This window comes from Flavobacterium sp. ZT3R18 (assembly GCF_007097385.1).
Taxonomy (GTDB): domain Bacteria; phylum Bacteroidota; class Bacteroidia; order Flavobacteriales; family Flavobacteriaceae; genus Flavobacterium.
Map to the genome: position 1 here is coordinate 1 of NZ_VJZS01000021.1, position 57,671 is coordinate 57,671.

A 57,671-nucleotide genomic window follows, 5' to 3' on the forward strand; every position below is an offset into this window, starting at 1 on the left:
ATTGCTGCCCGAAGGATTTATAGGATTTGCAAATTTATCACTTAGACTCCGAGTACTTGAGAAAGAGCTAAATCTTGAAAAAGGGGAGTTTTATTGGTTAAATAACAATCGTAGTATTGTCAATCCGCTTTGGGATTTTCTTAAAGCACAAGAATTAGCCAATAATGATATGGAGGAAGCAAAAAGGTTTGCTGTAGAAATTATTGATCAAATGATACTTAATCCTGGTTTAAAAATAGACATAAGTTCTTCTTTCAAATCGCCTTACAATATTGATAGAACCGCAATTAATGCTTTAACACCCGAAGGAGCAAAATTTAATTCGATTTATCTCTCTTTAACAAAATCACCCGAGTACCAAAAACTTTTTGTTGGTTTGTTTGGTAATAACAATCGATTCAATGCGAAATTTGAAATTGCGGAGCATGTATATGAAGACAATGATCCCACAAAAAAAGAAGTAAATGCAACTACTAGCCAAGATCCAGTTACCAAAAATATCATTATAAAAATAAACAAGCAAATCTTGATAGCTGGAACAGGCAGAAGCCAAACCAATATTGAAAACGCCAAAACTATTTTGCACGAGTCTATTCATGCCTATCTTTTTATAAAAGCAAACAATCCTACTGTGGGAATGGATATAGCAGGTATTCTCAATAAAATGTATCCCACCGCTAATGAACAGCATGATTTTATGTACACCAAGATGATACCTACTATGCAAAAGGTGCTTGGAGAAATTAGAGATTTAGCAACAGTAACGACACCATTTGCAAGAAGTGAGGTAGAAAGTTTGACTATGCACCCAACTAGGACACCATTAACCTCTGCACCTTGGAGTTGGAATGAATATTATCGTTATCTTAGCCTTAAAGGATTAGATGAAACTAGTTGCTTTAAAGAAGATTTTCCGAAAGATTCAAATATGTACGATTTTCTCCATGAATATAATAATCAAGGACACAGATATTTAAAAGAATTATGAAAAAAAATGTAAAAATGTGGCTTCAATTTATTGTTTTATTAACAACTATCCATGTTTATGGACAAGAATTTGACATAGTTGAAAAATCAGACACAATATATGTACGCTATACAGGTGGCCCAAATGAAAATAAATTTATATTTCCACCGGAAAAAAATGGGTATAATGATAGAGAATATAATTTTTCAATCAGAAATGGAACAACAATTAGAGAGAAAATTATTTTTTATCACTCTAAATATATACGTAGAAATGATATGGATTATAGAAAAATATCTGATAAAAAAGTTGTAAAGAAGGATTTTCTGAAGAAAAATAAAAATATAATAATAGGAATTGATTTTTTTTCAAAGTACGAAATTTGTAAAATACGCGATGGAATGATCAATAGAATTAGAGTAATTTATTTGATAGATTTAACAGAAAAAAAAAGCAATACAATTACCATGTATGAAGTTACTCCTACAGATATTTGTCCTATGGGCGAATGATCTGCTGGAACCGTTTTGCACGAATGTATTCATGTCTGTCTTTTTGTAAAACTTGCAAATCCTGACGTGGGGATGGATATTGTAAAAATATTAAATAACATGTATCCTACCGCTAATGAACAGCATGATTTTATGTACCCCGCTGGTTTGAGCGTCTTTTCCGCTAGCGCGACGCCTCCGGCTCGTGCACACAAGCTGAGTATTTACAATTCCACAATCAAAGTCTTTGCGAGATGGAATTTTTATTCTAAAAAAAGCAATATGAAATGACGTTTTTTATCAGTTTTAAAAAAACGTCAATGGTAGGAACGAAGCAATCTCACTATCAAAAGCAAACCCAACAAATCATTGGAACGGATATAGCAAGTGAGATTGCTTCGTTCCTCGCAAAGACTCAGCGAACGTATATAAAATCCCGATAATTTAATACGAATTCAAATGTTTAAATACTTATTATGCTGGATTCCGATGCTTTTACTTGCAGTGCTAAATGGAACTGCAAGAGATTTATGGTATAAGAAATACATTAATGAATTAGCTGCGCATCAAATCTCTACATTTTCTTTAATTATACTCATTGGGCTTTATTGTTGTTTAGTTATAAAATGGTTTCCGCCAAATTCTGAAAAACAGGCTTTATCCATTGGAATTGTTTGGACACTTTTAACTTTGGCATTTGAGTTTGGTTTTGGATTACTACGTGGGAATTCATGGAAACAACTATTACATGCTTATAATTTTACGGAAGGGCAAATTTGGATTCTTATCCCAATTTGGGTTGCAATAGCACCCTATATTGTTTACAGACTTATGTCAAAATAACGAAATAAAACAACCCGATCGCGCGGATATCTCTTCTCAGTTAGATAGCGCGGATTTCAATCCATAGGTTATAATTTTATAATACTGCTAAAAATAAAGAATTAGTAGTACGCAGCAAAGTTGTCTGTTTGGGTTAAGTATTTACACTTTTCCGTAAACAGGTAGGATATAATTCCCGTTTAAAAAGGGTATTGGATCTATTTGGCTTTGCAGGATAACCCCGTCATGAGGGGTTTCGAGCAGGAGCTGCGCTGCTTGTACTAAGGGTGCTGCCGTAGTGGTCTGAATGGCCCTCAATTGATGTTTTCCAACTTTTTGAGAAAAAATACGCTTTGCGATCTCCCGTCTGCGCAAAATTCCTGTCGCATCTTTACCCTCAACTGCAGCATACAAGACAATTTGGTCATCCTCATTATGAGGTATTACAGCTTCCATTTTTTCCTGTAGGCTTTTAATGGTGTCAGGAGTATTTCCTAAAGTAGTAAGTTGTTCTTGTACCCAGGCATAATGCCCCGGGTGGCGCAAGGTTTTGTAATCGAGCGTACGTACTTTCCCCGATAAGGCATCAGGTAAATCAGCGGCACCACCAGAGGTAAGATCCTCTTCATAAGCAATGCCATCAATAATAATAGTGGCTCTTTCCGACAGGGAAGGCAGAGTAGTTTTTTTTAGATCCCGCAGCACGATGGCGTCTTTTAGGTATTCGGTAGCTACACCTACGGGGCTCCAGGTAAATCCATAATAATGAGGAGCAACGGCATGATTGGTCAGGGCACCCACTTTAAGTTCCAACTTGTCCACTTGATCGACTCCAAAATCATTACAAAACTGCTGAAAAAGCCCATTGGCGAGCAAGTCTATGTAACCAGGAGCCAGACCGGTCTGGAGCAGAAAACCGGTTTGAGCATTTTTAGCTAATGCCATTATTTCTTCGGTTTCTGCAACATATTCGGTGAGGTTCGCGTAATGCATCTGAAAATCTTTGGCGAACTGGGCCATTTTTGGAGCTTGACTGCCTGGAAGGCAATCGAGGAGAATGTCAGCTTTCTGGAATATTGCTTTCATTTCAGGAGTAAGACCTTCCTCGGGAAGATGAAAGTCTTGAATGTCGCAGGGTTTCGTTGCACCTGCAGTGATCCATTTAGCTACTTTTTTGGCTTTATCGTGCGTTCTATTTCCAATAAAAAGACTAGGAGTCACGTCGCTCCATTCAATCAATAACAAACCAACCGCTTCGGCAATTCCGCCGGCTCCGGCAATAATAATATTGTGATGCTTGTTCATATATTAAAGTTACTGCTTTTTCTTGATTTAGTATTTGAAATATGATTGTAATTTATTATTTTTCAGCGTATTACACTTTATAGCAACGACATTATAATAGTTTTTTTATTGTGTTGTATATTATAGATTTTCGTTTTTTACAATATTAAAACCAAGATCGCGAGGATATGTCTTTCAGTTCGATAGCGAAGATTTACTTCGTCTATTCGCTGTCGCTCGGCTGCAACCCGCTCTGTGAAGTCTCCCGCCTTCGCCACGCACGCTAAGCATGCAATACAAATCCAGAATCAAAGTCCCTGCGAGTTCCGATAATTATCGGAACTCGCAAAGACTCAGCGAACGCACATAAAATCCCTAGCGCTGCGATTCCGAAAACTTTCGAAAACCGACTTCGCCACGCATGCTGAGCATGTAATACAAATCCAGAATCAAAATCCCTGCGAGTTCCGATAATTATCGGAACGAAGCAATCTCACTATCAATTAGTACAATTCGCACTTCCTTCTTTTTAAAATATAACAACTAGAATTCGTTTATTTTTTTAGTTTTCCACTCTTGAAGATTGAACCAATTTTTAAAACTTTTTACAGACTTTGAATCCCAGCTATTGGTCAATAAAACCACAAAACCTATAAAAATCAGTAATAAATATCCCTGTCCTAGTCCCATTTGTGTCTTCGCTTGAATAAAATAGGCTGTACCATAACTAAAAAAAGAGGTTAAAACAAAAGTTATTCCTCCTGTTAGTCCCCCAGCTGTATCTGCATATTGAGGGAATCTGCTTAAGCAATACGGGAAGTAAACACTAAAAGTAAAACCGGCGGCAACATGAATTAAAAAAGCAAAAATAGTTATTGTAAATAAATTGCTAAAAAAAGGAGTTGTAAGCATCATTATAAAAACCAAAACAAACTGTATGCAATTTGCTACCCTCAATTTTGATGAAAGCGGTTTATTCATTAGGCATTTAGCTACAAAACCACCTGTCATCCATGCAAAACCCAGCGATAAAGAGATATATCCCGTTACAATTGCCGAGAAACCCAACTTATGTTCAAGAATAAAAGGCCCCGTTAAGCCATAAAACATCACTATGCCGTAGGACACCCCCAATAGGGTCAATCCCGATATGAAATCTTTTTTTATTAGCATTTCAGAATAGGTCTTTTTTATGGCATTAACCTGTATTTCTTTTCTGTTCTTCAGCGTTTCACCCGAAAACATAAATTCTAAAACAAGCATCAAAAACCCATAAGCTGCCAAAGCATAAAAATTAGAACGCCATCCGAAAGTATGCTCTAAATAACCTCCAATAAAAGGAGCAATAATAGGTGCCGTAGACCAAACAATGGTCATAATACTAAGATAATTTTTTTGTTTTTCTCCTTCGTAACTATCGACAAAAAAAGTACGTTTGGCAACAGCTATAAAAGCCACACAAATGCCATGTACAATACGCATAGCACAGATAAGCCAAATATCATTAGTTGTGGCTATTACCAAACTAGCGATAACAAATAAAAATAATGCCAACAAAGATAAACGGTACCTGCCAAAGGCATCCAACAAACTGCCTACCACCATTTGAGCCAAACCATAGCTAATCAAAAAAAGCATGAGTGTAAGTTGAATATTGGTTTCACTGGTGTGAAGTGCCATACCCATTTTTGGCATTGAAGGCAAGTAGATATCAGTAGTTAGTCCTGATAATGGTATTAATGCAAAGGCCAAAATAGTGGCAATAAATTTATTTTTTTCTGGTAACTGTTTGATTTCTTTATTTTTCATTTATAATAATCTATTTCTTAATAGTATAGGCTACTATTTTACCTTCATTCATTTGGGGAACAAAAACAGTTTTCGATTTTGGGTCCAATTCAATATCTGCACTTCCTTTTGGTAAATCAGTTATTTCGATTGTTTCTTTAGTTAAAGCCGACCAGAATACTATTTTTCCAGCCAACCAATCACTCATCAAATAACCTCCGGTTGTTTTTACCAATCCATCTAAATTTCCAATTGGGGTACTCAATTCTTGGATTGATTTGTTAGAAAGGGATACTTTCATTAATTTACCAAGAATTTTGTCTCCCCAAGAAGCAAGATATAGCTCTTCATTATCGATTAACAAACCGTTGGGGAAATCTAATTTTTCGTCTTTTATCCATAAGACTACTTTACCGTCTGAAAGTTTGTAAATACCGCTAAGTCCAAAGGTATTGCTTGCATACACATTACCCTTTTTATCGATAGCAATGTCATTTAAAAAAGTGGCTCCTTCGGCGGTATATTCATGAATTATTTTACCTTTTTTAATATCAATTTCTACTATTTTATCGATATCAGTAACGTATAATTTGCCTTTGTAAATCCCCATTCCTTTTGGAGCATTAAGTCCTGAAATCCAATCCTTGGCAATCATTTTTCCGTCCAAAGATACTCTTGAAATATAACCATTTCTATCTTTATCAGTTGCTGTTCCGTTCATACTCGAAACATATAAAACAGTATTTTCATTGTCCAATATAATACATTCAGGAGCTTCAAACCCTGATAGTTCCCATTTTTGTTGCAAATAAAAAGGTTTCTTTGTCTGTGCAATAACAAAATTGTTTACAGTAAAGAATAAGGCAAGTACTAATGCTAAATTTCTCATTATTTTTATTATTTCTTAGGTAAATATTTTATGACTGTCCGCAACTAACACCAATAAGATTATTACACGAATTATTAAATAAATGTAAAAACTTGAATGTATTTATTTGACACAGATTTCACAAATTTCCACAAATTAATTTGTGAAATCTGTGTCAAGAAAAATCAATCATGGTCTGCTTAACGGATAGTCATAAAATATTTTTTAATATTTCGTTTTTTTTATCTTTCAAACCGATCTTTAATTATTAACCATCTTCATGGATTCTTCATTATATCGCTCACCTGTATTAGGGTAGCGTGCAAGTAGTTCCTCAATAGCTTTCAAATCCGATACCGACAAGTCTATGTTTACAGCTCCTGCATTTTCTTCTAAATAGCTTCTTTTTTTAGTACCTGGTATTGGAATAATGTTATCTCCTTGTGCCAATACCCAAGCTAGAGCAAGCTGAGCAGCAGTAGCATTTTTATGAGTCGCTATTTCGGCAAACTCTTTTGCTAACATTTGATTATTTTTAAAATTTTCGCCACTATATCTAGGTAATATTTTACGAAAATCTGTTGTATCTAATTTACTAATATCCAATGTATTGGTCACAAGTCCTCGCGCTAATGGCGAATAAGGAACTAACGAAATACCCAGTTCTCTAACCGTGTTTAATATCTCGCTTTCGACATCTCTGGATAATAAAGAATATTCACTTTGAAGGGCAGCAATAGGATGTATCGCATGTGCTTTACGTAATGATTCAGGCGATGCTTCACTCAAACCCAAATAACGAACCTTACCTTCTTTAACCAATTCGGCCATAGCACCAACTGTATCTTCAATAGGAATATTAGGATCAACGCGATGAGCGTAATAAAGATCTATTGTATCTATTTTTAGGCGTTTAAGACTTTGCTCCACTGCAATTTTCATCCATGCAGGAGACCCATCAAAGTAAGTACCTGTGGCGCTACTCGGTCCAGCTATATCATTTTTAAATCGGAAGCCAAACTTAGTGGCAATAAAAATTTTATCACGGTTAGGTACTAAAACTTTTGAAAGAAGTGACTCATTTTCTCCGTTGCCGTACATATCAGCCGTATCCCAAAAGTTTACACCGAGATCCAGAGCTTTGTGTAGTGTTGCAATACTTTCTTGATTATCAGCTGGCCCGTAAGCGAAGCTCATACCCATACACCCCAATCCGATAGCCGATAATTTTTCTCCTGTTGTTCCAAGGTTTCTGTATTTCATATGTAGATAATATTTGTTTTTCATAGGAATATGGTATCGCCAGATCTTCATTGCTGTTTATCTCATCGGTTAATATTTGTTTTGGTATTCGATGATTTTCAATTGCGACAGCTTTTGTCATGGCGATTTCATATGTAGATACTATTTGTTTTTTTTTGATGATACAAAGATACCCGCAACGAACGATACCAGTTTGCACTATTCAAACAGTTACTTATAAAATTCAAACAATAAAGCTTCGTGCTTCGCCCGGTGTAATACCTGTGTTCTTTTTAAAAAAATTATTAAAATAAGCAGGAGTTTCAAAACCAAGACTGTAAGCCACTTCGGCAATATTCCAATCTGTGTACTGTAGCAAAGCTTGGGCTTCTTGTGTTATTCTTGCCGCTATATGCGCTGTTGTTGTTTTACCAGTCGTTTCTTTTACAGCTCGATTAAGGTGGTTAGGGTGTATAGAAAGACTACGGGCATAATCATTTGCCATTTTCAATTTCAGTCCAGCTTCAGGGGTATCTATCGGAAACTGCCTTTCTAATAGTTCTACAAACAGAGACGCAATACGAGAGGAGGCATTGGCTTGTTTTTCGAAACTTTCGGCTGGCTTCATTTTTATACCCTGATGAATAATTAAATGTAGGTAATTAAGTAACAGACTGTATTTGTGTGGGTAATCTGAAGCTATTTCAGCTTGCATTTTACAAAAAATAGCCGCTATTTCTTCTTGTTGCTGAGCATCCACAAAAAAAACAGGATTGCCTCCAATACTAAACAAAGTGGACTCTTGCAGAATACTTTTTCGTTCCGCAGTTTGTACAAAATCCTCAGTAAACAAACAAAACCATCCCTCTTGCATTTCTGATTCGGCCTCCCAAGAATAGGGAACAATAGGATTCGAAAAAAGAAGTGCGGGGGTATCAATCAAAATCCATTTATCAGCATAATGCAATTTACCCGTACCAATAATAAGCGAGATTTTATAGAAATCACGCCGACTGTATGGAGTCATCCTAGAACACGCATCTCTTTTGAAAACATTAAAATGACCTGTTTGAAAATTATTTTGCCCAAGGTCTAAAGATTCTAAACAAGTTTTACGATTGTAAAAATCCTGTATACTTTCTGATTGTTTCATTTTGTAAAATTATAAAAATCAAACTAAAATTCATTTGTATAATTACAAAGAACTAAAAATATAGTAGTGTCTTTAGATTTAGATATAAACTTTAAGAATTTTAGAAAAGAGACTCAAGAGGCACAACCTGCTATACTTTCTGTAAAATCTCATCAATCATTTTAACGTATTTGTGACAACGTTTTTACTTCCTATAGCATCTTTTTAATTGTTTTGAATTCTTTGTTATAAACTTGTTTAAGAATTATATAAAGAACAGCAATCAATTTAAAAACAAAAAAAATGGAAAACACAACAGAAATTGATATTCCACAAGTTGCGAATATCACAAAAAAACAACAAGTTATTGCGGTACTATCTACATTGTCTAATTGCAATCAGAACGGTTATGAAATTTCAGAAGCCGCTTTGCAAGAAAAAGCTACAACTAGAATAACAGCCGCGTTAAAAGATTCAACACTAACCAAATTTATTGGTAATTGGGAACTGGTTTGGGGACCTTGTTTGAAGAATTCTATCATAAAAAAAACCTTAACCAATCCTAATCCTAAACATTTAGGTCAATATGTTACTGACAACACCATGTATGTTGCCAAATCTCAGGATCCAGAAGACCCTACCAAAACCTTGTATGTAGTAGCTGTGGCAGGCACTAATGCCATTTCAGGTTTTGGATGGAAGGATGAAGATGGACGAGTTTTAAAAATGATAGATTGGAAGGGTGTTCCAAATGCTAAAATCTCACAGGGTAGTTCAGATGGTTTGGATATTTTATTAAAAATGAATGACAATAATAAAAGTCTATTACAATTTTTAAGCACCATAGATTTGAATAAAAATGTTGAAATAGCAACTTGTGGCCACAGTTTGGGTGGTGCATTGTCTCCGCTAGTGGCTTTGAAATTGGTTGAGATGAAAGAAACTAATAAATTTTTTAATCTTACCGTTTCTTGTTATCCTAGCGCTGGTCCTACCTCAGGAAATGCCGAATTGGCAAGATATGCCGAAGAAAAATTAGCGAACAACTACCATTCAGTCATCAACAATTACGACATTGTTCCTCATGCATGGAACGTAGGAGATTTAAAAAGAATACCAAAATTATATAGTTCAGCTGAATATGGAAACTTAAAATTATCACCTGTATTAACCAATGATATAGCAGCTATTTCTCTTCTTATAAAGTTAAAAAATTATACCCGAATAAATAATGGAAAAGAGTTTACATTTGATGGAAAACCAAAAACACCAAATGACCAACCATTAGACTCTGTAATAATACCAATGATGTCTAAAATCAACCAGCCTTTTTTTCATCAAGCAGCTTATCAACATACAACAGTTTACAATCAGCCGAATGCTTTTAATTTCCCAGCAGATGTTAGTGCTAAATTGCAAGAATACATTCAACCAAAAACTGGTGTAATCCAATAAAAAGTAGAGAATTCATTTCCATCTTAAAACAAAAAAACTACAAAATAACCGTTTTGTTACTTTGTAGTTTTTTTTTAACAATTTGATAACCATCCAATTATTAAACATATTCACAAAAAAAGTAGAAGTTTTTTATCCTAATTTTCAGTTTCAAGAAAAAAAAGCAACGTAATGAGACTTTTACGGAGCGGGAGTAAATCCACAAAAAAATCTTTGCAAATAATTTTAATTAAAATTAGACCCTCATTTATTAAATAACTATCTTTATTGTCCTTAAACATTTTTTTTAACCATTAAGTGACTTACCCTTAGAAAAGATTCAGATTTTAAAATCAAGAATTAATTAAAATCATTAAATTCAGAGCTGTATCATCCCCCCTGATAAGCTAAAGTGGCAACAATAAACCGAATATTTTTTACAAATTTCTGTACTATTAACACTCAGACTGACAGGTATCTTTCCTAGGAGTCATTACTTTGAACTAGCGCAAAATTGGCAGTCAATCATTAACTGACAAGATTATTAAATCACTCACAGTAAATACGTTACAAACAAAACCCTTATGCCGTTTAGCCAAAATCAGCCCAATCCCCCACTCATACATTCTAACAAACAAGAAGTTAGCCTTCATTGCAAAACAACAAACCGAAGCAAAACATAATTCTGTAAAAATGTAAATAAATATGAAAACAGCAATAATTGGAGGAGGAGTTTCAGGCTTGTCCTTAGCTTTTTTTCTAAAAGCAAAGAACATTGATTTTATTCTTTTTGAGAAGGAAAATCGTTTAGGTGGAAATGCATATACCCAAAAAGTTATTCATAACAATAAGGAAAAATGTGTAGATATGGCAGTAAATGATTTTAACCCAAGAACCTATAGCATCCTTTCAAACTTAATAGAGAAGACTAATTCCTCTACAGGTCAGGTAAAAGCGAATACTACCTTTTTTTCAGCAAGCAGTTTTCTATTCAAAGAAAGTGAATTAGAGGATGTAGAATTGTTAGAAAACATTAGTAAATTCAAGAAAGAAGCTGTTGAAGTTTTATTTAGAAAATCTTACAAATGGCATAGCGTAAAGGAATATTTTGAAGAAAAAGGATATTCTAGTAAATTTCTTAATCTATACCTCTATCCGCGGATTCAGGGTTTGTTTTTTTTTCCTCCTGATGGTTTAGAAAATCTTCCGGTATATTTTGTAATGCGTTTTTTTTCGATGCAATGTGGCTTCAAATACAATGAGATGCCTCTATCAATTCGATACAATTTTAAAAATGGCTCAGGAAGCTGGATCGAAAATCTTTCTAAACATATTCCTACGCAAAAAATAATTAAGACCGAAATTCCGAAGATTATAAAAACAAAAAAAGGATTTAAGATTTACTTTTCAGATAAAGAAGTGTTTGCTGATAAAATAATATTTGCTTGCCACGCAGACGACTTGTGCAAACGTTATTCTGAGATACTTACCGAGAAGCAACACCAAATACTTTCTAAAATTAAATATGCAAAGATGCTCTCTGTTGCACATTGCGACACTAAATATTTACCGGTTAATAAAACTCATTTTTCAGCATACAACTGCTTGGTAAAGGATGTTTCTGAAGTTGAAAACAACAATTACACGATTACCTATAATTGCAATGAACATCAAAATTTATCTAATGGTGGAATTAATAACGATGGCGAAGATGATTATTTTTTTGTAACAGTTAATCCTTTTCGAAAAATAGAAGACCAATTTATCCTAAAAGACACGAACGGATTGCCCTTAATAAAAGAATTTAGCCGAAACATTTGCAATTTTGATTTGTTACAATCCCAAAAAAGTCTCAAATTTCATCAAGGAAAAAATAACATTTATTTTGTTGGAGGTTACACAAACGGAATTGGGTTACATGAAAATTGCTTAAAACAAAGCAAAAAAATTGCTGAAATCATACAGAAATCCATTGAAATAGAAAAGGAGAAATTCCATCTTACTGAGACTAAGTAATTAATGTTCGAAAAAAAACCACCCGTATTCTTTTTCGCAAAACTCATGAAACAAAGGAAGTTATTCTAAAAAAAAGATACTAAATCAAATATACCCATCAACATTTTGAGCATTAATTTATATATTTGATGAAATAACAAACACTACGAAATAGCTATAATCTAAGTAAACTCGGATGTATAAGCGATGGTTTGTTTTAGATTGACACAATTTAAAGATACCCAATGAACATTCAGCATCTTCCTAATGATTTAAATATTGACACCAAAAGTGAGGTGCAGATTTTTGATTATCAAGTGGCAAGTTCTTCTATCAAGAACAAGGTTATGTTGAATACCAATGTTTTTAGTTTTTTGCTTGAAGGAACAAAAGAACTCATTACACAAGACAAACCAACAATTATTAACAAAGACTCGTTTTTGTTAATTAAATCAGGAAATTGTTTAATGACCGAGAATCTTTCAGAAACTAATGTATATCGGAGCGTATTATTTTTTTTTAATGATGCTATTCTGCTAAAGTTAATGCAAAAAAACAAACTGCCAAACACGATTAATTCAAGTTCTAAACCGTATGAGATATTCCAATATGATGACTATATTCATCATTTTGTCAAGAGTTTAATTAAAATAAAAGAATATGATAATTCACTTCAAAATAGCTTATTGCAAACTAAATTTGAAGAAATATTAACTTATTTATTACACAGAAATGGTCCTGAATTTTTAAATAATATACTTCCCTACCAAGACAGTCAAAGCAGACATTTTACAGCAGTAGTTGAAAGTAATAAATTGAACAATTTGACCATTCAAGAACTTTCCTTTTTGTGCAATATGAGCATTTCTACTTTCAAGAGAAATTTTGAACAACACTATCAGACAAGCCCAATAAAATGGTTTCAAGAAAAAAGATTAGAGTATTCCGTTTACTTATTAAACATTAAAAAGAAACGTCCCATTGATATTTATTCTGAAATTGGATTTGAAAGTTTATCAAGTTTCACTCAAGCATTTAAAGTAAAATACAATACAACTCCAAAACAATTTCAACTAGAAAAATGAACTTCTACAAACACTTTTAGAACTTTTTAGAGTACCCTAAAAGCTTTGTGCTAAATTATCTTTGCAGTCTAAATTTTAAAATAATTAAAAAATGAAAAAGATTAATGTAGCATTACTTTGTTTGTTATTTACAACAAGTACCATTTTTGCCCAAAAGACATTTACTTTAAGCAGCAAAGATTTGGGCGGACAAGCGACAAAAACTGAAGAATTTGGTGGTTTTGGTTGCACAGGCAAAAACCAATCGCCTCAATTATCTTGGGCAAATGCACCAGAAGGCACTAAAAGTTTTGCAATTACTATGTATGACCCAGATGCACCAACTGGCAGTGGATGGTGGCATTGGGTGGTATTTGACATTCCAAGTAGTAGCAATGAATTAGTTACAAATGCAGGCACTTTAACTTTGAATCTTGCGCCCAAAGGAGCGATACAAAGTGTTACAAATTATGGTGTTGCTGGCTATGGTGGACCATGTCCTCCTGAAAATCACGGCTTACATCAATATATAATAACCGTTTACGCATTAAAAACAGATAAATTAGGATTAGACTCTACTGCAAATCCTGCAACTGTTGGTTATTACCTATGGATGAATACTATTGCTAAAGCAAGTATTGTAACTTATTACCAAAGAGAGAAAAAATAAATAGATTTAAAGCTAAATTTATTAAAACCAATAGCCCTTTTGTTGAAAGACAGAAGGGCTTTGTCGATAAATAATACCTCATCCCACTTACCTAGCCCGTTCATAACTCTATAAAATTTCTCTTTAATACCAATTTCTAAATTCCTAATTTGCGGCCTCAAAATAGAAGGAGAAAATGAAGGTCTGTATTGCCGAAAAACCAAGTGTAGCACGCGAAATCGCATCCGTTTTGGGAGCCAATACCAAACACGACGGGTATTACGAAGGCAATGGCTACATCGTAACCTACACCTTTGGGCATTTATGCACTTTAAAAGAGCCAAACGATTACAAACCCTACTGGAAAAGTTGGGATTTGAATAACCTACCCATGCTTCCTGAAAAATTTGAAACCAAAGTGGTGCCAAATTCGGGTATTCAAAAGCAATTCAGAATCGTAAAAAGTCTATTTGACAAAGCCGAGTTGGTCATCAACTGCGGGGATGCTGGACAAGAAGGAGAACTCATTCAGCGCTGGGTCATGAATGAAGCCCAATATAAAGGTGAGGTACAACGTTTATGGATTTCATCCTTAACCACCGAAGCCATCAAAGAAGGTTTTGAAAACCTAAAACCATCCGCCAACTACGATAATTTATACTATGCTGGTTTTTCTAGAGCCATTGGCGACTGGTTACTCGGTATGAATGCCACCCGTTTGTACACCGTAAAACATGGCGGGTACAAACAAGTATTGTCTATTGGTCGCGTGCAAACCCCTACACTGGCTATGGTGGTGGATCGATTCGCAGCTATTGAAAATTTCAAACCTCAACCCTATTGGGAATTGCAAACCTTATACAGAGAGACACTTTTCAGCTATGAAGAAGGACGCTTTTTGAAAAAGGAAGATGGCGAAATTTTGGCCTATAAAGTCAAAGAAAGTGATTTTGAAATTGTTTCTGTCGAAAAAAAGAACGGCAATGAGTTTGCACCCAAGCTGTTTGATTTAACCGGCTTACAAGTGTATTGCAATACAAAGTTTGGGTTCTCAGCAGATGAAACCCTTAAAATTGTTCAGACTTTGTACGAACAAAAAGTAGTCACGTATCCGAGAGTTGATACCACGTTTTTACCAAACGATATCTATCCAAAAGTAGCCGGTATTCTTCAAAACTTAACCAATTATGCTTTATTAACGCAGCCACTTTTAGGAAAGAAAATTAAAAAATCTCCTAAAGTTTTCAATGATAAAAAAGTAACTGATCACCATGCGATTATTCCAACGGGAGTGCAATCTAATTTGCAATACAATCAGCAACAAGTGTATGATATTATTACACGCCGTTTTATTGCGGTATTTTATGACGATTGTTTGGTAGCCAATACCACTGTGATTGGAAAAGCAGCCGATGTACTATTTAAAACTACTGGAAAAGAAATTTTGAAAAAAGGATTTCGAATCGTTTTTGATGCTTCGACTGCGCTCAGCAACCATTCTTCGACTCAGACCAACGACCATTCTTCGACTCAGACCAACAACCATACTTCGACTACGATCAGCAACCGAGAAAAGGAAGCCGATATTTTACCGAGTTTTGTTGTAGGCGAAAAAGGCCCACACGAACCCACGTTTTTAGAAAAAGAAACCAAGCCACCCAATCAGTTTACGGAAGCAACTTTATTGCGCGCTATGGAAACCGCTGGTAAACAGGTAGATGATGAAGATTTACGCGAATTGATGAAAGAAAACGGTATAGGACGTCCATCAACGCGAGCCAATATTATTGAAACGCTGTTTAAACGTCAATACATCGTTCGAAACAAAAAACAAGTATTGCCTACGCCAACAGGCATTCAGCTGATTGACACCATTCAAAATGAATTAATAAAGTCGGCAGAACTTACGGGTTCATGGGAAAAGCAGCTGAAAGATATTGAGAAAGGAACCTTTACCGCTGCTGCGTTTATTAACAATATGAAACGCATGGTAGAAGCCTTGGTGTATGAAGTACGAAGCGAAACTACTAGAGCCAATATTTCGCATGCAGGAAGCGTTCAAAAACAAGTAGCTACCGTTGAGAAAAAGAAAGTAGCAGGAATTTTGGCTGAGGTCTGTCCGAAATGCAAAAAAACTACGCTTATAAAAGGAAAATCCGCTTATGGATGTGGCGATTATAAAGTGGGTTGTACTTTTGTATTGCCCTATACTTTTTTGGAGAAAAAAATATCAGAGAACCAATACTTGCGATTGCTTCAAAAAGGATCTACCGTAAATTTAAAAGACTTTAAAACCGATGCTGGTTCTGTAGAAGGTTTGCTACGCTTTGATGAAAATTTTAAACTCAAATTAGAACCGAAGAAAATAGCTGTGAAAGCAATACCGGATGCATTAGACTGTCCGAAATGTCAAAAAGGAACAGTTCTAAAAGGAAAAACCGCTTATGGTTGTAGCGACTATAAATCGGGTTGCGATTTTAAAGTAACTTTTGATGTGGTTAGAGAAAAACTAAAAGATCAAAAACCCACTAAAGAACTGGTTCATTCTATTTTGAAAGACAGTATTTAAGAACGATAGTTATTGAGCAAAGCTTTAAGTTAAGAATTTCTTGCTACGCTTTTTCTAAATCTAGATCTCGCAAAGGCGCAAAGACGCAAAGTTTAGAACCGCTTTGTTTGCGTCTTCTCGCCTTTGCGAGAAATAAAAACTTAGTGACATTGAACTATCGGGAGTGGCGAAAAATTATAAAAACGTTTACTCTGATTCCGAAACTAAAAAAGGACACTATTCTATTTTTTTATAATTTAGCGTTTCAAAATAACACCAAATATTTACACCAATGTTTCAAAAAACAACTCTCATACTGCTTTTGTTAGCAATTGTTTCCTGTAAAAACTCCGAAACTAACGAAAAAGAAAAAATAAAAAAAATCAATTGGCTACTCGGGAAATGGGAGAATAAAACAGATGGAGGCATCCTTTCTGAGAATTGGAAACGCCTTAACGATAGCACTTTTCAAGCTGAATCCTTTTTTATCAAAGACAAAGACACTTTGCATTTTGAATCCATAACATTGCAGCAAAATGGAGAAGAATTATTCTATAACGCCACTGTAAAAGGGCAAAACGATGACAAATCTGTTTCTTTTAATTTGACTTCTGAAACGGAGAAAAAATTGGTTTTTGAAAATCCTAAACACGATTATCCTCAAAAAATCACTTATTCTCTAATTAACAAAGACAGTTTGGTAGCCGAAATCTCAGGAATCCAACTCGGAAAACCAAGTTCCGAAAAATTCGGAATGAAGAAATCTGAATGAAAAACGTAGCTCTTCAGTCAGTTTTCAGTCGCAGTTTTCAGTTCAAAAAGTGGATCAATTTTAAAATACTTTTAAAATTGATCCACTTTTTTTATATTTTAAAAAAAACTGAATTACAATGTCAGCGCCTAACTCTGAAAATACGCCTAAAAACAAAAAAACAAACTCATAATAAATACTAAAAAACTTACTTTAAAACCTTTCAAAGCAACCTTGCTCATCATCAGCAAGGTTTTTTTATGCCTTAAAATATTAAAAATCATTCCTTTAAAATTTTTATTTGTAATTAATCTAAATAAGGATAGTTAAACAAAGTTTAATCTTTACTTTTGTGTTATTCTTATTTATTCTAAATAACAACAACGACATTAAAATCTTTAAACATTATACATGAAATATTTGAATCTACGTTTACCCTACTTTTCAATACTTGCATTTCTATTTATACTTTTCACAGCAACCTCTTTTGCCCAAGATACAGGAGGCATAAAAGGAACAGTTCAAACCAGTGACAACAAACCTGCAGAGGGTGTTTCTGTGACTCTAAAAGGATTAAACAAGACAACCATTGCTGATAATAATGGTGTATTTACAATTAAAAACGTAGCCGACGGGAGCTTCACTCTAGTTGTAACTTTAGTTGGTTATAATGATGTAGTGCAAAACGTAACAGTAACAGCTGGCGAAACAGCAACGGTAAACATCAACCTCTCCTTATCGAATAACGAATTGAATCAAGTGGTGGTTTTAAGTAATAAAAGTGCTTTCAAAACCAACCGTGTTTCGTCTTCCCTTCGATTGCAATCCCCTATTATCGAAATTCCACAAAACATTCAAATCGTAACAGGAAAACTAATTCAAGACCAACAAATTAATAATATGCTTGAAGGTGTTACCCGTAACGTGAGTGGGGCTACACGTGTAGAGCATTGGGATAATTATGCTAATATTACCATGAGAGGTAGCCAAGTTGCTGCTTTTAGAAATGGTATGAACGTGAGTACCTCTTGGGGTCCATTGACGGAAGACATGAGTATGGTAGAACGCATAGAATTTGTAAAAGGTCCTGCTGGTTTTATGCTAGCCAACGGAAATCCTAGTGGTTTTTATAATGTGGTTACAAAAAAACCAAGTGGAAGAAACAAAGGAGAGGCAAGTTTGTCTTTGGGTAGTTTTGGTATGTATAGAGGCACAGTTGATTTTGATGGTAAATTGACTAAAAACGGAAAACTTTTGTACCGTTTCAATGCAATGGGAGAAAAGAAAGATAGTTACCGTGATTTTGACTTTAATGACCGTTATACTTTTGCACCTGTATTAAAATATTTAGTTACAGACAAAACTTCAGTAACGCTAGAATATACACAACAATTTTCTAAAGTAAATGCAATTGGTAGTAACTACGTTTATGCCAAAAATGGTTACGAAGAGCTATCTAGAAGTTTTACTACATCAGAGAAAGAATTAGACCCTACAAGAATGCTAGAAAGAAATCTTCTGGGTATTGTAGAACACAAAATAAATGACAAATGGAAACTTACTGCCCAAGGTTCTTATTTGAATTATAAGCAAGAAGGAATGTCATTATGGCCAAGCGGTTTTGATGATACAAACGCTGCAATCCTTAAAAGAGCTGGTAATAACTGGGATATTTTAGGAAAAATATATGTAGGACAAGCTTATGTAAATGGACAATTTCAAACAGGAGTTGTTCCGCATAAAATATTATCAGGAATAGACATGAGTGATAAGACCTATTATCATGACTGGTCACAATCTTTTGTTTTGCCCGATTTGGATATTTATAATCCAGTGCATGGTATTCCTGCATCGCCTACTTTTGACAGAAGTAAAGACATCAAAGACAGAGGTGTAAAATATCAAAATAATTATAAAGGTTTTTATGCACAGGACGAATTAGGATTCCTTGATAATTCTCTGCGCTTAACATTGGCAGGAAGATACACTATTCTAAAAGCTGGAGATGTATATTCTGGTAGTTCAAAAAATGAAAAATTCACTCCGCGTATTGGATTGAGTTATTCTATTAACAAAAACACAACTGCTTATTTTGTACGAGATGAATCTTTTACAGAAAATTACGGAAGCGATTGGCTAGGAAAAAGTTTTAGTCCTCAAACTGGAACGAACCTAGAGTTAGGTTTCAAAAGAGACTGGATGAACGGAAAATGGAATTCTACGATTGCTGCCTATCAAATTACCACAAACAATGTTCTTACCTTAGATGCTGAACATTCTACACCAGCTAAACAATTTAGCAGAGAAAGTGGTCAACAAAAGGTAAAAGGTTTTGAAGTTGACATTAGAGGAGAAATCTTCAAAAACTTTGATGTTGTTGCCAACTATGCTTTTACAGAAGGAAAAACAACAAAAGATACTGACCCAAACATGGTTGGAAATCAAATTGCAGGAACTACAAGACATATCCTAAATACTTGGTTAAACTACAAAGTAGATAATGGATTACTGAACGGATTTGGTGTTTCATTAGGATATCAATATCAGATAAAAAGAGCTCCTTGGTACATTTCGCCAGATAACACTGGTACACTACCTGATTATTTCCGTGTAGATGGCGGTTTGTCTTATCAAATAAAAAAAGTATCAGTAAATCTTATAGTTAATAATATTCTCAACAAATATTTGTATTCTGGAGGATATTACAGCTATTCAAAAATGTACTACTGGCAAGCAGAAGCAGGAACCAACCTACGCCTATCTGTTGCCTACAAATTCTAGATCATGGTAAGTTGTTAGGTTTTGTTTAGTTGTAACTCCTCATTTCGGTGGGGAGTTTTTAAATCTTTTAAATCAAGCCAAAACAAATACATTCAATAAAAACTATATTATGATAACAATTTCAAGTACCCTTCTTTTTTTAGCATTCTACACTTTATATTACAGCTCCCAACGAGTTCCGCTGTCGTATAATCTTGGTTTTGAAAAATGGATGCAAAATAAACCAAATCCAACTAAAACAATTGGACTCTCATTATTACTACTGGCTTATTTTTCGTGGATATACACTACTGCTTTAGGAGCTGGAACGCTGCTTTTTTTTATAGCATTGATGACAATTGGCAGTTTGACCGTTATCTTAAAACCTTTAAAAATAATACCTCCCGAAACTATTATCGCTCTTTTTACGATAATGGGGATTTTAGAAATGTACTACTCTTTATTATTTTAGCCTCAAAATATGCCAGCAAATCCTAAACATCTAACCCAATCCAAGCCACAACGTTTTCTAAAAATAACAGCTGCAATACTGGGCGGATACCTCGTTGCGGTAAGCTTTCATTTGGCTCTTGCTACTTGGTTTGACCGTGCTACTATAATTATATCAATGACTTTTACGGGTTTTATCCTTTGGGTAGCCTTGATGGTTATTGCTTTTTTGGCAAAAAATGGTTGGAAAATCTGGGCTGTTTACCTACTTCTTACTTTATCTTTTTCCCTTACTATTTTTCTAGGTCAATCCTATAATTAGACGTTAATTTTATGAAATCGCCATGACAAAACTTGTCGCAATTGAAAATCATCGAATACAAAAACAGATATTAACCGATGAGATAAACACCAATGAAGATCTAGCGATACCATATTCCAGCAAAAACAATATTAACTACATATGAATAACAGGAACTATAACATCTATTTTCACACCCATACTGTTAGCGGTATTGTAATAAGCGTGGTACTTTTTGTCATTTTCTTTGCTGGATCTTTCTCTTTTTTCAAAGATGAAATCAGCAGTTGGGAACGAAATGAATCTTTTGCAAGTACGAAAAAAATTTCACTCAATATTGACAGCGCTTTAAACTCCATTGCTAAGAAACACAACTTGCACGGACGCAACGTTTCTATTTCGCAATCCAGTGCCGAAAGAAGGGTCAGTGTATCTCTCGAAGAATCAAAAGATAAATTGGCTACTAAAAAAGACAAGGAAAGTCAGTTTTTTTATTTAGATACAAAAACCTTCAAAACAGCGACCTATGATGAATCCTATTCGCTGGGAGAATTCTTGTATCGCCTCCATTTTTTAGCTCAAATCCCTTATCCTGTTGGGTATTATCTATCTGGATTTGTGGCTTTATTTTTTTTATTTGCTATAGTAACCGGTGTTTTATTGCATTGGCAAAAAATAGTATCCAACTTTTATCTCTTTAGACCCAAAGAAAAACTCAAAACCATGTGGACTGATGCGCATACTTCATTGGGTATTTTGGGGTTGCCTTTTCAATTTGTATATGCGGTTACAGGAGCCTTTTTTATGATTAAATTGCTAATTGTAGCACCCGTTGTGGTCGCTTTGTACAAAGGAGATCAGGATAAATTATACAAAGAATTAGAATACAGCACTACTCCTTATGAGTATAAAAACACAACCCTAAAACCACCTTATCACATTGACAAACTGGTGGCCGAAGCTAAAAATAAATGGAACGATTTTGATATTACCGAAGTTGAAATTCAAAATTATGGCGATGCCAATATGCATCTTATCGTTGAAGGACAATTAGCCGATAATCAAAAATTTACTGGAATAGGTAAATTGGTTTACAAAGTAGCTACTAGAAAAATTATTTCGCAAAAAGATCCTTATGCACAAACTACTTATTTGGATGGTGTAAAAAACGTGCTATACCGAATCCATTTTGGTAATTACGGCGGTTATGCTTTAAAACTAATTAGTTTTGCTATGGGAATAATTACTTGTTTTGTGATCATTTCTGGCGTTATGATTTGGTTGGTTGCCAGAGACAAAAAGAATATGCCTGAAAACAAAAGACGTTTCAATCGCAGAGTGGTTCGGATCTATATAGCCATAAGTTTAAGTATGTACCCCATAACGGCTTTGACTTTTATAGCCTGTAAACTATTTTATCCGCTCAATCAATCTGGCATTTACACGGTTTATTTTGTGGGTTGGCTGCTCTTGACCGTATTTTTTATTCTGAAAAGGAACGATGCTTTTACCAATAAATACTGCTTATTGTCTGGTAGTATTTTAGGTTTTTTGGTTCCAATTACCAACGGAATAGTTACAGGAAATTGGTTTTGGAATTCTTTTACTCACAATAAATTTCAGCTGTTTTTTGTAGATATTTTTTGGATTCTCTTGGCGTCCATTTCACTTTATGCGGGATTGAAACAAAAAAATAGTACCGCAAAGTAACGAACGCCTCAAAGAAAAGTATGATTTTGAGTTAAACCATTCCGCATATTATAAATCTAAACAGCTTTATTCTAAAATAAACAGCATTAAAATTCATTCACAAATAGTAAAAATCTGAATCATAAAAACATCTCTTTAAAAGTTAATAATAATTGCTATTATCTTATTTATTTTTACATTTGCACTATTTTTATTTATTCTAAATAATTCTGAATTAAGAAGCCCTTAAAAATTTAAAAAAGCTCTAAACGGACCATAATACAACCTTTATATAAAATCCTTTATGAAAAAGAATCTTTTTATTTCTTTTGCCCTAGTCGCCACTTTATTGGTTAATGCGCAGCAAAAAAACACACTTTTGGAGCAGTCTTTTTGGAAAACAGCCCCAGATGTAGCTGCGGTTCAAGTTGAAATTGCAAAAGGAAACAGCCCCTCAGCATCGACCGCAAATGCTTTTGATCCCGTTGTTTTGGCAATTAATAATGAAGCACCCGCAGCAACGATAAAATTTTTATTAGAGCAACCCGGAAATGAAGTGAATAAATCGACTCACGACAACCGTATTTATTTACACTGGGCTGCTGGAAAAGGGAATCTAGAAATCGTAGAATACCTTATAGCCAAAGGGTCGGATGTTAATCTAGAAGACAGTCACAGTACATTTCCTGTTACAGCTGCGGCAAGTAACGGTGTAAGCAATACAGCAGTGTATGAAGCCTTTTTTAAAGCGGGAGTCGATCCTAAGAAAAAATACAAAGACGGGACAAACCTGCTGCTTATGGCGATACCTTTCGATAAAAACTTAACAATTTCTAATTATTTTGCAACAAAGGGATTATCACTAAAAGATGTCGATTCCGATGGAAATACCGCTTTTAATTATGCTGCAAGAACGGGAAATATACCTTTCTTAAAAACGCTATTAGAAAAAGGAGTAAAATACACTGACAATGCGCTTATCATTGCCGCACAAGGTACTCGCAAAGAGCCAAATACTCTTGAAACCTACAAATACTTGGTTGAAGATTTAAAATTAAAACCAACTGTAACTAGCAAAGAAGGGCAAACGGTGCTTCATTTCCTTGCAACCAAACCCAATCAAACAGCCATTATTAACTACTTTTTAGCCAAAGGAGTAGAGCTAAACAAAGCCGATAACGAAGGAAATACTCCATTGATGGTTGCTGCTTCGGTTAGAGAAACCAACGGAGCATTAGAACAATTTTTACCTGTTGTAAAAAACAGCAATGTACTAAACGCAAAAGGAGAATCAGCCCTAACAATGGCAGTAAAATCAGGAACACCAACTGCTGTAGAACTTCTTTTGAACAAAGGTGCCGATGTTAAAATTACCAATAAGGACGGAAATAATTTAGGTTTCTATTTAATAGAATCGTACCGTCCACAAATGATGGGAATGGCACGACCAGCAGAAGGTGTAAATCCTCAAAAACAAGATCCTTTTGCCGTAAAAACAAAATTACTTCAAGACAGTGGATTAAATTTAGCTACTCCTCAAAAAGATGGAAACACGCTATATCATTTGGCTATAGCCAAAAATGATTTAGCTTTGCTGAAAAAAATAGCCGATTTAAACATCGATATCAACCTTAAAAACAAAGATGGTTTAACCGCTTTGCACAAAGCAGCCATGATTTCTAAAGATGATACTATCTTAAAATACCTAGTATCAATTGGGGCAAAAAAAGAAATCACAACCGAGTTTGACGAAAGTGCTTATGCCTTGGCAAAAGAGAATGAAACTTTAACAAAAAACAACGTATCTATAGAATTCCTAAAATAGCTTCGACAGGCTCAGCTACCGAGGGAATGATTTCGACAGGCTCAGCTACCGAGGGAATGATTTCGACAGGCTCAACTAACGAGTCGATGCATTCTACAGGCTCAGCTACCATTCGACAGTTTCCTAATAATTACAAAATAATTACATACATGAATTCAATACTAAAAATAGCTCTTGCAAGCGCATTCATCTGCCTACTCTCATTACAAACAACAGCACAAACCAGCAAATACAAATGCATGCTCCAAATGTCCAACTACATGGGCGAAGGGGCATATATTGTGGTTTCGCTTGTAAATGCCAAAGGTGAATACGACAAAACACTTTACGTAATGGGCGACGACAAAAAATGGTACAAAACCCTGAAAGAATGGCATAAATTTTATTCTAAAAAGCCTACGGACATCAGTGCAAAAACAGGAGCTTCGGTAACTGGTGGCGACCGTAGCATCACTACCTTAGAAATTGAAGATTCTAAAATTAACAAAGGCTACAAATTGCGCTTTGAAACAGCTGTTGAAGACAATAAATATTACACAGCCGATTTAGAAATACCCCTCACAACCGAAGGAATTGCTAACAAAGTAGAAGGTAAAAGTTATATTCGCTACGTAAGATTAAGCAAAATCTAAATATTGAAAGTACAAAGACTGATTCCACAGATTATCACAGATTATAGTTAAATTTCATAGGTTTTATAGCCTAGAATGACAAAAAAAAATCTGTGTAAATTTGTGGAATCTGTGTTAACAATTTTAAGCACACCAATAATTTTTAAAATAAATTACAGCAATGACTCTTTCTTTTTGGCGTTACACACACTTGGCTTTGGCAGTGTTTTCAGCTGCATTTTTAGCAGTAGCATCCGTAACAGGTATCCTACTTGCATTAGATGCTATTCAGGAAAAAACGCCATCCTACCGAGTAGAAAATTTCGAAAAAATAACCCTAGGAGAATCCTTGCCCATATTACGCAAAGCCTATCCTGAAATAACCGAATTAAGTGTTGACCACAATCAGTTTGTAACCCTGAAAGCCATTGACCTAGAAGACAATGATGTCAATGCTTACATTGACCCTAGAACTGCAAAAATAATAGGTACGCCCCTAAAAAAAAGTGAACTTATACAATGGGTTACAGCGTTTCATCGTTCTTTATTTCTTCACGAAACGGGGCGTTTTTTTGTTGGCATTATAGCCTTATTATTAGTGTTCATCTCTATTTCGGGTTTTGCGTTGGTTCTTAACAGGCAAAGGGGCTTGCGCAATTTCTTTTCTAAAGTCATCAAAGACTATTTTGCTCAATATTACCACGTAGTATTGGGTAGATTGGCCTTAATTCCCATTCTGATTATTGCACTTTCGGGAACTTATTTATCATTAGAAAGGTTTAACTTTTTCATAGAAAAAACAGATTCACAAGAAAAAACCGAAGTTGTGGCAACCACACCTATTTCAAAAAAAGGAGCAGATTCATCTTTCTTAAAAAACACACTACTGGCTGATGTTCAAAAAATTGAATTCCCTTTTTCGGATGATCCCGAAGAATTTTACATCATTAAATTAAAAGACCGAGAAATAGAAGTCAATCAAATTACAGGTGCTGTGGTAAGCGAAGTTCTTTTTCCGACGACAACAGCACTAACTAATTTGAGCCTTGATTTGCATACTGGTAGAGCAAGTATCATTTGGGCTGTACTACTGGCGTTTGCGTGTCTAAACATACTTTTTTTTATTTACTCTGGTTTTGCAATGACATTCAAACGAAGATCAAGTCGCATTAAAAACAAATACAAACCCGAAGAAAGTAAATTCATTTTACTGGTTGGATCAGAGAATGGAAGTTCGCTCAGATTTGCCAATGCTATCCACAAGCAATTGCTCGCCCACGGAGAAAAAGCACATCTCACGGAATTAAATAATTATGTAGTTTTTCCAAAAGCTGAACATCTCATTATTTTTACCTCAACCCACGGATTGGGAGATCCACCACATAATGCAAGTAAATTTATATCACTTGTTAACAAAACCGAACAACAGCAAAAAATCAATGTTTCGGTGGTAGGCTTTGGATCGAAAGCCTATCCTGATTTTTGTGGTTTTGCCCGTGAAATTGATGTTGTATTGACAAAACAAAATTGGACGGAACGCTTTTTGGAATTACAAACCGTAAATGATAAATCAGCCGAAGAATTTGTAGGTTGGGTAAAATTATGGAGTGCCAAAATAGGAATTCCCCTTTCGGCTACTCCATCGCTATACAATCATGTTCCAAAAGGCTTGCAAAAAATAATGGTACTGGATAAGACCGCCATTTCGGATAAAGAACATACTTTTTTACTCACGCTGCGGGCTAGTATGAGAACCACGTTTAATTCGGGCGACCTTTTGGCAATTTATCCCGCAAACGACACTAGAGAACGCCTATACTCTATAGGAAATCACAAGGGCAACATACAATTAGTGGTAAAACTGCACCCTTCTGGTTTAGGTTCAGGCTATTTATATAATGTTGAAGTTGGTTCAGTTATAAAAGCGCGAATCATCCAGAATGCCACTTTTCATTTTCCGAAAAAAGCAGCCAACGTAGCCTTAATTTCCAACGGAACCGGTATCGCTCCTTTTCTTGGAATGATCGAGCAAAATAAGAAAAAGACATCGATTCATTTGTATTGCGGCTTCCGAAACGCAACCGAAACTGTTTTAGGATATAAAAAATTCGCAGCAGCTAGTATCCAAAGACAGCAGCTACAAAGTTTTCATTTGGCTTTATCACGCGAAGCCGAACATTATCATGTGATGGATCTTATCAAACGAGATGCTGAATTTTTTACTGATTTACTGATCCAAGGAGGAGTTGTAATGATTTGCGGTTCACTTGCTATGCAAAAGGATGTAGAATCTGTCCTTGATATGCTCTGCCTTAGCAGAACCGTTATGGGCATTGCAGATTATAAAGCCAATGGACAAGTGTTTACGGATTGTTATTAATGTAAAAATCACTTGAATTATGTTATTTTGTCATTTCTCCTTCGTCAAAATGACACACTGATACTTTTAAATTCTAATATGATAACCAAACACCAATTTCTATTTCTTTTTTTAATTCTTTGCAACTTAACAAGCAATGGACAAACACTTCGAAAAAGAACCACCCTACTTATGGGAGGTCGATTTGACATTACTATTGTCGCCAAAGATTCGCTGGCAGCAGAACAAAACATAGATGCCATTATTGCCGAAATCACAAGAATCGAAAATTTAATATCCGACTGGAAATCGGACTCGCAGGTGTCCGAAGTGAACCAAAACGCAGGTATTCGTCCTGTGAAAGTGGATAGAGAAGTTTTTGAGTTGACTCAAAGAGCGATTCAGTTTTCTGAAGTAACGAATGGCGGTTTTGACATCAGCTTTGCGGCAATGGATAGAATCTGGAAGTTTGATGGGTCAATGACAGCCATGCCTTCGGCGGAAGCCATCAAAAAATCGGTTGAAAAAGTGGGCTATAAAAATATAATTTTAGACAGTGTTCAATCTACCATTTTTCTTAAACAAAAAGGAATGAAAATTGGATTTGGAGCTTTAGGCGAAGGATATGCAACCGATAAATGCCGGGATATGATGTTAGCCAAAGGGATCAAAGCTGGAATTATAAACGGATCAGGAGATATGAGCACTTGGGGAAAACAACCTAACGGAAAAGCTTGGAACATTGGTATTACCAATCCCTTTCATCCTGATACACTTTTGGCGGTTGTTCCATTACAACAAGATGCTGTAACCACCTCTGGAAGCTATGAAAAATTTGTTGTTTTTGATGGCAAACGTTATTCGCATATTATCAATCCAGCAACAGGTTATCCCGTAACAGGATTATGCAGTGTGACGGTTTTTGGATCTAATGCGGAGACTGCAAACGGCTTGAGTACCTCCTTAATGGTATTAGGCAAAACTGCAGGACTACTTTTGCTCGACAAATACCCTGATTATAGTTGCATCATGATTACGGACAATGGAAAAGTAGTAAAATCTAAAAACTTCCGAATTAAAAAGTTTAAAGCTAGTTTTTAGTTTTCAGTCGCAGTACTCAGTATTCAGTCTCAGTTTTCAGTCTCAGTTTTCAGCATTTTGTGGTAACATTGTGATTCTTTTTTCGTGAAATTTAAAACAAAAAAGCTTTTTTATACATCTTCCCAAAAACAAAACTATTCGTGTTAAAAATAAAATACTGCGACTGAAAACTGAGACTGAAAACTGAGACTGAAAACTGAGACTGAAAACTGAGACTGAAAACTGAGACTGAATACCGAGACTGAAAACTGCGACTGAAAACTGCGACTGAATACCGAGACTGAATACCGAGACTGAATACCGAGACTGAAAACTGAGACTGAATACTGAGACTGAATACTGAGACTGAAAACCGAGACTGAATACTGAAAAACCTCAACTCTCCTTTTTCAACTTACTAGGTAAATACCCAAAAGTCTTTTTGAAAGCCACTGTAAAATGTTGGGGGTTTTTATAACCCAACTCTTCCGAAACGGTACTAATAGAACAATCTTTTTCTACTATCAATTGTTTAGCATAATCCATTCGAACTTGAGTTAAACAATTGAAAACAGTGGTATTGAACACCATTTTGAAATACTTTTTTAGCTTAAAAGTGTTCAAACCTATCTGTCCAGCAATGCTTGCAAGACTATGCTTTTCTTTAAATTGTGTTCTTAAAATATGCTCTGCTTCTAAAATTTTAGAATAATCATAACTACTCAAATTCGTATGCAACTGAAGATTCTTTTCTTCATTAATGATAGCGAATAAGTACGAAAGCATTTCTACAACTTTAGATTCTAAAAAAGCTTTTTTTATAACACCCGAATAATTACAGCACTTAATATCTTCGATTATCTCATACAATTTTGGGGAAATAACTTTGCTAGTATCCCACATTTTATAGGCTTTTTTACCGTCAATTGCTTCAGACAATTGAGGAATCGCAATTGCAAAATTATGATGAAATAATTGTTGCAAATAATTTTCTGTAAAAGTAATTTCCAACGTTTTCCTTCTTTGGGTACGATAGTTTAAAGTTCCTTTTATAATTGGCAAGTAAAACAAATTGTAATGGCCTTGCGGAATATAAATTCCTATTTCATTCGGGTCATCAGGACAATATTCATTATCCCCTTCAATCTCAAAATGCATTTTTATAAACGAAAAATCGTGTTCAACTTCAATTGAATAAGAATCCTGTTCGATAGTCAAATCTCTAAGAACTAAATGAATCCCATTCAGTGCATAATCGGTAACAATACCTTTAATTCCTTTGTAATCACAATCTGTTTTTTCTTCAAACAAACATTCCTTATTAAACTGAATCGGATCATCCACAACTACAAGATTGTTCTTAAAAACCTTGCTTTTCATTACTGTTCTCATAAAATCCTTTTGGCGTTTATTTTAATACCGATTGCGTTGGTACATCGCTTTAAAATACTGGTACTTTTGCGTAAAAATAGTAATTTTTAATCAATCTAAATAAGAATAACATGACTTTCAATTCTCAAAAAGTAAAAAATATTTTTACTTTAACCATGAAAATGGCTTTTATATTTTACATTTTAATTGCTACAAATGCTTTTGCACAGCAAACTCAAGGAACAATAAAAGGTATTGTAACGACATCCGACGATCAGGCTGGTAGCTCGGTAACCGTTTTGATTTCGTTACTCAATAAATCAACAATTACAAAAGAGGATGGTTCTTTTATATTCAATGCTGTACCCACAGGCACTTACGAATTACAGATAGAACTAAACGGATATGAACCTATAAAAAAACAAGTTATAGTATCGCAAAATAAAACGACAGAAGTTGCTGTACAATTACAATCTTCATTAAAACAATTAAATGAAGTTGTAGTCGTTTCGGCAGCTAAGAAATTTGCTGAAAAGAAAAGCGAATATGTTTCAAGACTGCCTATTAGTAATCTTGAAAACCCACAAGTATACACTGTTGTACCCAAAGAGCTGTTGCAGGAACAAATAGTTGTTGATTTTAGAAGTGCCTTAAACTCGGCTCCTGGTTTAAACAACGTAACTCAAAGTGTGGGTTCTGGAGGTGTTGGCTTAAGTTTAAGAATGCGTGGTTTTAGTGGTTCATCAGCAGCAGGATCTATTCGTAACGGAATGAACACTAACTGGGTAACGATGAGTGACCCTGTAAACTTAGAAAGTATCGAAGTAATCAAAGGACCATCTGGGACGTTGTTTGGTTCTGCATTGACTACTTACGGAGGCCTTATTAACAGAGTGACAAAAAAACCATTCGAAACCACCAAAGGAGAAGTGAGCTATTCTACTGGCAGTTGGGCTCTAAGCCGTACTACTATTGATTACAATACTCCTCTTAACGAAGATAAAACAATACTTTTTAGAGTAAATGCAGCTTTAGACAATCAAAAAACCTGGCAAGATTATGGAAAAAGCAGCACCTTTGTAGTTGCCCCTTCGTTTACCTATAAAGTAAGCGACAAATTAACGTTAGACTTCGATTTAGAATTATATAAGGGAAGCCGTAACTCGATTTCTATCGGTTTAGGAAACCCTGGCCCAACAGCGGCCAAAAGTCTTAATGATTTGAATTTTGATTTCAAAAAATCATATTCAACAGATGATTTACAATCTGAGGCTAAAAATACTAATGTTTACGCAAGAGCTACTTACCAATTATCAGATCAATGGGTGTCGCAAACTAATTTCTCTAATGCTTTTACAGACAACAAAGCCAACTATTTGTTTTTACTAATCAATACCGATGCAAATTTACAAAGAAGACTATACAACATTAATAGTGTTTTCAAAACAACTCAACTCCAGCAAAATTTCATTGGTAATTTTAAAACAGGAAGTATTAAACACCGATTATTGCTAGGGCTTGATTATACTTACATCAGTACTAATGACAACAGATGGTTAATTAACTCCTATGATGTTGTAACAATTAACGGGACAACACCATTCATCAATATGGAAAAATACAAATCATTAATTGCTGCAATGCCTGCGCCAACGGTAACCAACAATAGAGATTTAAGAACAACTAGTGCCTACGCATCGGATGTCGTAAATTTTACCAATAAATTAATTGGAATGGCAAGTGTTCGATTTGATCACTACGAAAATAAAATTGCCAATTACAATCAAAATGCAGTTTCGCCGAAATTCGGTTTAATTTATCAAGTTGTAAAAGATAAAGTTTCGATTTTCGGAAATTACATGAACAGTTTCTCAAATGTTGCTCCAGGCACTACTGCAGCTAATCCGGCTGAAGTAACCGAATTTAAACCTGAACAAGCCAATCAGTTAGAAGGGGGTGTAAAAGTAGAATTGTTAGGCGGAAAACTGAACGGGACTTTGAGTTATTATGACATTGAAGTAAAAGACAAATTGCGTACCGATCCAACAAACAATATGTATTCTATTCAAGATGCCACACAAAGAAGTAAAGGTTTTGAAGCTGATTTGATTGCAAATCCATTTAGAGGATTCCATATTATAGTAGGATATGGGTACAATGACAGCGAATATACCAAAGCAAATGCAACGACTCAAGGCAAAAGACCTTATTCTACTCCAGCCAATGTAGCCAATCTTTGGATGAGCTATAAAATATTAGACGGAAAAGCCAAAGGAATTGGTTTTGGTTTTGGAGGAAACACACAAAGTGACAGCTTCCTGAATGATGCCAATTCGTTTACTGCAAACGGATATACCGTAATGGATGCGACAGTGTTTTACGAAAAACAAAAAATTAGATTGGGTTTAAAACTAAACAATATTACTAATACAGAATATTGGTCAGCCGATTATTGGGCAAACATGATGCCAACAAGACAATTGGTAGCCAATCTTACCTTCAAATTTTAAACTTTTTAGTTAGTTAGTAACCGAGTTGTCAACTCTTAATAAGGTTGATAACTTGGTTTTTTTTTGACCGTTTTGCATTAAGCAAATGTTTTAAAATAAACCGCATAAAATGTATCAAGTCTTGAAATTGATTATGGTATCAGAAACATTCACATTGGTTTTTAGGAGGGTAGAATCAGAAAGACAATTACCTTATTGACGGGACTAATTCGTCTGTTTCTATCTGTTACCTATTTTGCAATTTGATCCGGACGTAATAATATAATTAATTAAAATGAAAAAAACATTCCTCCTTCTATTTGTCCTATTTTATTTAACCCCTTCTTTTTCACAGGACAGTATAACCATTGGCACTAAACACCATATTTACTCGAAAGTGTTGAATGAAGAACGCTCTTTTTGGGTTTATCTTCCGCCCGACTACAACAATACAAAATTTGCTCCTGCAAAATATCCTGTCGTTTATTTATTGGATGCCGAAAACAATTTTCATTCTTTTACGGGACTACAGCAATCTTTAGCAAGAGGACCTTATGCTATGACTCCACAAATGATTGTGATAGGCATTACCAATACCAATCGAACTAGAGATTTAACCCCAACAGCAGCCAATGAACCAGCTTTTTATGACAAAAGCAAAAACTCTTTTCCGCAAAGTGGTGGCAATAAAAATTTTATATCCTTTTTAGAATCCGAATTGCGTCCCTATATCGATTCTCATTACAGAACATCTGGTTATAATGTATTGAATGGGCATTCTTTTGGTGGGTTAACTGCCGTGAATATTTTACTTAATCATACTCAATTATTTAATGCCTACAACATTATAGATCCAAGTCTTTGGTGGGATAATGAAATAATGATTAAGAAAGCCGATTCCATCTTCAATAAAAAAGATTTTGAGAATCGCAGTATTTATGTGGCTATGGCTAATAAAACAAACATTCTGCAAGACACCACTACCGATATGGCAAGGGGAATTAGAAAGTTCGAAAAATTATTAGTTTCTAAACAACCAAAAAATATTCGTTGGGCTTTTAAATATTATGAAAATGAAGACCATGGAACCGTACCCATTCCAGCAGAATATGATGGTCTACGATTTATTTTCAAAGACCATTTGGTACAAGTAAAAGAAGCGGTACATGACCCATCACTTGTAGAAAAGCAATATGCAAAACTTTCGAAACAAACTGGTTTTACTTTTCTTCCAACAGAAAGTTTCTTAGATTGGATGGGAAATTATTGTCTAGAAAGAGACCAACTCGATAGTGCCCTTACTTTTTTTCAAATGGCAGAAACGGCATATCCCAGTAGCAGTAATGTGCATTTAAGCTTAGGCAAAACGTACGAAAAAAAAGCTGCTAAAAATAAAGCTAAACTTTAAATCCTTAAAAGCCCACCAAGGAGAAATAGAAACAAAATTAAATAAGCTTGTCCGTAATCATACCTAACAAAAAAAAACTGACACAGATTCCACAGATTAGCACAGATTTTCAATATAACAGAGTATTCAATTTGTGAAAATTTGTGGAATCTGTGTCAAAAAAACATCCTTTAGGTATCAATACGGACAATCACAAAATTAAATATACTTGAAAGGCAAATTATCGGCAAGCGTCAGTTAGTATCAAATAGCCATAACAGACGGATTATTATTCTACGACCAACCTAAGAACCTCTTAAAAGCAGACAGTATTATGGTGCTTACGGACAACCTCAAAAACCATTATCCTATTTGTTTATGTGAATTTCAAACCTTAATTTTTTTACATTAATTACTACAAACAAACCCCACAACTAGAAATACAGTTGCGGGGTTAGTTTTATTTATTTTTATATGAAGAACAAACAAACCAGTCAACCCGAAAAAAGAAGCAAACAAAAAAACAAATGGAGCAAGCTCAACAGCTGGTTGCATTTATGGCTAGGACTCAGCTCCGGAATAATTGTATTCATTGTATCACTTACTGGAGTGTTATTTATTTTTTGCGACGACATTATTGATGGCCTTGCCTACGATTCATTGTATGTTCAAGAAGTAAAACAACAAAAACTTAGTCCGGAAGAAATCCTAAAAGCATTCAAACAAGAACGTCCCGATAGAAAAGCATCCTATTTTGTTACCTATAGGGACCCGAAAAGAACCCTAAAAATAGCCTCTTCGACCAAAGACAGAGATTTACAATTTTCTTGGGTAGATCCTTATACTGGTAAAGTATTAAGTTCGAGTCGTGCTTATGATTTTTTTTATATCATCGCACACATTCATAGTGGCGAAATGCCCTTCGGGAAAACTGGGCGTCTAATTGTAGAAATTGCGGTTTGGATATTTTTAATAGAATTGGTAACGGGACTTATTTTATGGTGGCCCAAGAAATGGACTAAAACGACACGCCAGCAAAGTTTTACTATAAAGACAAAAGCAAGTTTCAAGAGATTGAATTACGATTTGCATAACGTTCCCGGATTTTATATCCTGCTTCCAGCTTTACTGATTACCATAACGGGATTAATCGTTGTCAATACACCATTAAATAATGCTACTCAAAAAGTATTAGGAGGAACACCAGACGCCTATTCTACCATGCGAGACATTAAACCAGAATACGATGGTAATAAAAAATTTGCGCCATTACCCCCTGTCCTCGATCAGCTTTTTGCAACAGACCCATCCTTTCAGCAAGTACGAATGTCAATTGCTTCCAAAGACAGTATAACAAGTTATTATGCAATTGCAGCGGAAGAAATAGGATTAAAAGGCATACAAAACGGCAGAATATTTACCATAAACCGATACACCGGAAAAGAAATAAAATTACCTGAATCTTTAACAAAAGGCCTAAAAATAGATGACATGACCATGAATCTACACATTGGATTTTGGGCGGGTTGGTATGGGAAATTTTTCAATTTCATAGTTGGGATTGTCTGCACAGCGTTACCCGTTACTGGTTTTATGATATGGTGGGGAAGATTCAAGAGAAAAAAAACCGCAAAAAATACTACATTCTAAAAACAAAACACTCTTTATAATCTAAAATCCTACACTAAAAAGCAATGTCTTTTTTTGGAAACGACTGCAAATCAAGACTATTAAAATTCATTTAATATATTATTAATATTTAGTCTAAATAAGTTTGCTGAATCGAGAATCAGGTTTTACCTTTGCAACGTTATTTTTAATTATTCCAAATAAACGACATGAAATATATTTTACTCCCCTCAATTTTTTCTCTATTTTGTTTCAGCTTACAAGCACAAGAAACAGCTAGTGTTGCACATAATCCAAATGATAAGGAAATATATTATTTCTCATCAGACAGTATAAAAACAGCAAACGACACCGTAAAGAAAAGAAGAGGTGAAGTCTTAAAAGAAGTTGTTATAACCGCAAACAAACAGCCAAAACCAGTAACAGCCTTACGTTCTGGATTAAAACCAATGGACACGCCACAAAGTGTACAAGTAATTGATGCCGAAATTATCGAGCAACAACAAGCTATCCGTTTGAGTGAAGTGCTAAAAAATGCCAATGGTGTGTATGTAGGTTCAGCTCGTGGTGGTGCTCAAGAATCTTTTTTCTCAAGAGGATATGACATGTCTGCCAACAATATGTTTAAAAATGGTTTCCGCTATAATGCAGGATCCATTCCTGATGTTGCTTCTTTAGACAAAGTAGAATTCCTAAAAGGAGGTTCAGCCTTATTATACGGAAATGTAGCGCCTGGAGGGATATTAAACTTGGTCACCAAAACACCTTCTTTCAAAAGCGGTGGAGAAATATCCATGCAAATGGGAAGCAATGCTTTCTACAAACCGTCAATTGATTTTTACGGTCCTTTAAATAAATTTATAGCTTATAGAATTTCAGGTTCTTACGAAAACGCAGAAAGTTTTAGAGATGTAGTAAAAAGTGAACGTATCTACATCAATCCCTCTTTCCTTTTTAACGTAAGCGATAAAACACAAATTACAGTACAAGGAGATTATTTGGACTCCGATTGGACTCCTGATTTTGGAACAGGAATAATTGGAAAAGATATTTTAGATATTCCACGTAACACTTATTTTGGGGCTCTTTGGTCAACAGGAAATACAAAATCTTCTAGTGCTTCGCTATTATTAAATCATGATTTCAATAAAAACTGGAAACTTAATTTCAATAGTTCTTTTCAAAAATATGATAGAACTCAAAAATCAACTGCTCAATTATCTAATTTAAGCGATCCTATAATCTACCCAGTTTCTGGCTACTGGAATAGAGGATTAGTTCAAAATAAAAACTTAGAACAAATACTTGGAGACCAATTAAGTTTACAAGGAACTTTTAACACAGGAAGCATCAAGCACCAAGTATTTACTGGTGTAGATTGGGAAAATTCATTTGCAACTGCTTACACTTATGCTTTTAACGAAAAAGCTGTAAAAGAAAGACTTTTTGACGGAACATATAAAATTAACCCTAGTCTTTATGACACTGTCAATCTTAATAATTTTGATCCAACTACACAAAGAAACGATATACCTAATGCTAGAGTTACTACAATAGCAAATACAGACACGAATCGTTTTGGGGTTTATGCTCAGGATTTAATTTCGATTACAGATCAAATTAAAGTTTTAGCGGGTATTCGTTGGTCTTGGCAAGAAAGTGAAGTTTCAACATATAAAGAGAAATACGACGCTGTTAAGGCAACTCAAACTATAACTCCTGAAAATGCAACAGCTGATGTAACTCCAAAACGTTTAGATAACGCATTTTCTCCAAAAGTTGGATTAATTTTTCAACCAACGAAAGACATGTCGTTATTTGCAAGTTATTCTAGCTCTTTTACACCAAATACTGGGCTGACAGTTGACGGTGATGCACTAGAAGCTTCTATCATAGATCAATATGAAGCAGGTATCAAAAAAGACTTTTGGAAAGGAATTTTGAGTACTAACGTTACTGTTTATCAAATTACAAACAGTAATTTAGCACAAACCGCTCCATTTTTGGCAGACGGGGTTACTGCTAATACAAATTCACAAATAAGAGTATTAAGCGGAGAAACAAAAAGTAAAGGAGTAGAAATTGATGTTACCGCTAGACCGCTAGAAGGCTTGAGTATCAATGCAGGTTACAGTTATAATGATATGCGTTACACAAATACATCTGGTAAAGAGGGAAGTTTTGTCGAGGGGGATCGTGTAGCAAGAACTCCAAAAAACACAGCGAATTTAAGCTTTTTCTATACCCTGCCAACAGGAATTCTAAAAGGGTTATCAGTAGGAGCCATTGGTAATTATGTTGGTGACCGTATTGGTGGTTGGAATAATTTATACTATTATGAGACCCTTTTTAATCCAAGTACAGGTCTGCCATTTATTGATACAACAGATCCAAAAAAACCAAAGCCTCTAAAATCAACTACTCTTACTGTTCAAGATAGAGAAGTTCCTTTAGCAGGATATGTTACTATTGATGCTTCTATAGGTTATACTTGGAAACAATTCTCAATCTTATGTAGACTATCAAACATTACCAATGAGTTAAATTATACCGTACACGAAAATTACAGTGTAAACCCAATTGCGCCACGTCAGGTAATGACAAGCTTAAAATATAAATTCTAAAAACCTTAATTTGGTTTTATTTTATACCAAAAATTTTCTGCAATTTCATTTGCAATAAAGCAACAAACCTCGTTTAGAAATAGACGGGGTTTGTTGTTTAAAAAAACATCGACATTGCAAGTATATTAAAAAAAATAATGGCTTACAATTACGCATTTATTTTTTAACAGACTTTATATTAGAATATTAACACTAAAAACGTTACCTTAGATTCAACCAAATCTAAACCTATGTGGAAATCTTTATCAATTAAATCGCAATTGATTTTAGTCTTACTATTCCCAATCCTCGGGTTAATTTATATGACTGTTTCAAATATTAATTCCTCTTTAGACAATTATGCAGCTATAGATTCCAGTTCAGAGAATATAAAGAATATATCCGTCCTCTCCAGAGGTATATTCGAAATTAGTGTCGAGAGGGGATTTTATAATTATTCCTATTATGACACTTCAAAAAAAGACAGGTTTAGTCTAGAAAAACAATTGACCAATGAATGGTTTTTAAGAACTCATATTAAGGATACTGTAATCTCTAAAAATCTTAAATCATTACAGAATTCCGTATTAATTCTTCAATCCAATATTGAATTTGGAAGAGAAACACCAAAAACTGCATATATAAAATATACTCAATTTAATGATGTTTTAAACAATTTAATCGAAAGAGAAATTATTAATTGTAAGTCTTCTGAGTTAACCAAATTAGCCAACAATTATTACAATTATGTTATATTAAAAGAGGCAGCCTTATTAAAAAGAGAGATTATTTTACAAAGATTGATAGATGATAAAAACAATGACGAACTAGACAATTCACTATTAAAATTATTCTATGAAGCAAAAGATTATGAAAAAGCGGTTGATTTTAAATTGATTAATTTCGCTTTTAATACTTTAAACAAAGACTTGATTGAATTTAAGAAATCAAGTAGTTTATCCTCTTTTAATGCTGATTCTAATTTGATTTTTGAAAAGAAATTAGAAATGTCCCCTGATCTATGGTGGACAAAATCATCTGCTATAATTCCAAAATTTACTGAATTAGAAAAAAACAATTTGGCATTTATTCTTGATTATGCCAATAAAGAAAAACAAGCGGCATTAAGATCAATTGTAACTCTATTTTCGCTTTTGTCCTTATTTTTAATAGGGACATTTATTCTTATTTACAAACTAATTAAGAATCTATCTACTTCGCTCAATGCAATAACTGAATCGATAAAAAAAATATCTCTCGGAGAGATTATTAAAAAACCTACTTTTTCCGGAAATGCCGAATTTATAGCCATAAGTCATTCTTTTAATGAATTATTAATAGCCATAAACGAGCAAATCGATTTAGCATTAAAAATAAGTTCTGGGAATTTTGGTTCAGAAATTAGCTTAAGAAGCCAAAACGACTTACTAAACATCTCAATGAACGCCATGTCATTAGAACTCAATAAATTTCATAACGAATCTGCAAAAAACAGTTTAATCGAAAAAAAAATAATTGAAATCAATAAAATAATTATAGAATCAAAAGACTTGAATGAGTTTGGAACAAATATTTGCCAAACTCTCGTGAAACAAACCCAAGGTTGCCAAGCTAATTTTTACATTAGTAAGAGTATTAAAAACACAAATCAATTGCAGAAGATTGGCGGATATGCTGACGATAAAAACACACCTAGTGTAATAGCAATGGGAGAAGGACTAGTTGGAGAAGTTGCAAAAACAAATCAACAAAATTGCCTGAATGATTTACACAATCAATATTCCCATATAACATCTTCACTTGGTGAATACCCATATTATAATGTTTTAATAACACCAATATCTTATAAAGAGGAAGTAATTGGGGTAGTCGAAATTGGATCGTTAGAAAATTTTAATGACAACCACAAAAAATTATTGATCGCCATATCTGATTCTATTGGAAGCGCAATAAAAGTTTTCATACGTAATGAAGAGTTGAAAATATTTTCTGAGGAAATAAACGACAAAAACAACATTCTTCAAGTGCAAGAAGAAGAACTCCGATTAAGCAATGAGGTTTTGAGCAGACAAACTATGCTCTTAAAATTATCCGAAGAAGAATTTAGACATCAAGCAGCCGAACTAAAACAAACGAACGCTTTTTTAGAAGAAAAAGGACAGGAACTTGAATATAAAAATAATGAAGTGGGATTGAAAAATGAGGAATTGGTTATTGCACAAGAGGAGCTAAATACTAAAGCAGAGGAAATTGCACAAGCCAGTAAATATAAGTCGGAGTTTCTAGCAAATATGTCCCATGAATTGAGAACACCATTAAACAGTATATTAATTCTTTCTGATCTTTTAAAAGACAATACTGCCGGTAATTTATCGGAGGCACAAATTGAAAATCTTTCGGTTATTAATTCTTCTGGAAAAGATTTATTGAATTTGATTACTGACATCTTGGACATTTCTAAAATTGAAGCTGGTAAAGTTGAGGTGTACCCCGAAAAATCCATTGTCGAAAGAGTTTTTTCAGACATGGATGGATTATTTAGAGCTCAAATGCTGAAAAAAAATGTTGAATTTACGGCCCTTATTTCTGATGATTGCCCTAGAGAACTTCATACCGATATTGGAAAATTAGAACAGATTCTTAAAAACTTCCTGTCTAATGCACTAAAATTCACCCCCGGAAACGGAAAGGTTACTTTGCTTTTTTCTTCAAGTAATGGGAAAAACGGTTTTACATCGCCTATATTATCAAAGTTAAATTCAAATGAAATCCTCACTATCCATATAGAAGATAACGGCATAGGCATATCCGAAGAAAACAAAAAGAAATTATTCCAGACTTTCCAACAGGCAGACAGTTCCACCAGCAGAAAATATGGCGGGACAGGTTTAGGACTCTGCATTTCAAAAGAATTAGCTATACTCTTAGGAGGAGAAGTAGATTTTCAGAGTGAATTAAATAAAGGAAGTGTTTTTAGTCTTTATATTCCAGCTACATTTCAAGCAACCAATTCAAAAGAAAAAAATCAACCAAGCCTAGAGGAAAAGCCACAACCTTCAGATGTCACTTTAGATTTAACAGAAAATTTAAATGACGACAGAAGTTTCGTAACCATTGATGACAAAACAATATTAATTATCGAGGACGATGCATCATTTGCCGAAATACTCTTGCAAGTGGCACATGACAATGGATTCAAAGCAATTGTTGCCTATCAAGGAGAAACAGGATATCAATATGCGAAAAAATACAACCCAAAAGCAATTATTCTGGATATGAAATTACCCGGAATTGATGGATGGACTGTTTTAAAATGGATAAAAGAGGATAAAGAACTGCAACATATTCCGGTGCATGTAATGTCAGGCATGAATAGAGAAAAATTGGCCAAAGAAATGGGTGCATTTGATTTTTTAATCAAACCAATAACGATCGAAAAGCTAAAAAAAGCTTTTGAATCTATTGACATTCAAATCAATAAAATCTTTAAAAAAGTATTGATTGTAGAAGATGATGTAAAGCTTAATTATTCTATCAAAGAATTAGTTCATAATTGCGATAGAAATGTCATTTGCATCCAGGCCTATACTTTCAATGAAGCAGAAAATATTTTAAAAAATGATGATATCGATTGTGCTATTATGGACATAGGATTACCCGATTCACAAAATATTGATACCATATCGGCTCTTAGAAAAACATCAAAGAACAGTGATATTAATATAATTGTAAATACTGGAAAATCACTTACCGAGGATGACGAACTAGAACTTCAAAATAGTGCCGATAAAGTGGTCATTAAAACGAATAATGTTACCGAAAGATTAAAAGATGAAATAATACTCTTTTTAGATATGGTGCAGACCACAGATAAAAAAGAACACAAACTCGATCATAATTTATTGGGAGGAGAAGTGCTTAAAGACAAAAATATTTTAATTGTTGATGATGACATTAGAAACATATATGCCTTATCGAGTGCCTTATCCATAAAAGGAGCATCCATTTTGACAGCTTTTAACGGAATTGAAGCCCTAGAAATACTTCATAATAATTCTACTATCGATATTGTTCTAATGGATATTATGATGCCGGAAATGGACGGCTATGAAGCAACCCGAAAAATTAGAGAAAATCCAAAATGGAAAAACCTCCCTATTATAGCATTGACCGCAAAAGCAATGAAAAGCGACAGAGAAGATATCTTAAACGCAGGAGCTTCTGATTATCAATCTAAACCAATCGACATCCAACAGCTTATTTCATTAATTAGTATCTGGATTTACAAATAGATGATAGAATTTAACGATCTCAAAGAAATTGTTTTTCTGGTAGAAAAGCAATACGGATACGATTTCTCAGACTACTCTAGAGCTTCAATGCTTAGACGTATCAATCGATTTATGGAGATTTCAAATATAGGATCAATTGTTGATTTAAAATATGAATTAATAAACAATTCAGGGAATTTCAATACGTTTTTGAATGAAATCGTGGTCAATGTCAGTGAATTTTTTAGAGATCCCAGTTTTTTTAAATCTTTAATAACCAATGTCTTTCCCTATTTAGAAAGTTATCCAAAAATAAACATTTGGAGTGCTGGATGTTCTTTTGGAGAAGAAACGTATTCACTTGCCATTCTTTTAAAAGAACTCGATTTACTGCATAAATCCAGATTATATGCCACGGATATCAGTTCTAACGCCATTGAAAAATCAAAAAAAGGAATTTATTCAAATAAGAGTTTTAAGGAATACTCCAACAATTATTTTTCTTGCGGTGGAAAAGAATCACTAAATGAGTATTTTATTTCTGATGGAAAAAAATCAATTATAAATTCAGATTTAAAAAAAGAAATCTTATTTACTCGTCATAATTTAGTTGCCGATGGAGTTTTTAAAGAGTGCCAACTTATTTTATGTCGAAATGTGCTAATCTATTTTAATGAAGATTTACAGGATAAAGTATTAAATCTATTTTATAATAGTTTACCAATACATGGTTTTTTGGCTTTAGGCAATAAAGAATCTTTACGATTTAGCAGCGTTTTTGATAAATTTAAAGAAATTGATAGCACGGAAAAAATTTATCAAAAAATAAAATAATACCGATTATGTATTCAATATAGTCCAATAATCCCGTCCCGATAATTATCGGGAGCTATCGGAAGAACTTTTTTTATACTATATCCGCATTATACCAACATTTTTTTGAGATTAATTAATAAAATGGCATACTATGGAAATGATTATTATTGGCGGTTCTGCGGGTTCTTTTAGTATCATCTTATCTATTCTCAAAGGGTTGGATAAAAAGATACAAACACCGATTGTAGTTATTTTACATAGATTAAAAAATGCAGACTCCTCTCTCGAAAAACACTTGCAATTACACTCCCACTATAAAGTCAAAGAAGCGGAGGATAAAGAAGTAGTAAAAAAAGGTTTTCTATATACAGTACCCGCTAATTATCACTTGCTTTTAGAAGAAAACAGGCGCTTTTCATTAGATACATCAGAATTAATAAATTACAGCAGACCCTCAATTGATGTCACCTTCGAATCATTTTCGACTGTTTTGAAAGAGAAATGCAGCGGAATATTACTCTCCGGATCCAATCATGATGGCGCAAGAGGACTAAAATTAATTGCCGAAAACGGAGGAAAAAGTATCGTTCAAGATTGCAATGAAGCCGAATTTGATGTAATGCCAAAAGCAGCAATTCAAATTTATGAGCACCACAAAGTGTTAACATTAAATAATATAATCAAAAACTTAAATAAAGAAAGCTATGGCCATTGAGAAACATACCCTATTACTTGTAGACGACTTGCCGCAAAATTTAATAGCTCTAAAAAGTATTTTAGAACATCCCGATAGAAAAATAATTACCTGTTTATCTGGGATGGAAGCCTTGCAAATTTTATTAAAAGAAAAAATTTCCTTGATTCTTGTCGATGTCCAAATGCCAGAGATGGATGGATATGAATTTGTAGAAATAGTGAAGAATCATCCCGATACGGTCTTTATCCCAACCATTTTTGTAACAGCAATAAGCGATGAACCAAAATATCTGAATAAAGCGTATGACTTAGGGGCAATTGATTTTTTATTCAAGCCGCTAATTACTGAGGTAACCCGCAAAAAAGTGGATTCTTTTTTACGAATTTGGGATTACGACCAAGAGTTGAAATTATTAAACAATAAACTTCATGAAAAAAACGCAGAATTAGAGCAATTTGGCAACATTTTAGCACATGATTTAAAAACTCCTTTAGGAAACATCAAAAGTTTGTTGGAAATAATTGAAGAAGATCACTTTTTGAATCTCAAAGGAGAATCTGCCGAAATGTTTGAGATGGTTAAAACCTCTACCTCTATTATGTCTAATCTGATAGAAGATTTGCTTCATTACACCAAGTGTGTCCAAGATAATGAAGGAAAGGAAAATGTAAATTTATTGGCTGTTGTCGAGAAGGTAATTAAGCTCATAAACCCATTGGGTAATATTCAAATTGAAAAAGTAAATTTGGATAAAACCATCTTATTTCAGCCTCCTGCCATTCATCAAATAATAGCCAATTTATTATCGAATGCTATAAAGTTTAATGATAAAGAAATTACAAAAATTATAATTGAGTTTAATACCGCAGAACGCTCTTTATCTATTAAGGACAATGGTCCAGGTATCGATGAAAAACACCATAAAAAGGTATTCGAAATGTTTCAGACCTTAGGCAATAAACCCAGAGGCGAGAGCAGTACGGGAATCGGTTTGGGCTTAGTCAAAAAACTAATCGAACGTAATGATGTGAATATCAGCATAAACAACATTCCGAACTCTGGTAGTGAATTTTTGATAACCGATCTGATTGTTGAAGATTGCTGATTGGAATAGTTTCCTAGGAAAATAAAAAAAAACCTCTCAATTATTTTGAGAGGCGATTTTAAATTTTAAAAAAAGGCTAAAACCTATTTCAAGCCAGATAAACTTTACTTGGTTCCCAAAACAAACCCGACAGGTTTTCAAAACCTGTCGGGTTTAATATTAAAAAAAAACTATTTCAAACTCACTAAGCTATACTTCCTCATTAAATTAAAAACCAGAGAGCCTCATTTACCTAGAGCCTCTATCGTTCTAGATGATATCCTTGGGTCTATCTTATTTGTAAAAACAGGTACATTTAACCTATTAATGTGTTTTGGGTATAGTCACATCGAAAACTTTCTCATTATTTTAATAGTAACATTTCCCCCTCTCTAGTCTTATTTATAACTAAAAATAAATCCATTTTAAATTAGATTTACATTATGGGGCTTTTATTAAATACTACCATTTGCGAGGTGTTTTTATTATATTTGCAGAATCTAAAATTGACAAAAAAAATCTTTTCTTAAAAAACCATTTAAATGAATAAACTAACGACCATAATTGGAGTATTATTATTAATCTTTACCTCTTGTTCAGAAAATGAAACAAAAGAACCAACTGAAGAACCGACTGAAGAACCAGCTAAAGAACCAACTAAAGAAAACAGTAAACTATTAATCAAAACAATACAAGAAATTAGTCTTTCAAGTGGTTTGTCAACTACATTTACTTATGATGGATTTAAAATCAAAGAAGCCTCAACAATTGGTATTAATGTCGGTCAATATAAAATTACCTATACTTATACCGGAGATTTAATTACTCAGGAAGATGGTTATATAAATGATATACTATACGTTAGCAACGAATATACTTATGAAAACAATAAGTTAAAAACTGCTATCTTTAAAAACACAAATAGCGGTACGATTTTTCCGCCTATGAATGAAACCAAGTTAGTATATAATTACTTGCCTGAAAACATTGTCGAAATTAATAGTTACACCTTTATCAATAATTGGCAACAAAGTCAGTTTACACCGAAAGTAAAAGTATATTTTAGTGGCGACAACATTATAAAAAGGGAAAACATAAACCCAGATGGCAAGGTTACTTCTGTAGTTGATTATAAATATGACAACACTCCTAATATATATTTAAATATAATTGGGTTTAACAAGTTGTTTTTTAAAAATGATTTTACAAATAATTTTAATCGCCATTTTTTTATTCAAGGCATTAGCAATGCGAATAATTTGATACATTTCAAAAATACAATAAATGGAATTGTTGCTGAAGCTGAGCGTTATGGTTACAATACTAATTTAGATGGCTATCCTAAAGAAAAACTCAGTTATTATGACAGCAACCGATATCTTGTCGAAAAAATGTATACTTATTATTAATTTTTATGATACTATAAAATTAAAAAATCCCATCTCAAAATAGTACTGAGATGGGATTTTAAATTTCAGAAAAGTCTAGCTCTTACTTCAAACTCACTAAACTCTGCTCAATCGTTACAATTTTAGAAAGTGCATCGGCTTCTTTTTGTCGTTCGTTTGCCAAAACTTTTTCTGGCGCACCAGCTACAAATTTCTCGTTTGCCAATTTGTTTTGAACCGATTTTAAGAACCCTTGCGTATATACCAACTCAGCAGTTAGCTTTGCAATTTCAGCTTCCACATCAATATTTCCTGTGATTGGAATAAAATATTCATTCGATTTTACTCTAAAGGATAACGCTCCATCTACTTTGTCCGAAACGTATTCTAATGAAGTGATGTTTCCTAATTTGGCTACAACCGAATCAAAATAAGTCGAAACTTTATCATGGTTCACCACTTTCAATTCAATCGTATCTTTAAACGGAATATTCTTGTCCTTACGAATCGTTCTAATTCCCGAAATCACCTCAATCGTACTTTCAAAATCGGCAATTAATTGTGCGTTGAAAGGTTTCATTTCTGGCCAAGTAGAAACAATCAATGCTTCCTCAGTAGTTCTTTCAGCCAATATTTGCCAAATTTCCTCTGTCAAAAATGGCATAAAAGGATGCAATAATTTCATATTGTTTTCTAACATTTCTATCGCTTTCGCAAAAGTTACGCTGTCAATGGGCTGTTGATACGCCGGTTTGATCATCTCGAGAAACCAAGAACAGAAATCGTCCCAAACCAATTTGTAAATCCCCATTAAAGCATCGGAGATTCTGTATTTTTCAAAATTATCTTCAATTTCCAAAAGTGTTTGTTGCAATTTAGCTTCATACCATTCAATAGCCACTTTAGAAGACTCCGGCTGTGGAATAGCATCCGATACCTCCCATCCTTTGATCAATTTGAAGGCATTCCATATTTTATTCGAAAATGCTTTTCCTTGATTGCACAATTCTTCGTCAAACATAATGTCATTTCCCGCAGACGCACTCAAAAGCAATCCTACACGAACTCCATCGGCACCAAATTTTTCAATTAATTCTAATGGCTCTGGTGAATTTCCCAAAGATTTAGACATTTTACGACGTTGTTTATCACGAACCAATCCGGTTAAATACACATTCGTAAAAGGTTTTTTACCTGTATATTCGTAACCTGCTATAATCATTCTCGCCACCCAGAAAAACAAAATATCCGGACCCGTTACTAAATCATTGGTTGGATAATAGTATTTAAAATCTTCACTTTCTGGATCCATAATTCCCCCAAAAACCGACATTGGCCACAGCCAAGAAGAAAACCAAGTATCTAGAGCATCTACATCTTGACGAAGATCAGAAGTCAAAAGTGAAGGATTAGAAGTTTTAGCTTGAGCTAATTTTAATGCTTCGTCTATATTTTCAGCAACCACGAAATCTTCTTTTCCGTCTCCGTAGAAATAAGCTGGAATTTGTTGTCCCCACCACAATTGACGAGAAATATTCCAATCACGAATATTATTTAACCAATGTGCATACGTATTATTAAAACGAGCGGGATGTAATTTCACATCGCCATCAACCAATACGGATTGTATCGCTGGTTTTACTAAATCTTCCATTTTCAAGAACCATTGGTCAGACAAACGGGGTTCAATCACCGCTTTCGTTCTTTCAGAAGTTCCTACTTTATTAAGGTGTGTTTCAGTTTTTGCCAAAGCACCGCTATTTTCTAATTCTTGAGTAATCTCAGCACGAGCCACAAAACGGTCTTTACCTTGATAATGCAATCCGAAACTATTTAGCGTTGCATCTTCATTAAAAATATCAATAATTTCAAGATTGTGCTTCTCCCCTAGCGTTTTATCATTCATGTCGTGGGCTGGAGTTACTTTAAGACAACCAGTTCCAAACTCAACATCTACATATTCGTCTTCGATAATCGGAATCACTCTTCCGCAAATAGGCACAATCGCTTTTTTCCCTTTCAAATGAGCAAAACGCTCATCGTTTGGATTGATACAAATTGCAGTATCTCCAAAAATAGTTTCCGGACGCGTAGTGGCTACAGTCAAGAAATCTTCGCTTCCTTCGATTTTATATTTTAGGAAATACAATTTTCCTTGTTGTTCTTCATAAATTACTTCTTCGTCAGACAAAGTCGTTTTGGCTTCAGGATCCCAGTTTACCATTCGGTAACCTCTATAAATCAAACCTTTGTTATATAAATCCACAAAAGATCGAATTACAGATGCCGACATATCTGGGTCCATCGTAAACTTGGTACGTTCCCAATCACAAGAACAACCCAATTGTTTCAATTGATCGAGAATAACTCCACCATATTTATCCGTCCATTCCCAAGCGTGTTTTAGAAACTCTTCACGCGCTAAGTCATTTTTATTGATTCCTTCGGCTTTCAATTTGGCTACTACTTTAGCCTCAGTGGCTATAGATGCGTGATCCGTACCCGGTACCCAACAAGCGTTGAAACCTTTCAAACGTGCTCTTCGAATCAAAACATCTTGAATCGTATTGTTAAGCATGTGCCCCATGTGCAAGACTCCAGTCACATTGGGAGGAGGAATTACAATGGAATAAGGCGTTCTATGATCTGGCTCCGAATGAAAATAATTATTTTTCATCCAATAGTCATACCATTTATTCTCGATAGTTTTAGCGTCAAATTGTGCGGGAATTGTCATAAAAAAGTAACTGTTAAAACCAAAATTGTACTTTGGTTTGATTTTTGCTATTCATATAAAGGACAAAAGTAAATAATTAAGCACAGTATAAAAAGAGAAATAAAAAATTGTGCATTAATTAAAAGATACTACTTTTACTATCCTACTAAAAAACAAGAAAATGAAAAAAATTGCAACTTTAATCGTAATGCTGTTTGCTAGCAGTATTGGCTTTGCTCAAAGTGGCTCAAAAATTGAATTTAATCAAGCCGAGAACACTATAGATTACGGAAAAATATACAAACAAAGTGACAATGGGATTCGGGAATTTACATTTACCAATACCGGAAACGCTCCATTGACCATTATCGCGATTCAATCTACAGCCAGTTGTACGATAACTTACAAACCGAGTCAACCTATTTTACCCGGAAAATCAGATAGAATTGAAATAAAATACAATATGGTTCCTGGTCCCATACGAAAAACTATAACTGTAGAAACGAATGCAGTAAACTATGAAGAAGGGCGAGTGCCATTAAAAATTAAGGGAGAAGTAATTTCTAACTAAAAATAAATTCTAAAAAGCCGCTAATTGATAAATTCAAAATAGTGGCTTTTTTATAAAACATCCAATAGTTGAAACCTAAACTTCATTACTTGACTATTTCTTTCTATTTCTAAATCAATCCATTTCTCCTCTTCGGATCTAAACATATCATTTATTCTTTGCAAAGAATAACTATAAACAGCAGATTTATTAATCGATATAATAACATCTCCGACTTTTAAACCACAAAGGTCTGCAGGAGAATTTTTCCTAACATTCGCAATCTCGTAAATAGGTTTTAAATTGAATTTATATTTAAAGTTGTTCGTGACTTTTTCGCCTCTCGCATCAAAAGTATCGCCTCTAGAAATAGGAATTGTTTCTAATTTTACCGTTTCCTGCACCCATTGCAACCCATGATGCTGTATCTCTATCCCACTTTTATTGTACGTGAAAGGCTCATTAAAATCGGAATTTTTTCTTAAATACAACTTTTCATTTTTATAATCAAAAACAACCAAAAATCGTTTTAAAAGTCCACCTCCTATCGATCCAAGTCGATTTTCAACCATGCGAACACTTTTTATGGAACTAGCGTCTGGAAAAGCAACAATAGGATTACTAAATGAAAATTTATCAAATGAAAATTCAGAAACCCTTGCTCTTTTCCCTTCGATGTCCCCGCTAAAACCTTTTCCTAAAAAATCTTCAAAATTTCTAGAAGGAACTTTTATATCATCTGATAAATCTTGAAAAAGCCAAATAGAATCGCTATTTCCGTTATCAATTAACAACTTTATTGATACATTTTTTTGATCTATCAACACATTTCCCAACAAATAAGGCTTGTGCTTTTCAACAGTAATAGAGACTTCCTCATATCTTTTGCGTAATTTATTACTATTTACTTCATTATTCTTAGAAACCGTCAGCTTCTTTTTCGCATAGTTAATACTCACTAAATTATCCTTAAAAAAATGGTAACCGATAATCCCATTCACAGGGATTCCTATTTGAGACGACAAATTAAAACTCTCATCAAGAATAACATAAATAAGCTGATTCATAGATTTCAAACCGTCAATTTCAAGAATATTATTGGTTGTTTTTAGTCCTTCTATAGATTCTTTGCTTCCCAAACCTCTTAAATTTATTTTCTCGGAATTATAAAATTTGACTTCTGGATTATCTTCTAAACTAAAAAGAATAATTTCCTCAACACCAGTATCGAGCAAAAAATTCAGTTCTACTCCATTGACTTTTATAGGAATAAAAACCAAATTATTAATTACTTTAATAGAGACACTTACTTTATCTACATTTTTATCAAATACAAACTCATCCTGTGCAAAAACAGGCGTAATTATTATTAAAAACAGTACTATGTGTCCGATTTTTTTCATATAAATTCGTTTCTATAAATTTAATCATTTATGCAATAAAAACAACAAAATAGGCATGATGTTTACAGTAAATTTGGAAAATAAATTGCAAATTTGCATTTCAATTTAAAAATATGCCAAAAATATCACATAAAGGTGCGTTAATGCCTGAATCTCCGATTCGTAAGCTTACCCCTTTTTCGGAATCGGCTAAGAAAAAAGGCCTTAAAGTGTACCATTTAAATATTGGTCAACCCGATATAAGAACACCAGAAGTCGCCATAAATGCCGTTAAAAACATTCAACTCGACATCTTAGAATACAGTCATTCAGCCGGTTTTGAAAGCTATAGAACTAAACTTTCCCAATATTATAAACATCAAAATGTTGATGTAAATATTGAAGACATCATCATAACTACCGGTGGATCTGAAGCCTTGCTTTTTGCCTTAGGAACCACTATGGATCAAGGCGACGAACTGATTGTTCACGAACCTTTTTATGCCAATTACAATGCTTTTTCGATTGCTTCTGGCGTTACTGTAGTTCCTGTAATTTCAACCATAGAAACAGGTTTTGCATTACCTAGTATAGACGCTTTTGAAAAAATGATTACCCCAAAAACAAAAGCAATTCTGATTTGCAATCCCGGAAATCCTACGGGATATATGTATTCTCAAGAGGAAATTATGCGATTGGCCGCTTTGGTCAAAAAACATGATTTATTTTTGATCTCAGACGAAGTATATCGTGAATTTGCTTATGACGGAGACGTACATTATTCCGTGATGAACATCAAAGGAATAGAAGAGCATGCCATTATGATTGATTCGGTTTCTAAACGTTTCAGCATGTGTGGTGCTAGGATAGGATGTATGGTTTCTAAAAACAAGGAAGTTATGTCAACTGCAATGAAATTTGCACAATCCCGATTAAGTCCTCCTACGATTGAACAAATTGCAAGCGAAGCGGCTCTTGACACTCCAAAAAGTTATTTTGACGAAGTTATTACCGAGTACAAAGAAAGACGAGACACTTTAATTCGGGAACTACATAAAATCGAAGGCGTAATTGTAACGAAACCCAAAGGTGCTTTTTATTGCATTGTACAACTTCCTATTGACAATGCCGATGATTTTGCCCAATGGTTGTTAGAAAAATACGAATTGAACGGCGAAACAGTTATGGTAGCACCAGCAGCAGGATTTTACTCTACTCCAGGAGTAGGACTCAACCAAGTTCGAATTGCTTATGTATTAAAAAAAGAAGACTTGATTAGTGCAGTTCATATCTTAAAAGAAGGACTGCGTCTGTATAATTCAAATAAAAAAAACACTTTATTTTGCACCTAAAAAATAATTAGCGCATCTTTATACATTAGAAAAACAAAAAAAGGCAATACCACTAAAAATGATATTGCCTTTTTACTTTTTATATAAATACAAACAATCCGAAGATAAATTTTAGATATAATTAAAAGCAGAAACGATAGAAAATGTTTGCTTTTTATTAATTATCTTTACCCCTTAAAAATAGACACCCATAAAAATAGTAGCTTTTAATGATAAATAACGAAGAATTTCAAGACGAAATAGGAGACAATCATATCAGTACAAATGCTAAAAATCCAGTAAGAGAGGATGCTTTTAGTATTACAGATGAAGAAAAAATTGAAAAAATAAAAAAAGACGTCGAAAATATTCTACTAACCCTTGGAATGGATTTGACAGACGATAGCATGAAAGGAACGCCCAATCGTGTGGCTAAAATGTTTGTAAAAGAATTATTTGGCGGATTGAATCCTGACAAAAAACCAAAAGCCTCCACTTTTGAGAATAATTACAAATACGGAGAAATGTTAGTTGAAAAAAACATTACACTCTACTCTACCTGCGAACACCATTTATTACCTATCATCGGAAGAGCACATGTTGCTTATATTTCGAGCGGAAGAGTTATTGGTCTTTCAAAAATGAACCGTATCGTAGATCATTATGCCAAAAGACCTCAAGTACAAGAGCGCTTAACGATGCAAATCGTTCAAGAGCTTCAACAAGCTTTAGGCACCGAAGACGTAGCTTGTGTAATTGATGCCAAACACCTTTGCGTGAATTCTAGAGGAATCAAAGATATCGAAAGCAGTACTGTAACTTCTGAATTTGGCGGAAAATTCAAAGACGCTCAAACTAAAAGAGAGTTTTTAGACTACATTAAATTAGATACTCAATTTTAATTTGACTTAAAACGTCAATTTTAAAACATTTTACCATTAAGAAGTTAAGCAACAGTACGACTTAAAATTCTTAATTCCTTAGTGGTTATTTTTTATATAAAATTTACAATTACCTAATTGTCACATTACCTAATCTCACAAAAATGCCATTATACAAGACACAAACCTTAAAAATATACAATTCTCTTTCGGGAGAAAAAGAAACATTTACGCCTATTAACGAAGGAAATGTGGGGATGTATGTATGTGGACCAACGGTTTACAGCAATGTACATCTAGGAAACGTGAGAACTTTTATGTCTTTTGATGTAATTTTTAGATACTTATTGCATTTAGACTATAAAGTGCGTTATGTTCGAAATATTACGGATGTAGGTCATATTGTGGACGATGTGGATGAAGGGGAAGATAAAATTGCCAAAAAAGCCCGTTTAGAGCAACTGGAACCTATGGAAGTAGTACAACGCTATACCGTAGATTTTCATGATATTCTGAATGCTTTCAACTTTTTGCCACCAAGTATCGAACCTACTGCAACAGGACATATTATTGAGCAAATTGAAATCATAAAAACCATCATTGATAAGGGAATTGGTTACGAAGCCAATGGATCGGTTTATTTTGACGTGGTAAAATTCAACGAAACCAATCATTATGGAGTATTAAGCGGTCGCAATATCGAAGACATGTTGACCAATACCCGCGATCTTGACGGACAATCGGACAAAAGGAATCCACAGGATTTTGCGCTTTGGAAAAAAGCCGAGCCACAACACATCATGCGTTGGCCTTCGCCTTGGAGCGATGGCTTTCCGGGTTGGCACCTAGAATGTACCGCGATGAGCACTAAATATTTGGGTAATCATTTTGATATTCACGGAGGTGGAATGGATCTAAAATTCCCGCATCATGAATGTGAAATTGCACAAAACGAAGCTTGTACTGGACACACTCCGGTAAATTACTGGATGCATGCCAATATGCTGACTTTGAATGGTAAAAAAATGGCAAAATCTACCGGAAATAATATTTTACCGGGAGAGATTTTGACGGGAGACAATGCTTTTTTAAGCAAAGCTTTCTCGGCATCGGTAGCACGATTTTTCATGTTACAAGCGCATTACAGAAGCATTCTTGATTTCTCTGATGAAGCTATTGTAGCTGCCGAAAAAGGATACAAAAGACTAATGGAAGCGATGGAATCTCTAAAAGGGATTTCTGAAAGCTCAACCAGTTCCATAGATATTTCCAGTTGGAAACAATTGTGTTATGATGCTATGAATGACGATTTCAATACGCCAATTCTTATCGCACAATTATTTGAAGGAGTTCGTTTTGTCAACTTATTAAAAGACGAGAAAGAAACTTTAAACACAACCGACTTACAATTGTTTACAAAAACAATGCAGGCTTTTGTATTTGATGTTTTGGGATTGGAAGAAGAAAAAACAAACGGTAATACGGATAAATTAGAAGGCGTGGTTCATATGCTTATCGGCATGCGTAAACAAGCCAGAGACAATAAAGATTTTGCATTGTCGGATCAAATTCGGGATCAATTGATTGCTTTGGGTATTCAATTGAAAGACGGAAAAGAAGGGACTACATTTAGTATATAAAAAGATTGCTGAATTTTGATTAACTCCCGATAGCTATCGGGATTGATTTCTGATTTCACAGCAACCGAAATCAAAAATCGTTAATCTTAAATCGTTAATCTTAAATCAAAATTTAAAGCCATGAAATTCCTAACAACTCCTTTCATCCTACTCGTTCGGTTTTATCAGGGAGCAATCTCCCCTTTTACCCCTGCAGCTTGCCGGTTTGAGCCCACTTGCTCTAGCTATATGATTCAGGCGTTACAAACTCATGGATTGTTTTATGGAGGCTATTTAGGGATAAAAAGGATTTTGAGCTGTCATCCTTGGGGCGGGAAAGGCTATGATCCTATTCCGGAGAAAAAATGCAGTCACAATCACTAAAAAAGAAAATTTCTTACCTTTTAGTTAACACAATTAGTCAAATCAAAATAGTATTTTCACAAAAAATAAAATATAAATGACACACGCTTTAAACATTGTTTGGAATCCCTCTGAAGGTATTGATTTAGGTTTTTTCATTATTCGCTTTTACAGTTTGATGTTCGTAATTGCTTTTGGATTGGGTTGGTACATTATGAAAAATATTTTTGAAAGAGAAAATGTTTCCATCGACAAATTAGACTCTTTGTTTGTTTGGACCGTAGTAGCGACCCTAGTTGGTGCCCGTTTAGGACATGTTTTCTTTTACGATTGGGAATACTACCGCAACAATCTAGCCGAAATCATTTTACCTTTCCGTTTCAATCCTAAATTTGAATTCACAGGGTATCAAGGATTAGCGAGTCATGGAGCAGCTATTTCAATCATCGTTGCGATGTATTTTTTTAGCAAAAATGCACTTCAAAAACCGCTATTATGGATACTGGATCGAGTAGTTATTCCGGTTGCCAGTGGTGCTATTTTTGTACGATTGGGTAATTTTTTCAATTCCGAAATTGTAGGTAAAGAAACCACCTCTTCGTTTGGAATACGTTTTATGAGAGATCAATTTACACCAAGAGAAGCGGTCAATGCAACTCAACTTGCAACACCAAAAGAGGCCTATAATGCTATTGCAACCAACCCTCAATATGCCAATTTACTGGAACAAGTTCCTGCCAAACATCCTGCGCAATTGTACGAAGCTGTTTGTTACATTTTTGTTTTTGCCGTATTGTTTTTCCTGTATTGGAAAACAGAAGCACGCAAAAAATCGGGTTATCTATTTGGTTTATTTTTAGTGCTGCTGTTCTCGGTACGTATGGTTGTAGAATCCGTGAAAGAAAGCCAAGGCGGCTTTGAAAATGCATTAGGTTTATTATCTACCGGACAGTGGTTGAGTATTCCTTTTATATTTATTGGATTTTATTTTGTCTTTACTGCGAAGAATGCGAGTGTAAATTAAGTTAAGTTCATTACAATATAAAAATAGCTCGCTCTTCGAAGTCCACATAAATTTGTCGGTATGAGCTTCGCAAATGTCCCAAGCTCACGAAGTGTATATAACGTTGTCGTGCGGGCTAAGCAAATATCTCATGCTCTTCTAAGTCTACGTAAATTTGCCGTATGGGTTTCGCAAATGTCTCTGACTTTGCGTTTTTTTTAAAAGTTCTTGAAAACGGTAAATATGATAAAAGTCTCCCGACTTTTTCCGTGATGTTTTTTATAGGAGTAGCCCGTGTCCACAAAAACAATAAAGCAGTAAAAACAAAAAAGCAACTCGTAAATGAGTTGCTTATGTTTTTTCATAAAATTATCTATTCGAATAATCTTTAGGGTTTTTGTAAGCGTGAATGATCGCTAAAACAACGATTTGTTTTTTGGAATCATCAACAATGTAATGAATGTGATATGGAAATTGTTTTAAAAGAACAGTTCTGACATTCTTGTATTTTATCTGAAAAGCGAGAGGGAAATCGGCAATATATTTTTTAGCTTCTTCCACTCGGTCTAAAAATACTGTGGCAAGTTCGGGATTTATGCTTATGTAGTAATCAACAACGTCCTCAATATCAAAAGTTACGGCGGGTTTGTTTACAAAAGCATAACTCATATTCCTTTTCTGATATTGGCAATTGTGGTGTCAAAATCAACCACATCATTAGGATTTTTGTAGTAATCGTCTAAACGCTCGTCAAGAATATCTTTTTGCCATGAGGCAAGTTCTGTACCGTTTTGAATCTCTTCATTTTGCAAATCGGTATATTTCCCCTTCAATGTTTGCCAATCCTCAATAGGGATAAAAACTCCGGTTGTATTGCCTCTGTTATCGTGTATAAATTGTAGTGTCATGGCTTTTTAGGTAATTAATTGTTGTAAATTATCTTTCATTCTTTTGTTAGAAATGAAAATGTCAATCATTTTGAGTAATGCTTGTTGCTCGTCAGGGGTATATGATATACTATTAATTTATTGTTTGCATAGTTTCTGTGCTATTTTATTTAACCATAAAAAAAATTAAATACTAGACAAAAGTACAAAATATTGTCATTTGTTTTACTTAAATTAAAGTTCAGAAATTAATCCATACAATAATCACTAAAAAAAACTCACTTGTTCTGATAGATTCCCCCAGCTGGCTTGAGCATTAAGTAACACAGGCGCTAGCGCTATGCGTCCCGCTCGTGTACACAAGCCGAGTATTTTAGAATTGTATGCGTTTCAATATTTATAAAAAAAAACACAAAGTAGCAAATCTGTTATTTTGTGGTTTTTCTTTTTCTATGTTTAAGTTAGAAACATTTTTATTTTGTAAATAAAACGCGTCTTACTATAAAACTTTTAAAAGAAAAGTCTGGATATTTTACACGGCAGAAGTCTTTTATCTATATTTAAATGGAGTAATTTTAGCCTAATAAACAAATACTAACCTATTCCTTATAAAAAATAAATCACATCTCAAATGATTCACATCATATTTCATAAAAACAAATGAGCGTAATTTCGTATCTCACTTTAAACATTAAATTATGAAAGTTAAAATAAGCGTATTAGTCTTTACATTGCTTGTTTCTATAACAGCAAACTGTCAAAATATTAGTCTGGGATCAGCCATTAATCAAGCTGGAAGACAACGCATGTTAACCCAACGTATGGCTAAAGATTACATGATGATTGGCGCTGGAGTTAAGATTGATAATGCCAGTAAAGAAATTGACGAGTCAATTTCAATATTTGAGGAGCAATACAATACTTTAATCGGTTATGCTCCAAATAAAGAAGTAAAGGATGCTTTAAAAATGGTTAACACCATATGGGTTAAATTCCGTATAGATGTAGCAACTGTTCCAGATGTTAATAATGCTTCTCAAATTATAATGGATGCAACAATGTTAATGAATGCCTGCGATAATGTAGTTGAAAAA

43 protein-coding genes (1 of these 43 running past the window's edge) are annotated in these 57,671 nt (G+C 34.2%); 33 read left to right on the forward strand and 10 right to left on the reverse strand.

What is annotated here, in order from left to right; genetic code table 11:
• From FNW52_RS20885 to FNW52_RS17000, 3 genes are all read left to right on the forward strand, one after another.
• On the forward strand, positions 1 to 988 hold a 988-nt coding region (locus FNW52_RS20885; protein ID WP_185966024.1), incomplete at its 5' end, for a hypothetical protein.
• Positions 985 to 1,479 (forward strand): hypothetical protein, encoded by a 495-nt coding sequence (locus FNW52_RS16995; RefSeq protein WP_143378679.1) that lies wholly within the window; start codon positions 985 to 987, stop codon positions 1,477 to 1,479. The genes FNW52_RS20885 and FNW52_RS16995, both read left to right, overlap by 4 nt.
• Positions 1,480 to 1,917: 438 nt before the next feature.
• Positions 1,918 to 2,301 (forward strand): hypothetical protein, encoded by a 384-nt coding sequence (locus FNW52_RS17000; protein WP_143378680.1) that lies wholly within the window; start codon positions 1,918 to 1,920, stop codon positions 2,299 to 2,301.
• 141 nt (positions 2,302 to 2,442) lie between these two features.
• Here FNW52_RS17000 and FNW52_RS17005 read toward each other — a convergent pair whose 3' ends face one another.
• The 5 genes from FNW52_RS17005 to FNW52_RS17025 all read right to left on the reverse strand — a co-directional run bounded on the left by FNW52_RS17005 (position 2,443) and on the right by FNW52_RS17025 (position 8,615).
• On the reverse strand, positions 2,443 to 3,585 hold the full coding sequence (locus FNW52_RS17005) for a saccharopine dehydrogenase family protein (protein WP_143378681.1): 1,143 nt from the start codon (positions 3,583 to 3,585) through the stop codon (positions 2,443 to 2,445).
• A 522-nt stretch (positions 3,586 to 4,107) separates the two neighbouring features.
• Positions 4,108 to 5,373, reverse strand: coding sequence for an MFS transporter (locus FNW52_RS17010; protein WP_143378682.1), 1,266 nt, complete (start codon positions 5,371 to 5,373; stop codon positions 4,108 to 4,110).
• A 10-nt stretch (positions 5,374 to 5,383) separates the two neighbouring features.
• On the reverse strand, positions 5,384 to 6,241 hold the full coding sequence (locus FNW52_RS17015) for an SMP-30/gluconolactonase/LRE family protein (RefSeq protein WP_143378683.1): 858 nt from the start codon (positions 6,239 to 6,241) through the stop codon (positions 5,384 to 5,386).
• Between the two features lie 240 nt (positions 6,242 to 6,481).
• A complete protein-coding gene (locus tag FNW52_RS17020) occupies positions 6,482 to 7,483 on the reverse strand; it encodes an aldo/keto reductase (RefSeq protein WP_143378738.1) in 1,002 nt (333 codons plus the stop codon).
• 223 nt (positions 7,484 to 7,706) lie between these two features.
• Entirely contained in the window at positions 7,707 to 8,615 is a 909-nt protein-coding gene (locus FNW52_RS17025; protein ID WP_143378684.1) for an AraC family transcriptional regulator, read from the reverse strand.
• 282 nt (positions 8,616 to 8,897) lie between these two features.
• On the opposite strand from FNW52_RS17025, the gene FNW52_RS17030 reads away from it, so the two are divergent.
• The 14 genes from FNW52_RS17030 (at position 8,898) to FNW52_RS17095 (ending at position 28,131) form a co-directional block, all read left to right on the forward strand.
• On the forward strand, positions 8,898 to 10,049 hold the full coding sequence (locus FNW52_RS17030) for a lipase family protein (protein WP_143378685.1): 1,152 nt from the start codon (positions 8,898 to 8,900) through the stop codon (positions 10,047 to 10,049).
• Positions 10,050 to 10,733: 684 nt separating this feature from the next.
• Positions 10,734 to 12,044 (forward strand): NAD(P)-binding protein, encoded by a 1,311-nt coding sequence (locus FNW52_RS17035; protein WP_143378686.1) that lies wholly within the window; start codon positions 10,734 to 10,736, stop codon positions 12,042 to 12,044.
• Positions 12,045 to 12,268: 224 nt separating this feature from the next.
• On the forward strand, positions 12,269 to 13,108 hold the full coding sequence (locus FNW52_RS17040; RefSeq protein ID WP_143378687.1) for an AraC family transcriptional regulator: 840 nt from the start codon (positions 12,269 to 12,271) through the stop codon (positions 13,106 to 13,108).
• Positions 13,109 to 13,199: 91 nt separating this feature from the next.
• A complete protein-coding gene (locus FNW52_RS17045) occupies positions 13,200 to 13,757 on the forward strand; it encodes a YbhB/YbcL family Raf kinase inhibitor-like protein (protein WP_143378688.1) in 558 nt (185 codons plus the stop codon).
• A gap of 175 nt (positions 13,758 to 13,932) precedes the next feature.
• Positions 13,933 to 16,305, forward strand: a complete 2,373-nt coding sequence (locus tag FNW52_RS17050) for a type IA DNA topoisomerase (protein WP_143378689.1) — start codon at positions 13,933 to 13,935, stop codon at positions 16,303 to 16,305.
• Positions 16,306 to 16,576: 271 nt separating this feature from the next.
• On the forward strand, positions 16,577 to 17,056 hold the full coding sequence (locus FNW52_RS17055) for a DUF6265 family protein (protein ID WP_143378690.1): 480 nt from the start codon (positions 16,577 to 16,579) through the stop codon (positions 17,054 to 17,056).
• Between the two features lie 390 nt (positions 17,057 to 17,446).
• Positions 17,447 to 19,816 carry a TonB-dependent siderophore receptor gene (locus tag FNW52_RS17060; RefSeq protein WP_143378691.1) on the forward strand — a complete coding sequence of 790 codons (2,370 nt, stop codon included), beginning with the start codon at positions 17,447 to 17,449 and terminating at the stop codon, positions 19,814 to 19,816.
• A gap of 109 nt (positions 19,817 to 19,925) precedes the next feature.
• Positions 19,926 to 20,267: a hypothetical protein gene (locus tag FNW52_RS17065; RefSeq protein ID WP_143378692.1), complete on the forward strand. Its 342-nt coding sequence runs from the start codon at positions 19,926 to 19,928 to the stop codon at positions 20,265 to 20,267.
• Between the two features lie 9 nt (positions 20,268 to 20,276).
• Positions 20,277 to 20,567: a hypothetical protein gene (locus FNW52_RS17070; RefSeq protein ID WP_143378693.1), complete on the forward strand. Its 291-nt coding sequence runs from the start codon at positions 20,277 to 20,279 to the stop codon at positions 20,565 to 20,567.
• Positions 20,568 to 20,708: 141 nt separating this feature from the next.
• The gene (locus FNW52_RS17075; protein WP_143378694.1) at positions 20,709 to 22,256 is read left to right on the forward strand and encodes a PepSY domain-containing protein; all 1,548 of its coding nucleotides are present in this window, start codon (positions 20,709 to 20,711) and stop codon (positions 22,254 to 22,256) included.
• 283 nt (positions 22,257 to 22,539) lie between these two features.
• Positions 22,540 to 24,060: an ankyrin repeat domain-containing protein gene (locus FNW52_RS17080; protein ID WP_143378695.1), complete on the forward strand. Its 1,521-nt coding sequence runs from the start codon at positions 22,540 to 22,542 to the stop codon at positions 24,058 to 24,060.
• Between the two features lie 149 nt (positions 24,061 to 24,209).
• Entirely contained in the window at positions 24,210 to 24,692 is a 483-nt protein-coding gene (locus tag FNW52_RS17085) for a DUF2271 domain-containing protein (RefSeq protein WP_143378696.1), read from the forward strand.
• 160 nt (positions 24,693 to 24,852) lie between these two features.
• Positions 24,853 to 27,051: a PepSY domain-containing protein gene (locus tag FNW52_RS17090; RefSeq protein ID WP_143378697.1), complete on the forward strand. Its 2,199-nt coding sequence runs from the start codon at positions 24,853 to 24,855 to the stop codon at positions 27,049 to 27,051.
• Between the two features lie 78 nt (positions 27,052 to 27,129).
• A complete protein-coding gene (locus FNW52_RS17095) occupies positions 27,130 to 28,131 on the forward strand; it encodes an FAD:protein FMN transferase (protein ID WP_143378698.1) in 1,002 nt (333 codons plus the stop codon).
• A gap of 375 nt (positions 28,132 to 28,506) precedes the next feature.
• Here FNW52_RS17095 and FNW52_RS17100 read toward each other — a convergent pair whose 3' ends face one another.
• Positions 28,507 to 29,502, reverse strand: a complete 996-nt coding sequence (locus tag FNW52_RS17100; protein ID WP_143378699.1) for an AraC family transcriptional regulator — start codon at positions 29,500 to 29,502, stop codon at positions 28,507 to 28,509.
• Positions 29,503 to 29,612: 110 nt separating this feature from the next.
• Between FNW52_RS17100 and FNW52_RS17105 the strand changes: the two genes are divergently transcribed.
• From FNW52_RS17105 to FNW52_RS17145, 9 genes are all read left to right on the forward strand, one after another.
• Positions 29,613 to 31,991 carry a TonB-dependent receptor gene (locus tag FNW52_RS17105; RefSeq protein WP_143378700.1) on the forward strand — a complete coding sequence of 793 codons (2,379 nt, stop codon included), beginning with the start codon at positions 29,613 to 29,615 and terminating at the stop codon, positions 31,989 to 31,991.
• Positions 31,992 to 32,265: 274 nt separating this feature from the next.
• Positions 32,266 to 33,378 carry an alpha/beta hydrolase gene (locus tag FNW52_RS17110; RefSeq protein ID WP_143378701.1) on the forward strand — a complete coding sequence of 371 codons (1,113 nt, stop codon included), beginning with the start codon at positions 32,266 to 32,268 and terminating at the stop codon, positions 33,376 to 33,378.
• 453 nt (positions 33,379 to 33,831) lie between these two features.
• Positions 33,832 to 35,007, forward strand: coding sequence for a PepSY domain-containing protein (locus tag FNW52_RS17115; protein ID WP_143378702.1), 1,176 nt, complete (start codon positions 33,832 to 33,834; stop codon positions 35,005 to 35,007).
• Between the two features lie 188 nt (positions 35,008 to 35,195).
• Complete coding sequence (locus tag FNW52_RS17120) at positions 35,196 to 37,610, forward strand: TonB-dependent siderophore receptor (protein WP_143378703.1); 2,415 nt, start codon at positions 35,196 to 35,198, stop codon at positions 37,608 to 37,610.
• Between the two features lie 230 nt (positions 37,611 to 37,840).
• Positions 37,841 to 41,881, forward strand: a complete 4,041-nt coding sequence (locus FNW52_RS17125) for a response regulator (protein ID WP_143378704.1) — start codon at positions 37,841 to 37,843, stop codon at positions 41,879 to 41,881.
• Positions 41,882 to 42,694, forward strand: coding sequence for a protein-glutamate O-methyltransferase CheR (locus tag FNW52_RS17130; RefSeq protein ID WP_143378705.1), 813 nt, complete (start codon positions 41,882 to 41,884; stop codon positions 42,692 to 42,694).
• A 133-nt stretch (positions 42,695 to 42,827) separates the two neighbouring features.
• Positions 42,828 to 43,391: a chemotaxis protein CheB gene (locus FNW52_RS17135; RefSeq protein ID WP_143378706.1), complete on the forward strand. Its 564-nt coding sequence runs from the start codon at positions 42,828 to 42,830 to the stop codon at positions 43,389 to 43,391.
• A complete protein-coding gene (locus FNW52_RS17140) occupies positions 43,381 to 44,478 on the forward strand; it encodes a response regulator (protein WP_143378707.1) in 1,098 nt (365 codons plus the stop codon). Before FNW52_RS17135 ends, FNW52_RS17140 begins: the two co-directional genes overlap by 11 nt.
• Before the next feature lie 521 nt (positions 44,479 to 44,999).
• Positions 45,000 to 45,866: a hypothetical protein gene (locus FNW52_RS17145; RefSeq protein ID WP_143378708.1), complete on the forward strand. Its 867-nt coding sequence runs from the start codon at positions 45,000 to 45,002 to the stop codon at positions 45,864 to 45,866.
• An 82-nt stretch (positions 45,867 to 45,948) separates the two neighbouring features.
• On the opposite strand, the gene FNW52_RS17150 is transcribed toward FNW52_RS17145, so the two are convergent.
• Positions 45,949 to 48,582 (reverse strand): valine--tRNA ligase, encoded by a 2,634-nt coding sequence (locus FNW52_RS17150; protein ID WP_143378709.1) that lies wholly within the window; start codon positions 48,580 to 48,582, stop codon positions 45,949 to 45,951.
• Between the two features lie 160 nt (positions 48,583 to 48,742).
• On the opposite strand from FNW52_RS17150, the gene FNW52_RS17155 reads away from it, so the two are divergent.
• Positions 48,743 to 49,132 carry a DUF1573 domain-containing protein gene (locus FNW52_RS17155; RefSeq protein ID WP_143378710.1) on the forward strand — a complete coding sequence of 130 codons (390 nt, stop codon included), beginning with the start codon at positions 48,743 to 48,745 and terminating at the stop codon, positions 49,130 to 49,132.
• 50 nt (positions 49,133 to 49,182) lie between these two features.
• Here FNW52_RS17155 and FNW52_RS17160 read toward each other — a convergent pair whose 3' ends face one another.
• Positions 49,183 to 50,514: a PDZ domain-containing protein gene (locus FNW52_RS17160; RefSeq protein ID WP_143378711.1), complete on the reverse strand. Its 1,332-nt coding sequence runs from the start codon at positions 50,512 to 50,514 to the stop codon at positions 49,183 to 49,185.
• Positions 50,515 to 50,627: 113 nt separating this feature from the next.
• On the opposite strand from FNW52_RS17160, the gene FNW52_RS17165 reads away from it, so the two are divergent.
• From FNW52_RS17165 to lgt, 5 genes are all read left to right on the forward strand, one after another.
• The gene (locus tag FNW52_RS17165) at positions 50,628 to 51,845 is read left to right on the forward strand and encodes a pyridoxal phosphate-dependent aminotransferase (protein ID WP_143378712.1); all 1,218 of its coding nucleotides are present in this window, start codon (positions 50,628 to 50,630) and stop codon (positions 51,843 to 51,845) included.
• Between the two features lie 209 nt (positions 51,846 to 52,054).
• Complete coding sequence (gene folE, locus FNW52_RS17170; protein WP_143378713.1) at positions 52,055 to 52,726, forward strand: GTP cyclohydrolase I FolE; 672 nt, start codon at positions 52,055 to 52,057, stop codon at positions 52,724 to 52,726.
• Positions 52,727 to 52,869: 143 nt separating this feature from the next.
• Entirely contained in the window at positions 52,870 to 54,345 is a 1,476-nt protein-coding gene (gene cysS / locus FNW52_RS17175) for a cysteine--tRNA ligase (protein WP_143378714.1), read from the forward strand.
• A gap of 120 nt (positions 54,346 to 54,465) precedes the next feature.
• Positions 54,466 to 54,708: a membrane protein insertion efficiency factor YidD gene (gene yidD / locus FNW52_RS17180; protein ID WP_143378715.1), complete on the forward strand. Its 243-nt coding sequence runs from the start codon at positions 54,466 to 54,468 to the stop codon at positions 54,706 to 54,708.
• Positions 54,709 to 54,784: 76 nt separating this feature from the next.
• The gene (gene lgt, locus FNW52_RS17185; RefSeq protein WP_143378716.1) at positions 54,785 to 55,711 is read left to right on the forward strand and encodes a prolipoprotein diacylglyceryl transferase; all 927 of its coding nucleotides are present in this window, start codon (positions 54,785 to 54,787) and stop codon (positions 55,709 to 55,711) included.
• 348 nt (positions 55,712 to 56,059) lie between these two features.
• Here the strand turns inward: lgt and FNW52_RS17190 are convergent, their stop codons facing one another.
• On the reverse strand, positions 56,060 to 56,359 hold the full coding sequence (locus FNW52_RS17190) for a type II toxin-antitoxin system RelE/ParE family toxin (protein ID WP_143378717.1): 300 nt from the start codon (positions 56,357 to 56,359) through the stop codon (positions 56,060 to 56,062).
• Entirely contained in the window at positions 56,356 to 56,598 is a 243-nt protein-coding gene (locus FNW52_RS17195; RefSeq protein WP_185966025.1) for an addiction module component CHP02574 family protein, read from the reverse strand. The genes FNW52_RS17190 and FNW52_RS17195 overlap by 4 nt, the downstream gene beginning before the upstream one ends.
• Positions 56,599 to 57,275: 677 nt before the next feature.
• Here FNW52_RS17195 and FNW52_RS17200 point away from each other — a divergent pair.
• Positions 57,276 to 57,671 carry the 5' portion of a type IV pili methyl-accepting chemotaxis transducer N-terminal domain-containing protein gene (locus FNW52_RS17200; RefSeq protein WP_143378718.1) on the forward strand. The gene runs 375 nt beyond the window's last position, so the window shows 396 of its 771 coding nt (coding positions 1-396); it begins with the start codon at positions 57,276 to 57,278; the stop codon falls past the right edge of the window.

Coding starts and splice junctions, on each gene's coding strand:
- FNW52_RS17140 (WP_143378707.1), top strand. CDS start 43,381: ATGGCCATTGAGAAACATACCCTATTACTTGTAGACGACTTGCCGCAA.
- FNW52_RS17085 (WP_143378696.1), top strand. CDS start 24,210: ATGAATTCAATACTAAAAATAGCTCTTGCAAGCGCATTCATCTGCCTA.
- FNW52_RS17195 (WP_185966025.1), bottom strand. CDS start 56,598: ATGACACTACAATTTATACACGATAACAGAGGCAATACAACCGGAGTT.
- FNW52_RS17075 (WP_143378694.1), top strand. CDS start 20,709: ATGAATAACAGGAACTATAACATCTATTTTCACACCCATACTGTTAGC.
- FNW52_RS17145 (WP_143378708.1), top strand. CDS start 45,000: ATGAATAAACTAACGACCATAATTGGAGTATTATTATTAATCTTTACC.
- FNW52_RS17045 (WP_143378688.1), top strand. CDS start 13,200: ATGAAAAAGATTAATGTAGCATTACTTTGTTTGTTATTTACAACAAGT.
- FNW52_RS17055 (WP_143378690.1), top strand. CDS start 16,577: ATGTTTCAAAAAACAACTCTCATACTGCTTTTGTTAGCAATTGTTTCC.
- FNW52_RS16995 (WP_143378679.1), top strand. CDS start 985: ATGAAAAAAAATGTAAAAATGTGGCTTCAATTTATTGTTTTATTAACA.
- FNW52_RS17160 (WP_143378711.1), bottom strand. CDS start 50,514: ATGAAAAAAATCGGACACATAGTACTGTTTTTAATAATAATTACGCCT.
- FNW52_RS17035 (WP_143378686.1), top strand. CDS start 10,734: ATGAAAACAGCAATAATTGGAGGAGGAGTTTCAGGCTTGTCCTTAGCT.
- FNW52_RS17030 (WP_143378685.1), top strand. CDS start 8,898: ATGGAAAACACAACAGAAATTGATATTCCACAAGTTGCGAATATCACA.
- yidD (WP_143378715.1), top strand. CDS start 54,466: ATGAAATTCCTAACAACTCCTTTCATCCTACTCGTTCGGTTTTATCAG.
- FNW52_RS17060 (WP_143378691.1), top strand. CDS start 17,447: ATGAAATATTTGAATCTACGTTTACCCTACTTTTCAATACTTGCATTT.
- FNW52_RS17190 (WP_143378717.1), bottom strand. CDS start 56,359: ATGAGTTATGCTTTTGTAAACAAACCCGCCGTAACTTTTGATATTGAG.
- FNW52_RS17155 (WP_143378710.1), top strand. CDS start 48,743: ATGAAAAAAATTGCAACTTTAATCGTAATGCTGTTTGCTAGCAGTATT.
- FNW52_RS17050 (WP_143378689.1), top strand. CDS start 13,933: ATGAAGGTCTGTATTGCCGAAAAACCAAGTGTAGCACGCGAAATCGCA.
- FNW52_RS17100 (WP_143378699.1), bottom strand. CDS start 29,502: ATGAGAACAGTAATGAAAAGCAAGGTTTTTAAGAACAATCTTGTAGTT.
- FNW52_RS17125 (WP_143378704.1), top strand. CDS start 37,841: ATGTGGAAATCTTTATCAATTAAATCGCAATTGATTTTAGTCTTACTA.
- FNW52_RS17115 (WP_143378702.1), top strand. CDS start 33,832: ATGAAGAACAAACAAACCAGTCAACCCGAAAAAAGAAGCAAACAAAAA.
- FNW52_RS17015 (WP_143378683.1), bottom strand. CDS start 6,241: ATGAGAAATTTAGCATTAGTACTTGCCTTATTCTTTACTGTAAACAAT.
- FNW52_RS17105 (WP_143378700.1), top strand. CDS start 29,613: ATGACTTTCAATTCTCAAAAAGTAAAAAATATTTTTACTTTAACCATG.
- FNW52_RS17165 (WP_143378712.1), top strand. CDS start 50,628: ATGCCAAAAATATCACATAAAGGTGCGTTAATGCCTGAATCTCCGATT.
- FNW52_RS17095 (WP_143378698.1), top strand. CDS start 27,130: ATGATAACCAAACACCAATTTCTATTTCTTTTTTTAATTCTTTGCAAC.
- FNW52_RS17130 (WP_143378705.1), top strand. CDS start 41,882: ATGATAGAATTTAACGATCTCAAAGAAATTGTTTTTCTGGTAGAAAAG.
- lgt (WP_143378716.1), top strand. CDS start 54,785: ATGACACACGCTTTAAACATTGTTTGGAATCCCTCTGAAGGTATTGAT.
- cysS (WP_143378714.1), top strand. CDS start 52,870: ATGCCATTATACAAGACACAAACCTTAAAAATATACAATTCTCTTTCG.
- FNW52_RS17000 (WP_143378680.1), top strand. CDS start 1,918: ATGTTTAAATACTTATTATGCTGGATTCCGATGCTTTTACTTGCAGTG.
- FNW52_RS17150 (WP_143378709.1), bottom strand. CDS start 48,582: ATGACAATTCCCGCACAATTTGACGCTAAAACTATCGAGAATAAATGG.
- FNW52_RS17110 (WP_143378701.1), top strand. CDS start 32,266: ATGAAAAAAACATTCCTCCTTCTATTTGTCCTATTTTATTTAACCCCT.
- FNW52_RS17090 (WP_143378697.1), top strand. CDS start 24,853: ATGACTCTTTCTTTTTGGCGTTACACACACTTGGCTTTGGCAGTGTTT.
- FNW52_RS17065 (WP_143378692.1), top strand. CDS start 19,926: ATGATAACAATTTCAAGTACCCTTCTTTTTTTAGCATTCTACACTTTA.
- FNW52_RS17040 (WP_143378687.1), top strand. CDS start 12,269: ATGAACATTCAGCATCTTCCTAATGATTTAAATATTGACACCAAAAGT.
- FNW52_RS17025 (WP_143378684.1), bottom strand. CDS start 8,615: ATGAAACAATCAGAAAGTATACAGGATTTTTACAATCGTAAAACTTGT.
- FNW52_RS17020 (WP_143378738.1), bottom strand. CDS start 7,483: ATGAAATACAGAAACCTTGGAACAACAGGAGAAAAATTATCGGCTATC.
- folE (WP_143378713.1), top strand. CDS start 52,055: ATGATAAATAACGAAGAATTTCAAGACGAAATAGGAGACAATCATATC.
- FNW52_RS17080 (WP_143378695.1), top strand. CDS start 22,540: ATGAAAAAGAATCTTTTTATTTCTTTTGCCCTAGTCGCCACTTTATTG.
- FNW52_RS17005 (WP_143378681.1), bottom strand. CDS start 3,585: ATGAACAAGCATCACAATATTATTATTGCCGGAGCCGGCGGAATTGCC.
- FNW52_RS17070 (WP_143378693.1), top strand. CDS start 20,277: ATGCCAGCAAATCCTAAACATCTAACCCAATCCAAGCCACAACGTTTT.
- FNW52_RS17120 (WP_143378703.1), top strand. CDS start 35,196: ATGAAATATATTTTACTCCCCTCAATTTTTTCTCTATTTTGTTTCAGC.
- FNW52_RS17135 (WP_143378706.1), top strand. CDS start 42,828: ATGGAAATGATTATTATTGGCGGTTCTGCGGGTTCTTTTAGTATCATC.
- FNW52_RS17010 (WP_143378682.1), bottom strand. CDS start 5,373: ATGAAAAATAAAGAAATCAAACAGTTACCAGAAAAAAATAAATTTATT.